This is a genomic window from Aestuariivirga sp. (assembly GCF_041738905.1).
Classification (GTDB): domain Bacteria; phylum Pseudomonadota; class Alphaproteobacteria; order Rhizobiales; family Aestuariivirgaceae; genus Aestuariivirga.
Map to the genome: position 1 here is coordinate 1 of NZ_JBGSOZ010000221.1, position 49,386 is coordinate 49,386.

The following is a 49,386-nucleotide window of genomic DNA, read 5'->3' on the forward strand; positions in this document are numbered from 1 at the left end:
CACTGGCAAGCGCCTCGATAGACGTGGTAGCTTTCTTCATGGTGTTGCTCTCCATTCAGGATTGAACACCCCGAGCCTACGGCTCGAGGAGAGCAACGCCAACCTCACTCCAATTTTCTACATTGAGCGGGACATCCCCCAGATGTCGTCCAAAACAGGCTAGCGACCATGCTTGCCGTCCCCTTCAAAAATCAGCAACTAGCTGGGCGCCCACTCCTCGAATGATACTGCAATGGAAAAACATGCAACGCAAGCGTTTGGAGCAGCACGTCAACCAGCTGGGTCTCGCCGGAGCTGAGTTTCAGCCGGCGACAACCTAAATGCCTATAGCAATTCGGAAACATCCATAACATGTCCGGGTGCAAGCACCCTCGTTGTCGACAATCCCGCTTCCCGACTTTGCAGGCTCAAATTGAGAATGAGAAGAAGACAGGCTGAGGCCTGCGGGCGCCTGACACATCCTTCAAACAGCCTGTTCCAGCAGACGATCCATTACCTCCTCACGCTTGAGACCGGCAGTACCCACCGCAACAAGGTTGCCGGGAAACTTCTCCGCGTTCTGGAACCACTCAGGCGGTTGAGTGTTTTTATCTGGGTGTACATTTCAACACACAAGAGTTGAGGGTGCTGCGGATCAATCACGGGAGAATTGCCATGGCTGAATTCATCAGTGTTCATCGCCGCTCGTTTCTGGCTGGCGGGGCTGGCGTCCTTGCCGCTGCGGCTTGTGCGCGAACCGGTGTTGCCGTTCGTGCCCAGGAGGCAACCAAAGCTTCGAAACCGCTGCCAGCCTATGTGGACTGGAAGAATGCCGAAGGGTTGATCGTCCACAGCGAAAACACGATCGAGACCAAGCGCGAGTTCATCGGCACCAGCGGCGTGACGCCGAATGATCTGGTTTATGTCCGGAACAACATTTCGCCGCCCGATCAATCCATCCTGGCCAACCGGGATGCGTGGGAGGTCACGTTCGAAGGTGTCGCCAATCCACGCAATGTCACGCTCGGTGAACTGAAGACGATGGGTATCGAGACAGTTGCCATGGTGCTGCAGTGCTCAGGCAATGGCCGTGGCTTCTTCGAGCACAAGGCAAGCGGCACGCCGTGGCGAACCGGTGCCGCCGCAAATGTCCTGTGGAGCGGTGTGCCGTTGCGCACGGTGGTGGACGCGCTGGGCGGTGCCAGCGCTGGCATGAAATTCTTGACGAGCACGGGCGGTGAGACGCTTCCCGAGGGCGTGGACCCAAAAACCGTCGTCGTGGAACGTTCGATCCCGATGGACCATGCGCTGGAGAATGCAATCCTCGCCTGGGAGATGAACGGCGAACCGATATCGCTCGCGCACGGCGGCCCGCTTCGCGTCATCACACCCGGCTACTATGGCGTCAACAATGTGAAATATGTGAAGCGGGTGGCGCTGACTGCGGCCGAGACCGACGCAAGCATTCAGTCAACGGGATATCGCATCCGTCCAGTCGGCGTGGAAGGTGCGCCGGATCAGCCTTCGATGTGGGAGATGAAGGTGAAATCGTGGGTCACGCATCCGCTCGCAGATGCGAAGTCCGGAAAGATACAAATACATGGTGTCGCCTTCGGCGGTTTCAGTGCGCTGAAAGGCGTGGAGGTCTCGACCGATGGCGGCAACACCTGGAAGGACGCGCAGCTGCTGGGCCCCGACATGGGCCGATATGCATGGCGGCCCTTTGTCTTGAGTGCCGACCTCGCGCCAGGGACGCATGCAATCACCAGCCGCGCGACGGACAGCGAGGGCCGTGTTCAGGAAGAGACGACGGAGCCCAACCACCGTGGCTATGACTATAGCGGCTGGCGGCGGCTCGCGGTGGAGGTGACGGTCGCCTGATGCGGTTTGCCCTGGGTGCTGCCGTGCTGATCGTGGTTTCGGGTCGGTTGCTGGCGTCCGACGCGGATGGGCAGGCCGCCCTTGAGCTTGGCAAGGACGTTTTCACCTCTCTTGCCGAGCCGCGTTGCAGCGTCTGCCATACGCTGGCTGACGCGGGCGCCGCCGGAAAGGTGGGCCCAAGCCTCGATGAGCAGCAACCCACGGAGGACGATGTGAAACTCTCGATCATGGAAGGCGGAGGTGTCATGCCGCCTTACGCCGGGATACTCACGCCGGAGCAGATTGATGCCGTAGCCAAATATGTTTCCAGTGTCGCGGGCAAGACGCAGTAGAAGGAAGAAGAGACCTGAAAGAGCTGAGGTCTCGGGATTGGCCAGCGGCGGCAGGTGTTCGTACCGAGACTGGCCGATGACCCGCATCCGAGAGAACAGGCGGCGCCTGATGTCACGATGAGCTTTGCGGAATGCGGAAGATTGTGATTGACGGGGTAGCGCGCAATAAGGTCATTCTCGCGCCTTCCACCGGTCTGGAGCGGGCGCTTGCGGCGATTCATTTCAATCCTTCTACTCATTCTCGCCCTCGCCGCGCTGGCGATTCTGATTGCGAGCGCGTGGGCCACGCTGGCACTGTGGTATCGCCTGCCGGTTCCGGACTGGGGCAAGGGCCTTGCGGCCACGCTGTTCGCGCTGGCCGGGCTTGCCACAATCGTTGGCCTGTTCCGTGGGCCCCGGCTGCGGTCCCTGACGGTCTTCGGCGTGCTGTTCGGCGCCGTGCTGATCTGGTGGGGCACGATCAAGCCCGTAGCCGATGCGGACTGGGCGCCCGATGTTGCCCGGCAGGTGACAGGGACTGTGAATGGCGACCTGCTCACCCTCACCAACGTTCGTGCCTTCGCGTGGCGGAACCGGACAGACTCCACCGAGGTATGGTCCACGCGCAGCTATGACATGTCGACGTTGAAGAGCCTCGATCTCTTCCTGTCCTACTGGGGCAACCCCAACATGGCGCATGTGATGATGAGCTTCGGCTTTGAAGGGGGCGACTATCTCGCGTGGTCGGTGGAGGTGCGGCGGACCCGGAACGGCGTGTTCTCGCCAATCGCGGATCTCTTCAAGAGCAATCCGCTGGTGATCATCGCGGCGGAGGAGCGCGATGTGATCGGCGTGCGCTCCAATTTCCGCGGCGAGGACGTGCAGCTCTACCGGCTGCGCGCGAAGCCTGCCCTCGCACGCGAACTGCTTGTGGAATATGTACTCGACGCGAATGAACTGGCGGTCACGCCTGCGTTCTACAATTCACTCACTTCGAACTGTGCGACGACCGTGTTCAAACTGGTCCGCGCGGTGGGCGACAAGCTGCCGATGGACTGGAGGCTCGTGGTCGATGGCTACCTGCCAGGTTACCTCTATGACCAAGGCTCGATCGACATCCGGCTGCCGCTGGACGAACTCATCGCGCGCTCGCATATCGACGCGCATGCCAAGAAGGCCGGCCTCACGGCTGAATACTCCCGCCTCATCCGCGTTGGCGTGCCGTCTCCGCACGAGCAATAAGCACGCCACTGCGGACAAGGTCCATGACCCCGGCACACTCGCTCAAGAGGACAGTCCTCCACAAGGAGAGTGTGCCGGGGCCTTAGTCTCGATACTGTCAGCAGTTGTAAACGCCAGCTGCGCAACGGCGCACGGTCCGGCGTGTCGCGCCCGCCACGCTCACGGGTGTCAGCGGACGGCCGACGCGCGCCTCGGCGGATGAGACAACACTGAGCGATCCGACGCCTGACACCCTGTCAGCGGCATAGAGGCTGCCAAGACCGGCTACGGCCACAATGACGGCAATCTTCAATTTGCGGGACAGGTTCATTGTGCACCTCCAGAGAAATGTTTGGGCAATTCGTCGAGATCGGCTTCGCCAAGTTTCGAGAACTCGATCTTGGTCGCGCCTGTTTCGTTCTTGAACTCAAAACTGGCCGTAGCATCGCTGCCGGTTTTCCAGTCTCCGACCTGAATGGTATATTGAGGAGAAAGGTCGACGGTCTTCGTCGAAATCACATAGCGGCACGGATAGGGCTTGTCGCCCTGGGCGATCCAGATCTGCCAGTCGACTTCGGGGGTGCGAAACGCGAGATGATCGCATTCCAGGCCGCCGACAATGCCGCTACCGAGATCCTTCACGTCGGTGACATCGGCCATCAGGACATCATAAGTATTGGCAAGCAGGAGGTCGGCTGCGGGCAGGGGCCGATGCAACTTGTCGCGCAGCTCATCTACGAGATTTTCGACGCTGCCCGGCACTTCGGTCTGGGCATAGACGTTGGCATCCTTGCCCAGAACCGTCAGCGTCTTTCCGTCGAACATCATCGCGACATCGGCAAATCCGCCATGGCGGGTCGCAACGATCTTGTCGGGACGGCTCAACGCGACCGCGCCGGAACTCGTGAGCTGCAGCTTCTGCTGATCCTTGGTGACCACCTCGAACGATGAATCATATGTAAATGACATCGATTGCTGGCTGCCCATGTAGTCGGACATCGCCTTGAGCAGAGACTTCGCCTCCGCCTCTCCGGCCTCGGCACCAGATAGTGCTGCCATTCCCGCCATCAGCACCGATGCGGAAATGGATGCCGCCGTCACCCGCAGATTGTATTCTCCACTATTGAACATAGGGACATCCTCCATTGAGCCTGCGTGAGCGCTGGCTCTGCTGCAATACCGTATCCAATTACATGCAAGTCTCCTTCTTGTTTTTGATCTGTATCAGATCGGGCATGAATTCTTGTCGCGTGCGGCAGCAGGTTTCGTAGCAAATGTGGAATCGGGTCCCCAAGTTGACAGGGCTTTTTTCTGCCCATATGGTCCGCGAGCCAAGTCCTTACGATTTTCTTGGTCAAAAGCAAAAACAGAATATCCTGCGCAAGCGAAACCCCGATCAAATCCGGGTTTCGCCAATACATAAACTTGCGTTAAAACTCCTGGGAGGACGTCCGATGAAGACCTCATCATTTCTGAGCCGTTTTGTAAGTGTGGGGGCGCTCGTCGCCGCCGGGTTTGCCTTTGCTGCACCTGCGCAGGCCGAAGGGCCTGAAGTCGTGGCCGGTCCATCCGCCGAACCTGAGTGCTTCGTGCCTTGGACTGGCGACACGAAGTTCTTCAAGTTTCCAGCAAAGCAAGGCCCCTACCGCATCGCACTCGCCAATGGCTACATCGCCAATACATGGCGCATCCAGATGATCCAGACGGCGAAGGCCTATGCAGCGCAGCCGGACGTGGCCGCCAAGCTGAAGGAATTCAAGGTCGTGTCGACCGGCGAGGACGTGCCCGCGCAGATTTCCGCCATCAACAACTTCATCGACTCCGGTTATGACGCCATCGTCGTGAATGCGCAGAACCCCACGGCCTTCGGCCCGGTGATCAAGCGCGCCAAGGAAGCTGGCGTGATCCTCGTGGCCTTCGACAACATTCTCGACACGCAGGACGCAATCAACGTCAACGTCGACCAGAAGGGCCTCGGCGTGCTGTGGGCCAACTGGCTGATCAAGAACGTTCCGAATGGCGGCAAGATCCTGGAAGTGAAGGGTGTGGCTGGCACCTCGGTCGATACCGACCGTCATAACGGCATTCACGAGACGCTCGGTGCCTCGGGCAAGAAGTGGGAAATCACCGAGGTCGTCGGCAAGTGGGATGACGGCGTGGCCCAGAAGGCGACGGCCGACGCGATTGCCACAAACGGGCCCTTCGACGGGATCACCGCGCAAGGCGGTGACACAGGCGTTGTGCAGGCGATGATCGACGCCAAGCATCCCTTCGTGCCGTTTGGCGGCGAAACCGAGAACGGCTTCCGCAAGTTCTGCGCCAAGCACGCGGCCGAAGGCCTTAAGTGCTCGTCGGCAGGCACCGGCCCCGCACAGGTCGCGGTTGCCATCAAGACGGCCATCGCCGCTCTTGAAGGCAATGTCGTTCCGCAGTCGGTGAAGCTGCCGCTGGCCATCGTGGAAGACCCGAACTTCAAGGAAGGCCAGGATTTCTTCCCTGACCAGTCCGACAATTTCTTCGTCGGCAATTCCTTCCCCACCTGCGGCATCAATTTCACCGCGCAGGAAATCATGGGGCAATCGAAGGAAAACCAGTAGCCTCGTCACAATGACAGCCGGAGCGCCACGCATGAAAAGACGTGGCGCCCGGTTTCTCATCTTTACCGTTCTCGGGGGGAACCAATGACGGGTGTTGCGCCGCTCTTTCGGATGGAGGGCGTTTCCAAGCGCTATGGCGGTGTGCGTGCGCTGGAGAAGGCCGATCTCGACGTGAACGCCGGGCGCATCCACGCCATTCTCGGCGAGAATGGTGCTGGCAAGTCGACGCTCATCAAGATCATGGCGGGCGTCGTTGCGCCCGACGAAGGCCGCATGCTGCTGGATGGCCGCGAAGTGACCTTCGCATCGCCCGCGACGGCAAACGATGCCGGAATCGTCTGCATCTTCCAGGAACTCTCCCTCATCCCCGACTTGTCGGTTGCGGACAACATCGTCATCAGCCATCCGCCCACGCGCTTCGGCATGATCGACCGCGGAAAGCAGCGGCGGATCGCCGAGGAAGCACTGGCGCGCGCTGGCGCGGAAGACATTCACCCGCAGATGCTGGTGAAAGACCTTCCGCTGTCCCGCAGGCAAATGGTGGAGATCGCCAAGGCGCTGGCGCGCAAGCCCCGCATCCTCATTCTCGACGAGGCAACATCGGCGCTCACCGCGGCGGATGTCTCGAAAATCTTTGTGGTTCTGAAGCGCCTGCGTGAGGAAGGCCTCGCCCTGCTCTATATCTCGCACCGCATGCACGAGATTGCCGAGCTTGCGGATGAATGCTCGGTGTTCCGCAATGGCCAGAAAGTCTCGACCTACGCAGCGGGTACCAAGTCCGATACCGACGTGATCGAAATGATGATCGGGCGCGAATACAAGAACGTGTTTCCGCCGAAACCCGCGAAGGCTGCCTCAGCGCCTGTGGCACTCGAAGCGCGGTCCTTGAGCTGGACTGACAGGCTGAAGAACATCTCGTTTTCCGTGCGCGCGGGCGAGATCGTCGGATTGGGTGGTCTGGACGGCCAAGGCCAGCGCGATCTTCTGCTGGCGTTGTTCGGCGTGTTGCGCGGCTGCACGGGTGAGGTGCTCGTCCATGGGCAGAAGGTTTCAATTTCGAGCCCCGCCATGGCCAAGGGCGGCAAGATCGGCATGGCGCTGATACCCGAGGACCGGAAGACCGAAGGGCTCATGCTTCCGATGACGGTGCGCGACAATCTTTCCTTTGCTTCGCTTGACCGCATCTCAAGCGGTGGCATCGTCAATCGCGATACCGAAGGCGCGCTGATCGATTCCATGATCAAGCTGCTCGCCATCAAGACGGCTGGGATCGACATTCCGGTGGGGGCACTGTCGGGCGGAAACCAGCAGAAGGTGGTGATTGCCAAGTGGCTGATGAACCAGCCGCGCATCATCCTGTTGAACGATCCGACGCGCGGCATCGATGTCGGCACCAAGCAGGAACTCTACGTGTTGCTCCGCAAGCTGGCCGACGAGGGCGCCGCGATCCTGTTCTATTCGACCGATTATGATGAACTGATCGGCTGCTGCGACCGCGTGCTGGTGCTCTACGACGGCGCGGTGAAGCGCGAACTGGCAGGCGACGCGATCACCGAGAAGGCACTGATCGCCAGCGCCCTCAACATCGACATGGAAGGGGCGGCGATGCAGCCGGCTGAACTGGCATGAAGGACTGGCGCTTCTGGGTTGCCGAGCAGCGCGGCACGCTGATGGCGGTCGGCATCTTCCTCGTGATGTTCATCATCTATTCGTCGAACCATCCCGCGGGCTTCACAGCGAACGTGGTGCAGACCGCGTCGAACAAGGGCGTGCTGCTGGCCTTTGTCGCCATGGCGCAGGCGCTGGTGGTGATCACGGCGGGCATCGACCTTTCGGTCGGCATGATCTTCACGCTCACCAACTGCCTTGCATCGTGGGTGGTTGTCGGCTCGCCCATTCAGGTGGCGGGCGGCATCGTGCTGGTGCTGCTGGTGGGCGCACTCTGCGGTGCCATCAACGGCGCCATCGTCATCTATGGCAGGCTGCAGCCCATCGTCGCCACCATCGCGACGGGTGCGGTCTATTTCGGCATCGCGCTGGCGCTGAGGCCCTCGCCGGGCGGCAGTGTCGACGAGACGGTGGCGGATGCGCTCACGGGGCGCATCTTCGGCTACATTCCCGCGAGCCTCGTCGCCTTGCTGGTCGTCGTGCTTGTCGTGTGGGTGCCGTTCAGCCGCTCGGTGACGGGGCGTGCCGCCTATGCGGTCGGGTCGTCGGAGCCTGCGGCCTACATGTCCGGCGTGCCCATCAAACGTGCGAAAATGACGGCCTACACCCTCTCGGGACTGCTCGCCGCCATCGGGGGGCTGTTCCTCACCTTCTTCACCTATACGGGTGACGCGGCCTATGCGAGCGGCAACGCCTATACGCTGTTCTCGATCGCGGCCGTGGTGCTGGGCGGCGTCTCGCTGTTCGGCGGACGCGGCAGCGCCATCGGGGCCATCTTCGGCGCGCTTGCATTCCGCACCATCGGCGACCTGCTCTTCGTATTCGATTTCGATCCCTTGTGGCAGCCGCTCTTCCAGGGCGTTGTGCTGCTCATCGCCGTCAGTCTGGGCGCCTTCGGACTGTTCCGTGTACGCAACAGGCTGGACTGGTTCGGATGAGTGACATGACGAGCATGGCCAAACCGGCATTCCTGAAGCGCCTCGACCCGGCGGTGACGACGGCCTTCGTGTGCATCTTCGTGCTGCTGCTGGTGGGCAGCATCTACTCACGGAATTTTCTGTCGCCCGAATACTTGCTGCAGCAACTGAAGGTGGCCTCGTTCCTCGGCGTCATCGCCAGCGGCATGATGCTGGTGATCCTGCTGGGGCAGATCGACCTGTCGCTGCCCTGGGTGGTGACGGTGGGCGCCATGACGTCCAGCGCAATCGCGGGCTATGGCGATGCCGGCGCGATACTTGCCATTCCCTTCGGCATCTTCTGCGGCATGGTCATCGGCCTCGTCAACGGCGTGGGTGTCGCCTATCTCCGCATTCCGTCGATGATCATCACGCTCGCCACCAATGCGGTCGCCCAAGGATTGATGGTGGTCTACACCGGCGGCTTCTCGCCCAAGGATTCAGCCTCGCCCGCAATGCGCTACCTTGCGACAGGCTTCACCATTCCGGGCATTCCCAATGCCGTCATCTGCTGGGCGGTAGTTGGGGCGGGCACGGTGTTCCTGCTGACGCGCACGACGTTCGGGCGGGCGGTCTATGGCATCGGCAACCGCGAGCGCGCGGCCTATCTCTCCGGCATCGACACCCGCCGCGTGGTGATGATCGTGTTCGCCATATCGGGCGCGCTTGCGGCCTTCGGCGGCGTGCTGCTGGCGGGCTATGCATCGAAGGCGGCACAGTCGATGGGTGATGCCTACCTGCTGCCAGCAATCGCAGCAGTGGTGCTGGGCGGCACGTCGATCCTCGGCGGCCGCGGCAGCTACCTCGGCACCGTGGCGGGCGTCATGCTCATCACGCTCCTGCAGTCGATCCTGTCGGTCATGCAGATGCCGGAGTTCGGCCGCCAGATCATCTATGGCATCGTCATCGTCGGCATGCTGCTGCTCTACGGCCGCGAGCGGGCCCACCGTTAACCCGGGCGTTCCTACCGGGTGTCGGCGACGACCAGATCGCGGGTGAGGTCTGAAACGCGGGCCGCGCCCAGCAGCGCCATCGACCGGGCAATCTCGCGCGCGAAGATATCCAGCACATGCGCGACACCCTGCTCTCCGGCAATGGCAAGGCCCCAGAGCTGCGGGCGCGCGATGAGGCAGCAGGCAGCCCCCATGGCGATGGCCTTCACTACATCGGCACCACGCCTGATGCCACCGTCCATCAGCACGGGGATTTGACCCTCCACGGCTTCTACTACCGCGGGCAAGGCCGCGATGCCAGAGGCCGCGCCATCGAGCTGGCGGCCGCCGTGGTTCGAGACGATCACAGCGTCTACGCCGCGCTTCACCGCTTCGCGCGCTTCGTCGGGATGGAGCACGCCCTTGAGGATGAGCGGTCCTTTCCACACCTTCCGCAGCCGGTCCACGTCTTGCCATGACATGCCGGCATCAAGCAGTTCCGACATGCGCTTGGCGAGGCTTCCGATGTCGATTGCTTCGCCATCGCGGACATAATTGCCGAAGGTGATGCGCGGCAGTTCGGAGCGCATGCGCAGGAGCCAGTTGATGCGCGTGGCCATGCCGGCCAGATCGCGGGCCGGAAACTTTGGCGGGATGGCAAAGCCGTTGCGGATGTCACGCTCGCGGTTTCCCAGCACCTGGTTGTCGGTGGTCAGCACCAGTGCATCGAAGCCGGCGGCGGCGGCGCGGTTCGCCAGTTCATCGGTGAAGCCGCGGTCGCGATAGACAAAGACCTGCATCCAGCGCGGAGCCGCATCGGACTTCGGCAAGTCCTCAAGGCGGCAGACGGAGCCGTGGCTGAGGCAGTAGGCCGTTCCAGCGGCCGCGGCGGCGCGGGCGGAGGCCGCTTCACCTTGAGGCCACATCAGCCCGGCGAGCCCCGTGGGACCGACCATCACCGGCAGCGCATGGCGGCGGCCGAACAGTTCGATTGAAAGATCTGGCTTGCCCGGGCCATTCAGAGGCTTTGGCAACAGGGTCAGGCGCTCGAAGTCACGCTCGTTGCGCTTCAATGTGGTTTCGTCTTCGGCACCGCCATCGGTGAAGTCGAACACGGGCTTTGGCAGAATGCGCTTTGCCGCCTGCCGGATCGTCGCGACGTTGTAACACTTCGTGCGCCAGCTCTCGTTCATCGTTCCCCCCGCCTTGCCCCATGCCAAGTCGCTGGCCGATGTGAGCGCGGTTCCGAGGCTATGACAAGTTCGCAGTCTGCAACAGTGACCATCGGCTGAGGTGTGGCTCATTCCTGTTGCTTGGGTCTAGAGTGTCCTCCAGCAGCCAGAGCAGGGAGCACGAAAGCCATGATCAAGGACCCACCCATACTGAGAATCAGCCGGAACTTTCCGCGCCCGCCCAACGATGTCGTCAAGGCATTGACGGGCGCCATGACGGGCCACCTCGTCGATGCGATGGGAGGCGGCGGTGCCCTCGACTGGCAGATCAAGGCGCTTGGCGGTGGCCCGCAATCCTTCTGCGGTGTCGCCGTCACGTGCGATTGCGGACCATCCGACAACCTTGCCCTGTTTGGCGCGCTCGATGTGGTGAAGCCGGGAGATGTCATCGTGGCGGCCACGCGCAGCCATAGGGCCGCATCGGTGACGGGCGATCTCCTCGTCGGCATGGCGCGCAACTGTGGCGCTGCGGCCATCGTGACCGACGGCGTCGTGCGAGACGTGGCGGGCATCCTTGCCGTGGGACTGCCTGTGTGTTGCGCGGGCGTCTCGCCCAACTCGCCGGTTCGCAATGGTCCGGGCACCGTCGGCCTACCCATTGTCGTGGGGGGTGTGGCCATTGCCTCGGGCGACATCATTGTCGGCGATGCAGATGGCGTGGTGGTCGTGCCGCAGGCCATCGCGGCGGATCTGGTGAAGCGCCTCGTCGATGTAAGAGCGGCAGAAGCCCTGCTGGAAGCGAAGGTGAAGTCGGGACTGCGGATTCCCGATTTCATCGCGGACGTTCTCTCGTCACCACGCGTGGAAAATATCGATTGACCAGTTGAAGGCAAAGAATGTCGAGGAGAGACAGATGATGGTGACGCCTACAGTGGAAAGCCTGCACGACCAGTGGGTCGCGGCCTTCAACAGCCACGATCTCGACAAGCACATGGCGCTTTACGCCGAGGATGCAATGATGTTCGGCGCGGTCGACGAGCTGCAGGATGGCCGCGACGCCATCCGCGCTTATTTCGGCAATCGTCCGCCGGGTATGCGCGTGAAATCCTATCCGATGCCGCTGGCTCGCGTGGTGTCACCGGACGTGACGATCACTGCCGGGCATGTCGACTTCGCCAATGGTGAAGACCTCATGCCCTACCGGATGACGTGGGTTCTGGAGAAGACGGACGGCAACTGGCGCATCGCACAGCATCACGGTTCGCCGCGCCGGTCTGCCTGACGGGCTTCAGTCCTTCAGGCGCGGCTTTTCGATTTCGGCCATGTCGCACAGGTTGTCGACCATTGCGGAGAAGTCCTTGGCCCCCATGCCGAAGTCCCTCATTGAAATGAATACGCTTGAGACCGGTGCAATGCCCTGACATGGACATGCCTGCACCTATATCGATTCAAGGCCGAGCGCCGCGCGGAGCCTTGCTTTCAAGTACACGCCATCCCGGCTGGGAAGTTGCCTCGGCTTCTCCTCGCCATCGATCTTGACCACGCAGATACAAGGACCATCGCCCAGCAGGTGAATGCGCTCGCACAGAACTGCAAGACCGGCCTCATCCCGCACGGTCATGGTTTCGGACATTCCGCAGGCCGCGGCGACGGCGGCGAGATCGGTCGACATGGCCGTGTGGCTTCGCTGGCCGCCGGTTTCTCCATAAAGGCCATTGTCGAGGATCACGACCGAGAGATTGCGCGGCGCCTGCGCGGCGATGGTGGCGAAACTCCCCATGCCCATCAATGCCTCGCCATCGCCCGTGAGGACGAGGACGGGTACATCGGGTTGCGCGAGAGCCAGGCCCAGGCCCATCGGGAGCGCGCCACCCATGGCGCCCCAGAGATAGAAGTTACGGTCATGATCGCCTGCCGCCGCCAGATCATAGGTGGGCGCGCCGAGGCTCGAGATGACGAGGAGGTCCTGGCGATTACGCACGAGTGCGGCGACCACATGCCGGCGATCGAGCATCTCTGAATCCTTGCTCATTTCACGAACTGCTTTGCGCCGATGAGCTTCTGCGAGAGAAGCACTACGCCTGGCGTGCCGCCTGCGAAGGCCATGCGTGCGGCGGCCTCCACTGTGGGTTTCACGTCAGCCGGTTCATCTGCACGCAGGACCGTAATGTCCATGAGCCTGAAGGCGGCCTCTGTTGCCGAGCCCATGGGCACTTGCCACGGATTGAACTCGCCCCATTCGCCGCGCATGGTCACCAGCGCCAGAAATGGAAAGCGGCAGGTCTTCACCAGCGACAGCATGTTGATGCAGTTGCCGACACCGCTCGACTGCATGAGGAGCACGGCACGCTGCCCGCCGAGCCAGGCACCGGCCAGAAGGGCAACGCCTTCCTCTTCCGTGGTCAAAGGCACTGACATCATGTGCGGATCAGCGTCGATGCTGCGGATCAGGCTTGCATGACCTCCATCCGGAACATGAGCGGCCATGCAAATGCCGGAGTCCTTCAAAACCTCGTAGATATCGTCAGGCCACGACGTCTGCTCTTCCGTCTCACTTCCAGCAGCTTGCACAGAGGCACCTTTGTTGAGGTCGTTGGTGCGATCCTAGGTCATCGCCGCGTGATGGTCGAGAAAAAGGGATTTGAGATTGACGCGCGGCAGGCTTGCTCACCAATATCGATCGAGACACAGGAGAGCATCATTCATGGACGTGGCGATCATTACCGGAGGAACACGCGGCATCGGCGCTGCCATTGCAACGGCACTGGCTCACCGCAAGGTACGCCTGGTGCTCAATGGCCGGACTGAGGACGCTGAGGTGACGGCACTTGTGGCCGAGCTGGGCAAGGTGACGGAGACCGTCTTTATGGCCGGTGATGCGAGCGAGCCGGAGATGGCCGCGGCGTTGGTGAAAGAGGCCACGGCACGCTTCGGCAGGATCGATTACGTGGTGCCGGCGGCAGGCGGACCGAACCCCGGAAAGATCACCGATCTTTCATTCGACCAATGGGCCGAGGCCTTCAGGGTTCATGTCGATGCGGTGTTCCACCTGTTCCGCGCGGCGCAGCCTGCGCTGGCGGTTCGGGGCGGCGGCTTCCTGATGATCGGGTCGGTGGCTGGAAAGCGTGGCTGTCCGTCAACCGTGGCCTATCAGACGGCCAAGGGAGCCCTGCCGCAAATGGCGCGGGCCTTGGCGCGCGACCACGCCGCTGAGGGAATCCGCGTGAACGTGATCGAGCCCGGCATCATCCGCACGCGGTTTCACGCCGCAATGACGGCGGAGGCGGAGCGCAACAATCTTGACAACCGGATTCCGCTGCGCCGCTTCGGCACGCCGGACAATGTCGCTTCGGCGGCCCTCGAGCTTCTGACCAACCCCTTCATCACGGGCGAGACGCTGACCATCGATGGCGGCATGTCGATGCGGATGGTGTAGCGAAGCTTGGACAAGAAAAAGCCCGCGGGCGTTTTCACGCGCGCGGGCTGCAATCGAATGGGACAAACTTACGAGGCGAGCGCGGGCTTGCGCGTGTCGAAGCCCTCGGACTGGCCAAGCGGGCGCGGTGTCGCGCCCGGCGAGGTTGCCGCGAAAGGATTTGGGCGGGCCGGCGCGCGGGGCTTGGGCTTCGGCATCGGGATCAGGCCTTCGCGCTGGGCCTTCTTGCGAGCCAGCTTCTTGGCGCGGCGGATCGATTCGGCCTTCTCGCGCACGCGCTTTTCCGACGGCTTCTCGTAGGCGGCATGCGCCTTGATCTCACGGAAGAGGCCTTCGCGCTGCATCTTCTTCTTGAGGAAGCGAAGGGCCTGGTCGACGTTGTTGTCTCTGACGAAAATTCTCAAAAGCTGTACTCCGGAAAATCAGTTGGTCTTGGCGTTGGCGGCCGCGATCGTGTTGTTGCGCCAGAGCTGGTAGCCCTTGGCGTCGATGCCGGATTCGATGGCTTCGCGGGACATGCGGTGCGGCGGAATCTGGTCGTATCGCAGGACGCCGAAGGCCTGCCATGGTGCAAGACTTGCGGGCAAGCCACCTCCCTTTGAATCGCGGGAGAAGCAGTAGAGGCCCTTGGTCTTGATCGATTGAAACATATAGAGGTTTCGATTGGCAGTCATGTTTTCACTCCTGACCGGGTGAGGATGAAGCCGCCATCCGCAAAAAGCGTTGCGCCGGTGCATGCACCGGCGCTCCTGAGGGATCCCGTTCACCCGCCACCAGTACATCCGTGGCTTGCAGGTTCTGAAGAGGACCCTTGTCGTTAGCTGGTGGCCTGAAGACGGTCGGCCGAAGACTTGCCGTTGCGGCGGTCGGTGACGATCTCGTAAGAGACCTTCTGACCTTCGTTCAGGCTGCCGAGACCGGCGCGCTCAACTGCGCTGATGTGGACGAATACGTCCGGGCCGCCCGACGTCGGCTGAATGAAACCAAAGCCCTTCTGGGCGTTGAACCACTTGACGGTACCAGTTTGCATGATCGTTCCTTGACTTATGCAATTGCTCTTTCGTGCCAATGCAACATGCACGGGCACAACTAAATCGATGTTCTGGAAGTGAGGGAAAGGGCTATTGCACTGTCTTAGACGTCTTAGAAGCGCGGAGCCAAGCCAACCGGCCGAAACTCGATGGGTGTTACATAGGCGCATCGGCCAAAAAATACAAGCGCAAACCCCGGGTGATGGTTTCAACCTCCCGAAGCGGCAGCGTCATCGCAAAATATCTCTTCGTCTCACGAATATGAAGACGCAATATGCGCCTCGAAATCAGACAAGCCGGGAGACGACACATGAATTTCGATCCACTTCGCAGGGTAGCCATGGGCCAGACCGGCTTGTCGGTCAGCCCGCTCTGCTTCGGGCTGGCGCCGCTGGGCGACATGCCGGACACCTACGGCTACAGCGTCAGCATCGCGCGGGCGCACGAGACGGTGCGGGCGATCTTCGACAGCCCGGTGAACTTCATCGATACATCCCGGAACTATGGCATGGGCCGCAGCGAACAGCGGATCGGCGAGGTCATTGCCGAGCGTGGCGGCATCCCCGAAGGCTTCGTGATCTCGAGCAAGCTCGACCGCGACATGGACACCTTGAAGTTTGACGGCGCCCGCGCAAGGCGTTCCCTTGAGGAAAGCCTCAAGGCCTTGAACGTCGACCGCATCCAGCTTCTCCACCTCCATGACCCGGAACACGCGGCCTCGCTGGAGGAAGTGAGCAGCCCCAATGGTGCCTTGAAGGAACTGTTTCGCATGAAGGAGGAAGGCCTCGTCCAGGCCGTGGGCCTCGCCGCCGGCCGCGTCGACATCATGATGCCCATGATGAAAGACTGGGACTTCGACGCCATCATCACCCACAACCGCTTTACGCTGGCCAATCGCAATGCGGAAGAAATGATGGATTATGCCGTCTCGCGCGGAATGGCCGTGCTGAATGCGGCGCCCTATGCCGGCGGCGTGCTGGCCAAGGGATCGGCCGCGCACAAGCGCTATGTCTATCAGGAGGCTTCTGCCGCGATGCTTGAGCCGATCGCCCGCATCGAGGCGGTATGCACCAAGTATGACATTCCGCCGGGTGCCGCGGCTTTGCAGTTCTCGATGCGCGATCCGCGCGTCGCTTCAACCGTCATCGGGATCAGCAAGGCGGAGCGCATCGCCGAGACCATCACCTGGGCGCAACATCCCATTCCTCAGGCCGCATGGGACGAGTTGATGGCGCTCCCCTTCGAAACGAGCGATCCCGAGGCGACGCGCGTCTACAAGCCGACCTGAGTTTTCGTGTAGTACGGCAAGTGCTCGACGCGGGGGCTGTAGAGCCCCTCGTCGGTGACCTTCTTCACGTGGGCGATGATCTCTTCAAGCGGTGCGAACCAGACGTTCTTGGTTTTCAGCGTGTGCTCCAGCCATTGTTCCACCTGCCGCCAGCGGGCCAGCCGCCCGGTGAGGAACGGATGCCAGATGCCGATCCAGAAGCCGCCCGCCTCATACTGCGCGTCGAACTCTTCCCAGAAGGCCTTGAGGCCTTCTGACGGCGCCTTCACCGGCATCATGTAGTCGATCTCGGCATAATGCGCGAAGGGCGGCCAGTCGTCGGTGCCCCAGTGCACGGGCGCTTCCCACAGTTCGCCTTGTGCCGTTCTCATCAGATAGGGGATGTCGTCGGCCATGAGAGAAGATTCATAGGAGAACTTGTGCTCGATCAGCAAGTCGATCACCTGCTGCGTGACGTTATAGACGGGTGCCCGGTAGCCGCGGGGCCTGGCGCCGATCCGCGCCTTGTGAATGTCGAGGGCCTTCTCGAAGGCGATCCGCTGCGCCTCGCCCTTCGTCTCGATCGGGTCTTCGTGGATGAGGCCGTGGTGGCCGATCTCGTGACCGCCCTTGAGAATGGCGTCCACCGCATCCGGGTACTGTTCGATGCACCAGGCCGGAATGAAGAAGGATTGCTTGAGGCCCAGCCGCGCATAGGTGTCGAGGATGCGCGGAATGCCGACGGTTGGCCCATAGCGGCCCATGGTGATGGGATAGAGCCGGTCATGCCCGTCCTTCGGGCGCGAAATGTGGATGAGGGAATCCGCGTCCATGTCGAAGGTGATTGCGCAGGCGCAGCGGGCGCCGTTGGGCCAGGGAATGGGATTGCGGATCATGGGCCTAGCCTTTCAAGACGTGGGCGTGGGACGAGTCGAACGAGAGATGAAGCTGCTGGCCCGGCTCGCGGGAAATGCCTTCCAGCATACGCTCCTGCACCTGCACCTTCACCTCCATGCCGCCTTCGGCCTCGAAGAACAGCGTCACCATTGAACCAACGAATTCTTCCGAGATCAATTGCGCCGTAAACGTGTTCCTCGCGTCCGTCTTCGTCATCGAGAGCGAAACCACATCCGCCGCGACGACGAAGCTCACAGGCGTTCCGGGGTTGGCTTTCTCATCCAGTTCAAATGTGCCCGCCGGAGTTTCGACAAGGCCCGCCGCATTGGCCTTGCCTGAGAAGATGTTGTTGCGGCCCACGAACTCGGCAACGAAACGGTTGGCGGGCGTGCGGTAGATGTCGCGCGAGGAGCCGATCTGCGCGATCTCGCCCTTCGACATGATGACCACGCGGTCCGCCATGGCGAAGGCTTCGGACTGCGAATGCGTGACATAGACGAAGGTGATGCCCAATTCGCGCTGCAGCTTCGTCAAGACGCCCTGCATGCGGATGACGAGATGCGCGTCGAGCGCTGAGAGCGGTTCATCGAGCAGCAATATCTTCGGCTCGGTCACAAGTGCGCGGGCGAGCGCCACGCGCTGGCGCTGGCCGCCCGAGAGCGAGTTGACGTCGCGCTCGGCAAATTCACCGATGCCGAGACGCTCCAGCCAGTCGAGTGCCTTCTTCTTGCGGGTGCTTACGTCCTGGCCCCGCATCTTCAGGCCGAACTCGACATTCTCGCGGGCATTGAGAAAGGGGAACAGTGCCAGCGACTGCCACACCATAGGCGTGTCGCGCTCGTGCGGCTTGACACCCAGCAGTGAGTTGCCGGCGAGCCTGATGTCGCCCTCGGTCGGCTGCTCAAGCCCCGCCAGCATGCGGAGCGTGGTGGTCTTGCCACAGCCCGACGGCCCCATGAAGGCGAGGAATTCGCCCTCGTGGATTTCGAAGTTCATGCGCTTCACCGCCTCGAAGGTGCCAAAGCGTTTGACGACATTGTCGAAGACGACGAGAGGCGAGGCCATCAGGCGGATTCCGGTTTCTTCATGCGGCCCATGATGAGGACCTGTGCGATGACGACAAGGGTGATGGAGACGAGGAAAACAGCGGTGCCGATGGCGTTCACCTGCGGATCGATGTTGCCGGTGAGGATTTCCAGGATGACGACAGGGACCGTCTTGTTGAGGCCGGAGACGAACCAGGCCACCGCGAATTCATCGAACGACACCGCCGCCGTGAGGCAGAGGCTGGCGATGATGGAGGGTAGCGTGAAAGGAATGACGACAGTCTTCATCGTCACCCATTCCGATGCGCCGAGGTTCCAGGCGGCAGGCTCGAGATTGGGGTCCATCTGGTTCAGCCGCAGGCGAATGACCGCCATCGCGAAGGGCGCGCAGAGCACCGTGTGCGCAATGATGATGGAAACCGTCATGCCCGACGCGTTGAACATCGAGAGCCAGCCCAGCGTGGCCAGCGCGAAGATGATGAGCGGAATTGTCGGCGGCAGCAGCGCCAGCACGAGGAAGGCCTTCTTGCCGAAGAAATCATAGCGATAGTCGGTGTAGGCCGCCGAGAAGCCGATGATGGTCGCCAGCACCGCCGCTACCGAGGAGACGATGAGGCTGCGCCGCGCGGCATCCCAGACTTCCGGATTGGAGAAGGCCTTCACATACCAGTCGGTGGTGAAGTGCCCCAGCGGGATCGTTGGAAAGCGGTCGGAGTTGAAGGAGAACACGAGGCTCGCGGCGATGGGCGCGAAGACGAAGACGAAGACCAGTGCGGTATACAAGGCCAGCAGCCAGCGGAGGAGCGTGTCATTCCTCATGTGCGCTTCCTGTAGGCATAGCCGATGGCGGAGACGGCAACGGCGAGCAGCGTCACGATCATCATGATGGCGACGACCGCCGCGCGCGGCCATTGCTGGCCCGACTTCGATGTATCGACGATCATGATCGACAGCGTCGGCGGCGTCGATCCGCCGAGATAGTAAGGCGCCACGAAATCACCGAAGGACAGGATGAAGCAGAAGACCGCCGCCACGACGAGGCCGGTCTTGGCGAGGGGAACCACCACCGTGAACACGGTGCGCAGCCGCCCGCAGCCCAGATTGTGCGCGGCCTCGATCAACCGCCTGTCGATGTTGGCGAGCGCGAAGGTCTGCAGGATGACGGCGAGCGGCAGGCACAGCGTCAGGTAGCCGACCATGGTGCCGAACTTGGTGTTGAGCATCTGCCACGGCCCGAGGCCGAGGAACGACAACCCCGCATTGATGACGCCCTGCTGCGCCAGGATCACCTGCCAGGCGAAGATGCGCACCAGATAGCTGGTGAAGAAGGGAATGATGAGGAAGAACACCGCCCAGCGACGGACATTGTCCTTGACCTTGAAGGCAAGGAAATAGCTCGCCGGAAAGGCCACGGCACTGGCGACGACGGTTGCCAGGAGGGCGATCCAGAGTGTGAGGAAATAGGCATCCCAGAAGAAGCCACGCGACAGCACTCTCTCCCAGTTCTGGAACTGGAAGGCGGGCTGCATCCGGTAGTTCTTCACGAGGAAGAACGACATCGCCACCATGAAGGCGAGAGGACCGACAAAGAAAAGCCCCTGCCAGATGATCATCGGCAGCCGCCATGCGATGGCATAGAGATCGGGTTTCGCGCGCGCTGTCATTGATTGATCGCGTCACTCTCGGCTGGCAGCGCCCTCATCCGGCCCCTTCGGCCAACTTCTCCCACCCTGCGGACGGGAGAAGGGCCACCGCCAAGAGCCTTCTCCCGTGGCCAAGCCATGGGAGAAGGTGCCGGCAGGCGGATGAGGGCTCTTGCCCGTTGGAATTACGCGTTCTTGTATTCCTGCCAGAACTCGTTCCAGTCCTCGAGGCTCTGCTGCTTGGGGATGTCGCGATAATGCACGCGGCCTTCCTTGAGGAGCGTGATCGGATCATTGGGAGCGCCGTCGACCTGGCCGGTGCGCTGGGCTTCCTTCGGGTCCTTCTCGTTCAGCAGCTTGCGGCCACCCTTGGTGACGGCAAAGCCCGGATAGGCGAGCATGCGGGCCGAGTGAACCTGGCCTTCGGGCGACATCATGTACTGGATGAACTTCTTGCAGATGTCGGCCTTTGGCGTGCCCTTGCCTATCGAATAGGACTCCGTCCACTGGATGCCGCCTTCCTTCGGCACCACCGACTTGACCGGGGCGCCATCGCGCTCGAGAACGCCGGTGATCCAGTCGCCGATGCCGGCCATGGCCATCATCTCGCCGTTCTTGAGACCATTGAAGGTGCCGCCGTAGTCGAAGAAGCCGCCCACCTGAGGGCGAAGCGACATGGTAGTTTCCTTGATCTTGCTCCAGCCGGCCTCATCCTGGTCCCACAGCTTGGCGGCGTTACCGTTGGTAAGGCTCATCTGACCAAGGCTCGGCAGGTGCCAGTCGAAGTGGCCAACCTTGCCCTTGATCTCGGGCTTCCAGAAGGCCTTGTAGCTCATCGCCTCTTCTTCCGACATGGCGGTGGTGTTGTAGGACACGCCGAGATGCCCGCAGCGCAGCATCACCGAATAGAGCTTGCCGTCCTTCCAGTGGCCGGGGAACTGCTTGAAGTCGTCATAGATCATGTCGTCGAAGGGGTAATCCGCCGCGTTCAGCTCCTCGATCAATCCACCGTCGTTGAGCTGCTGCACGAATTCGCCATCCGACAGGATGAGGTCGTAGGTTCCGGGCGGGGACTGGGCGATGAGGCCCAGCATGTTATCGCCGCCAGCATAGTATTTCGGCTTGAACTTCACATTGTTGGCGGCTTCGAACTCGCCCACCATGTCGGGCTCGCCATGGCCGTACCAGGCCAGCATGTTGATTTCCACAGTTTGCGCCCAGGCCCGGCTCACATAGGGTGTGCACAGTGCCGTGGTGGCTGCGGCGGCGCCGTATTTCAGCACGTCACGGCGTGACGGCGTCTTGATCTTGGTCATCGCGTCTCTCCCTTTGGCCGGAGGGTTTGCCGGCGGGTTGTTCCCATTCACCCTTTAGACCCGCATGGCATCATGTCTTGGCGCCGAAGTCCAGCGAGGCTGTTGAAAAACTAGACCGTGAACGGCCATGCGGGAAATTTATGCTTCTAATGAAAGCATGATGCCCGCTTATCGAGCGGCGGCAGCCTTGGATGCGGGCACGGCGGCCTGGTCCATGTGGGAAATCAGGGAATCGACCAGCATGAGGCCCGCTCCTGTCAGGCGCTGGTGCTTGTAGAACAAGCCAATGCGGATGGGCTCCAACGCCGGAAACCCATCGCGCGCGGTGAGGACGCGCATGTTGGGCAGAAGCGTCTTGCGGGTGAGCGCGGTGACGCCCAGGCCAGAACCGACGGCGCTCTGCAACCCGCTGATCTCAGGGTTGGTATAGGCGACCCGCCAGTCACGGCCCGCCGCCCGAAGTGCCGACGTCATGCGCCGCCGGTACTCGCAACCCTCAGGATGGGTGACGAGCGGAACCGGCTGCTGCTTGTGAACGGCCAGATCGCGCGCTGCGGCCCAGATCGGCTTTTCCTCCCACGAGCGCACCAGATAGGGGTTTGCCTCGCGCGCCAGAAGGGCCACCGCGATATCGAGTTCATCGGCGTGAAGCCAGTCGAGCACATTGCGCGACAGGTCGCAGTGGATCGACATGGTCACGTCCGGCTGATCTCTCGCGAAATCCAGCATCGCCTCTTGCAGGAAGGCCACGGAAAAATCGGTCGGGAGCCCGATACGCAGCAGGCCCTTGGCGGAGCGGCCCTTGAGCTTGGCGACGGCCTCGTCGTTGAGCCTGAGTAGCTGGCGCGCATAGACGGCAAGCGCCTCGCCCTCCTCGGTGAGCTTCAGGCCGCGGCCCTCGTGCGTGATGAGCGTCGCGTCGAGCAGTTCTTCCAGGCGCTTCATCTGCAGGCTGATGGCGGGCTGGGTGCGGCCGAGCGCATTGGCCGCGCGCGTGTAGCCGCCGAGATCGATGACGCTGATGAAGGCACGCAGCAGGTCGGTCGGCAGGTTGATGACGCGCAATTGGCGATCCTTATGACTTCATCATCATTATAAATTTCTGAAATCCCGGCAAGGCTGTATTTTTCCTCCCATGAACAGATACGCGTTCCGGAAATTCTTCAAGACGGTGGGGCCAGTGGTTCTCCCTGTCATCCATGTGCTGGACAATGCCCAGGCCGAGCGCAATGTGCGGATCGTCATTGGCGAAGGGGCGGCCGGCTGCTTCCTCATCAACCATGATTTCGGCGTGGAGCGCTTCCTGCCGATTGTTGCACATGTGCGCGAACGCTTCCCGGCCTTGTGGATGGGTGTCAATTTCCTGGCCGTCACTGGCAGGGATGCGTTTCCCGTGCTCGGCAAACTCCAGCGCGAAGGCATAGCTGTCGACGGTTACTGGGCCGATGATGCGCGGATCGACGAGCGCCGCCCCAGCGACGATCAGCCCGAGGCCCAGGACATTGCGACGGCGCGGGAGGTTTCGGGCTGGAATGGCCTCTATACCGGGGGCACCTGCTTCAAGAAGCAGCGCGAGGTGGCGCCGGAGCACCATGAATATTCCGCGAGGCTTGCCACCGGCTTCATGGATGCGGTGTGCACATCGGGCGTCGCCACGGGCCACGCGATCGACCTCACCAAGATCGCCGCTTTCCGTCGGGGGATTGGCGATCACGCGCTGACACTCGCCTCCGGCATCACGCCGGAAAACGCCCATCACTACATGGATGACATCGACGGCTTCATGGTGGCGACCGGCATCAACCTCGACGGCGATTTCTACAACATCTCCGCGCCCAGGCTGGCGCGCCTCATCAGACTCACCCGCGAAAATGGAGCCCGCTCATGAGCCGCAACAAAGGTCCCCGCGATGACCGCTGGTATCTCAACATCATGGCGCCGAACACCAAGGGCCCCAGGTTCGCCTGGCTCGACCCCACGTCGATCTATATCAACGGCGAGGCCTTCCACGACCTCCTCGACGATCTCGTCGCCGACCTCAAGGGCTGCGACTGCGACGTGGTTGGTGGCCTCGACGCCATGGGCTTCGTGCTGGGCGCAGCGCTTGCCACGCGCCTCGGCGTGGGGTTCCTGCCCATCCGCAAGGCGGGCAAGCTCTGCGTCGACACCGACAAGGTGAGTTTTTCCAACTACTCGGGCCGCACGCAGGACATGGAAATGCGGCTTCCCGCCTTTGGCCCCGGCACGCGGGTGCTGCTGGCTGACCAGTGGGTTGAAACCGGCGGCACAATGGACGGTGCCATCCGCCTCGTCGAGCGGCAAGGCGGGACGGTCACCGGCATCGCTGCCGTCGCAATCGAGGAAAATCCGGTTACGGATGGCTATCGCCAGAAGTACCGCTGCGTGTCAGGCGTTGTGCAGGGAAGCCGCTGGCAGACGGAATGCAACGCGCAGAAGCTTTCGAGTTTCGCGACCTACAAGCCGGAAATGGCATTTCCCGCGATCGGGCGGAAGAACTAGGGGTCCGCGCAAGGCTCGTTGAGACGTAAAGCGCCCCGGTGGCGGCAATTTCGCCCGGAGATGATCCCTGATACCAGTTCCTGACCGGTTTCGCGCGGCATCGGGCTGAGCGGCACGCAGACGTGGGCAATCCTCGGGAAAGGCCACTGGTGTGAGATTGGCAGGGAGAAAATTGACACGGGCTGTGGAGGTCCACTTAACCATGCCCGGCAAAGCCACATCGCCACCCGGTTTTCTAAAGGGCTGTTAGCAGTCCCATGGCAACCTTGACGCTCAAAGGTTTCCCGCAAGGGAGGGGGTTGAGGAACGGGAACACATGCGTGCAAACCAAAGTCTTCAGTTTACCGTTCCAATCAGGTCCGGCGTTCCGGCGCATGGGCCAGTCCGTAGTGCCGTATGCCCCGTCATCGCTCTCGACCGCCGCGACCCTCACATCGCGCCAAGGCCTCAGGATCCCGGTATTGTGATCGATCACATCGAACTGCGTCAGGGAGAAGAGCCCGGCTTCCATGAAGCCGGAGACGAAAGGCACGATTGGCTCACGCCATTCCAGTCCGCGAGGTGGGTGCAGTCCTGGCAGGACCGTGTCGGCTCGATGACAAGGTTCAAGCCGGTGACCGCGATCTGCCATGGCGCGGGGCAGCCCGTTTTGAAACTTCCCCTCGCGGTCGTCAGGCGTTTCGGCGCCAATATCCTGACTTGGAGTGCCTATCCGCAGAGCGACTATACCGCTCCCATCGTCAGCAGGGCCCATATGGCGAACCTGCAACGGCTCGACGGCGCGCGCATCATGCGCGAGATCGCCGCCCGAATCGGCGGAATCGATCTCATCTACATGCCCAAGCAGCCGGGCCTCATCGGGACCGTGCCCAACCCTTTCGTGCTGCCCGGTGCCGTGCCCTATCATGTCGGCGCGCATGCCATCAATTTCAGGCCCGGCGAGAGCTGGGAAGAGTCTCTCAAGCGGCGGCGCAGCGGCAAGACCCTCAAGCGGCTCAGGGAAAAGCGCGCGGCGCTTGAAAAGCTGGGGCCAGTCCGTTTTCGCATCGCCGCCACCGAAGCCGAGGCCCGGCGGATGATCGACAGCTGCCTCACCGCCAAGACAGACCAGCTTCAGAAGCTGGGACACTGGGACCCGTTCTCGCCCCCCGGCGTGCGGGATTTCCTGGTCTCCTTCTTCAGTTCCAACATCGGTCATTCAACCTGGGCGATCTCGCTTGAGGTCGACGGCAAGCCGGCCGCCACGGCCTTCGGCTTCCGCGACCATGAGCAGTGGCTGCTCTACCAGATGTCCATGCCGAGCGGGCCCGAGGCGAGGCAGTCGCCCGGTACGCACATGCTGATGGACTTGATGCGGCACTGCATCGCGCAGGGCGTACAGCGGCTCGACCTCGCTTTGGGAGATGAATCCTACAAGGCCGAATGGTGCGATGAGCACATCAGCCTCAATATCTCGACCCTCGCCTTCACGGCACGCGGCCATGTGCTCGACAAGCTGGTGAGAATGCGAACATCCCTCCGCAGCCGCATGGCGTCGGATGCAAAGCTTTACGAAAGAGCAAAGTGGGTGAAGGGTCTGGCGCGGAAGCTTCACCTGCCCGTCTGACCGGCACCTGATCGCTCTGGCCAAGCGGGCCGTTGTCGCGCACACTTGGTTCCATGTGCAATCTCTACAGCCTCAGCAAGGGCCAGGCCGCGATCATAGAGATGACGCGCGCCATGGTGGACACGACAGGCAACATGCCTCCGCTGCCCGGCATCTATCCCGACTATTCTGCGCCCATCGTGCGCAACACGCCTGAGGGGCGGGAACTGTCCTATGCCCGCTGGGGCATGCCCTCGCCCGCCTTCGCGCTCAAGGGCCGCAATTCGGACCCCGGCATCACCAATGTGCGGAACCTGAAGTCCCCGCACTGGCGGCGCTGGCTGGACGCCGCCTCACGCTGCGTGGTGCCCTTCACCAGCTTTGCGGAACCGGAAACGCTTCCCGGAGACAAGAAGCAGAACGCGTGGTTCGCGCTTTCGGAAGAGCGGCCTCTCGCGGTGTTTGCCGGTATCTGGACGCGCTGGACCTCGGTCCGCAAGGTGAAGGAGGGCGAGACGGAGAACGATATCTTCGCCTTCCTCACAACCGACGCCAACAGGGAGGTCGGGGCCATTCACCCCAAGGCCATGCCGGTGATCCTCACCACGGCGGAAGAGATCGAGCAGTGGCTGACGGCTCCGACACCCGAGGCCCTGAGCCTGCAGCGCCCCCTGCCCGATGGCTCACTCATGATCGTGGCGCGTGGCACCAGATCGGACGAATAGCGCTCGAAGGGATTGAACGGTGGACGCGGATCATTCACAACAGCCGCCACAGGAGTCTTTTGCATGAAAGTGAATGGAAAGCACTACCGCACCATCTGGCTGAACGCGAATGGCTGGGCCGTCGACATCATCGACCAGACCAGGTTTCCGCATGAGTTCGAGACGGTGACCTTGTGGACGCCGGACGACGCGGCGGTGGCGATCAAGGACATGCTGGTGCGCGGCGCGCCGCTGATCGGCGTCACCGCCGCCTATGGCATGGCGCTGGCGATGCGGCAGGACGAATCCGACGAACAACTGACGCAGGCCTATGACCTTCTCCTCAGGACGCGGCCCACGGCGATCAATCTCAAGTGGGCGCTCGACGAGATGATGAAGACGCTCGGCCCCACGCCGCGCAGCCAGCGCGCCGATGTGGCATATGCGCGCGCCGCCGAGATTGCGGATGAAGACGTCGCCATCAATCAGTCGATCGGCCGCAACGGCTTCGAGATCATCAAGGCCATCGCCGCGAAGAGGAAGCCCGGCGATACGATCAACATCCTGACGCATTGCAATGCCGGCTGGCTTGCCACGGTGGACTGGGGCACGGCGACGGCCCCCATCTACACCGCGCATGATGCCGGCGTGCCGATCCATGTGTGGGTGGATGAAACACGGCCGCGCAACCAGGGCGCCTCGCTCACCGCCTGGGAACTGCTGCACCATGGCGTGCCGCACACGGTAATCCCCGACAATACCGGAGGCCACCTGATGCAGCACGGCCAGGTCGACATGGCGATCGTCGGCACCGACCGCACCACGGCACAGGGCGATGTGTGCAACAAGATCGGCACCTACCTCAAGGCGCTCGCCGCGCATGACAATGGCGTGCCGTTCTATGTGGCGCTGCCGTCTCCCACCATCGACTTCAATGTGGTCGATGGCGTGAAGGAAATTCCCATCGAGCAGCGCTCTGGCCATGAAGTCTCGCACATGACGGGACGCACCAGCGATGGCCGCATCGAGACGGTGGAGATCGTGCCCAAGGGCTCGAAGGTCGCGAACTATGCCTTCGACGTGACGCCCGCGAAATATGTGACAGGCCTCATCACCGAGCGCGGCGTGATCGCGGCGAACCGCGAGGCCATCGCCAGGGCCTTTCCGGAACGGGCTGGGTAATTTCCCTTCTCCCCTTGCGGGAGAAGTTGGCGCAACGTGCCGGATGAGGGGAATCCGCTGAAGGACCCCTCACCAATCATGCTGCGCATGACACCCTCTCCCGCAAGGGGAGAGGGAAATCCTCAATAGCTCTTCATCTCCACGCGCAGGCGGCGCGCGGCGTTGGCGACGTCGGCGACGGAACGGTAGCTGCCCGCGTTCACCATCATGTCGCGGGCGAGCGTCAGGGCGCGGGCCTCGCAGGTGGCGCGCCGATCCTTGTCGGCGATCAGTTCGAGATCGATGTTGTGGGCAAGGCCCAGGATGCGGCGGATCATCTTTGCGCCTGCGAAACCGACGGTGTCGGCCCACAGCCTGTCCATGTAGGCCTGGCGCTCGGCCTCAAGGCGCGCTTCTCCATCCACCCCCTGGAAGAGCGAGGTGGGATAGGCGTCGCCTGTGGCATTGTTGCGCCAGAGGTCGAGGAATTTCTCGCGGAACGATGTCCAGATGGTTTCCAGCATCGCCAGCACGCGCTCGCGATAGGCATCGCGCGCGCCGGGGGCTTCCTCGTGGCCATCATGCGAGAAGTAGTTGATGACGAAATTGGCGACGATGGCGCCGGCATCGAATCCCATCGGCCCCATGAATGCAAATTCCGGATCGATGACACGCGTGTCATCGGGGGTGAGCATGATGGAGCCGGTATGCAGGTCGCCGTGCAGCATGGCCTCCGCACAGGACAGGAACTTCAGCTTGAGGCGCGAGACCGCCACTTTCAGGTCGCCATCCTCGCGCCAGCGCGCGGCATAGGCGTCGAGTTGCGGGGAGGTCCAGCGATTCAACTCCGCCACGCGATAGGGATCGGTGAAGATCAGGTCCTCGGTGATCTTGCACAAGGCCGTGTTGCCCGCAAACGCCGCGATCATCGCCTTCTTCCTGTCCGCGGTGAGCGCAAGGTCGGAGGTGAAATACAGCGTGCGCGCCATGAAGGTCGAGATGTCATCGGCGAATTTCGGATAGACCGCCGCCGCGATCATGCCGCGCCGCATGATGATGTGCGGTTCGAGCAGTTCCATCACGATCAGCGCAAGGGTCTCGTCATAGTGCAGGATTTCGGGAACGAGGCGGCCTGTCAGCCGCGCCTGCTCCGTCAGCGCCATGTGCTCGTAATGCGCACGCGACAATGGCAGCGGCCAGCTTTCGCCGACGAGGCGCACGTAGGGCAGCGCCTGCTTCACCGCGACGCCGCCCATGGGGCCCTTGACGATGAAGACGAGATTGAGATTGCCGTCGCCGACTTCCTCGATGCGCCATGCCGATGGATCGCCGCCAAGAATCGCGCAGACGCGTGGAATGCAGGAAAGATAGGCAGCAAGCGTGGCCGCCGATTGCGGTGCGTAGCCGAGGCGGGTTTCCAATGTTGCAGACATGATATGCACTTTGCTGATGGTGTTACCGACATGAGCTAGCGAAACGCCGCGTAATTGCAAGATGGCGCAGGCGCGCTGCCTCTATCTCGCAAGTGCACATCCATGATGCCGTGCAGCATCGGCTATTTGTCCGACAAAAGCGCTGGACAAACTTCACCCGCTGATGGATGTTTTGAAAATCGGCGTCACCAAGAACACGTCCGGCTGCTTTGCAGCAACGGAAAACATCCGGCGCTCGACAGAACATGAGTTTGGAGGAGGACCAACACAATGCTCAACGATCTCATCAAGGAAGCGGCAACCCGCCGCGACGTCTTCAAGAAACTCGGCGCCACGGCGCTGGGTGCGGCGCTGCTGGCCGACGCCGGCTTCGATCCCGCAATGGCGCAGGCACTCGCTCCGTCGGGCAAGCCGATGAAGGCGGCCTTCTCGAACGCCGGCCTTCAGGCCACCTGGTGCGCCCAGGGCAAGCAGGCTGCTGAAGCCTGGGGCAAGCTCATGAACGTCGAGATCACCTGGTTCGACGGTGAGCTCTCGGCCACCAAGCAGCGCGCCGCCATCGACAACATGGCAGCACAGAAGTGGGATTTCGTCGCGATCCAGACGTTTGGCATCGGCACGCTCACGGACCCCATCAAGAAGATGATCGACGGCGGCACGCCCGTCATCGCCATGGACACGCTGGTCGCTCCTCCGGGAACGGTTCCGCTGCAGACCTTCATCGCGCCGGACAACATCATGATGGGCTCGGTCGTCACCTCGGCACTCGTTACCGCCATGGGCGGTGCCGGCAATGTGGTGATGACACAGGGCGCGCTTGGCCATTCTGGCGCTCAAGGCCGCGCCAAGGGCTTCCATCAAGTCGTTGACGGCAACGGCAACATCAAACTGCTCGACGAGCAGCCCGCCGACTGGGACGTGACCAAGGTCGCCCGCATCTGGGACTCGCTGCTGACGCAGTACCCGGACATCAAGGGTGCCTTCTTCCACAATGACGACATGGCGCTTGCCGCGCACAACGTCATGAAGGCAAAGAACCGCACCGACATCCTGATCGCCGGTGTGGACGCCATGCCGCCCGCCGTGAACGCGGTGCTGGAAGGCGTGATGGTCGCCACCGTGCGCAACCCCTCCTGCCGCATCCACGGCTGGTCGGTCGCGGCTGGTGTCGCGGCAGTCCAGGGCGGCGAAAAGGCCGGCAAGGACATTCCGGACTTCATCCTCGCGGACGGCCCGGTCATCACCAAGGAGACCGCTGCCGGTCACCTCTGGCTCCAGAAGAACTTCCTGATCTGATCCCGGATTAAATGTCGGAACAACGCAACGAAACGAGCGGGGGCGAAACGCCCCTGCTCGAACTTTCAAACGTGTCGAAGCACTTCGGCGGCGTCATGGCGCTCAAGGACGTGAGCTTCACGCTGCGGGCAGGCGAAATTCACGGCCTCGTCGGCGAGAATGGCGCGGGCAAGTCGACGATGATGAAGATCATCGCCGGCGTTCATCACGAATTCGACGGCACCATGAAGATCAAGGGCCGCGAGGTCAGGCTTCGCTCTGCGGGCGATGCACTGGCCAATTCCATCGGCATGGTGCACCAGGAACTTTCCGTCGTCCCCGACCTGACCGTCGCCGAGAACGTGTTTCTCGGCACGCAGCCCGTCAACAGTTTCGGCAAGGTCGACTGGGGACGGATGAACCGCGAGGCCAGGACGCTGATCGCCAGCCTCGGTCTCGACATCGACCCCACCACCACCATGGGCTCGCTCCCCGTCGGGTTGCAGCAGCTTGTCGAATTGTCGCGCGTGCTGTTCTCGGGCGCGCAGATCATCATTCTCGACGAACCGACCTCGGCCTTGTCGCCGCCGGAAGTGAAGCAGCTCTTTGACGTGCTGCGGCGGTTGCGGGGCGAGGGCCGTTCCATCGTCTTCATCTCCCACTTCCTCGACGACGTGCTGGCGATCTCGGATCGCGTGACGGTGTTCCGCAACGGCCAGAAGGTCATCACCGAGGACACGAAGAACCTCACCAAGGATTCCATCATCTCGCACATGATCGGGCGTGGCTCCAAAGGCATGCACATGGGCGAGGATGCGGAGCTCAAGGGCGACGACAAGAAGCCCGTGGTGCTCTCTGTCGAAGGTGTCAGCGACGGCCGGAACTTGCGGGACTTCTCGATCAACCTGCGGGCAGGCGAGATCACCGGCGTCTACGGCTTCATGGGTTCGGGCCAGATCGAACTGGCGCGGGCGCTGTTCGGAAAGGTGGCGCTCAGGCGCGGCGGCATCAAGCTCGATGGCAAGCCGGTGAAGTTCCGCTCCACCGCTGCGGCGCGCAAGGCGGGCGTCGCCTTCGTTCCGGAAAACCGCAAGATGATGCTGTTCCGCTCGGAGCCGGTCTACAAGAACGTGTCGATTGCCATTTTGGGCCGCATTCACCGCTTGCTGGTGAAGCCGAAGGAAGAAAAGAAGATCACCGAGGCTCATATCAAGGACCTGCAGATCAGGCCGCCGCGCACGGCGATCGCGCTGGGCTCGCTGTCGGGCGGCAACCAGCAGAAGGTGGCGCTGGCCAAATGGCTGACGCACCTGCCGCGTGTGTTGATCCTGGCCGAGCCGACGCGCGGCATGGATGTTGGTGCCAAGGAAGACGTGATCCGCATCGTCAAAAGCCTGCGCGACAGGGGCGTTGCAATCCTCGTGCTCTCAACCGAGCCCGAGACCATCCTGACGCTTGCAGACCGCGTGACGGTGATCAAGAAGGGTACGGTGGCGCGCGAGTTCTCGTCGGGCCATATCGAAAAGGCCGACCTGCTGGCGGCAGCGTGAGACCTTGATGGGAGATTTAAGATAATGTCGACAGCAGAAGTAGCAGCACCGCGGGGCTTCAACCTGAAGCGCTTCCTGGCGGATCAGCTACGCAACATCGCGCCGGTCTTCACGCTGGTGGCGCTCGTCATCTTCTTCAGCTTTGCCAGCTCGTCGTTCCTGTCGCTGGACAACATGCTGAACATCATCCGGCAATTGTCGATCACCGGCATCATCGCGGTGGGCCTCACCTATGTGATCCTGACAGCCGAGATCGATCTTTCGGTGGCGGCGGTCGCCAATGCGATCGGCATCACGGTTGCGTATTTCACCATCCAGCCGGATTACGTGAACATCGCCAACGTGCCGGTGCAGGGCTGGATCGCCATCATCCTCGCACTCGCGGCGGCCTTCGCCTTCGGCCTCGTCACGGCGGGCGGCATGACCATCATCGGCATCCCCTCCTTCATCATGACGCTTGCCATGATGCAGATCGCCAATGGCGTGTCGGCCATGCTGGTGCGCGGCCAGATCGCCTATCAGTATCCCGATCTCATCACCACGCTCGGCTCCGGCACCGCCTTCTCCATTCCGCTCGGGCTCGATGCCGCCGGCAAGGCGATGTCCATTCCCATCGGCTGGACCATCATCGTCTGTTTGGTGTTCCTACTCGTCGGCCATCTGGTGCTGAACTACACGCGCTATGGCCGCTACATCTACATGGTGGGCGGCAATCGCGAGGCGGCCGAGTATTCGGGCGTCAACGTGAAGTTCATCATCGGCTCGGTGATGGTGATCTGCGCCATGTGCTCAGGCATTGCCGGCATGCTCGGCGTCGCCTATTTCGGCTCGGCCCAGCAGAACCAGTTCGACTCGTTCCTGCTCGATGCCATCGCGGCGGTCGTTGTCGGCGGCACCTCGCTGTTCGGCGGGCGCGGAGGGATCGGCAACACCATCATCGGGCTTCTGGTGCTGGGCGTCGTCAACAACGGCCTCGATCACATACAGATCGACTCGTTCCTCAAGATCCTTATCCGCGGCCTCATCCTGCTCGCAGCGCTCATCATCAATGTCTATGCGCAGGTCCTGAAGGAAAAACAGTCCGATCTCGACTGACGCAAAATGCCAGTTCAATAAAAAAGCGCGGGCCCCGAAGCCCGCGCTTTTCATTTTAACGTGCCGGTTACGGCTACAGCATGAGCTGGTAGGTCGCCGGAACGTAGCGGTAACCGCCATCGGCCGACTTTTCGACGAAGCCTACGGAGGGGAAGGGCATGTGGTAGCTGGTGAAGGGGATCTTGTCCGCCGCCAGCATGTCGAGATATTTCATGCGCGTTGCGGCCGCAGTGGCCTTGTCGGCATCGAAGCGCACTTCCCAATCAGGCCGCTGCAGCGACAACACATAGTGGTTGCAGAAGTCGGCCCCGAGCAGGATGCGCTTGCCGTTGCTCTCGATGTGGAAGGCCATGTGGCCCGGCGTATGGCCCGGTGCATCGAGCGCGCGGATGCCCGCCACGACTTCGCTCTCGTTCTTGAGGAAGGTCATCTTGTCCTTGAAGGGCGTCACGTTGGCAGCCACGAGTTTCGCAGCGTTTTCGGTCGGCCCGGACATGCGCTCAGGCGCCGACCAGAAACCATACTCCGTCTCGCCTATGACATAGCGGGCGTTGGGGAAGTTGGCCTTGCCGTCGGTTGCTACCCCGCCGATGTGGTCCGGGTGGCAATGGGTGATGACGACGACGTCGATCTGACCGGCATCGAAGCCAGCGGCTTTCAGGCGTTCCTGAAGCTGCCCGCCATTGGCGGCGCCAAGCCCGGTGTCGAACAAGACCAGTTCTTTCCCTGTGTTGACAACGATGGGAGTGAACATGTTCACGAACTTGTCGGCGGGCAGGAAATTCGTCTGCAAGAGGGCAGCGACATCTTCCGGCTTCTGGTTGGTGCCGAAGATCGTCTCGGGCTTGTCGCCCGGCCGGACAAAATCGAGCAGTGCCGTCACCTCGAAGCCTCCCACCATGTAACGGTGGACATTGGCGGGCGAAACGCCCTGCATCGGCGCTGCGGCGCGCGCCACGGGAGACAGCATTGCAGCCGCGCCAACGGCAGCAGCGCCCATCATGATGGTCCGGCGGTTTGTCAGCATGGTCGTCTCCTCTTGTTTAATTGCTATAGGTACGCCCGAATGTTCCAAATGAAACACGTCTTCACGCATCTGTGATCGGTATTGATCCGCGAGGGGCTCCGGGCGTAGCAAGAGCCATGACTTCCCCCGTGCTCTACTGGCTTAGGCAGGACCTCCGTCTGGCCGACAACGTCGCCTTTGCCGCCGCTGCGGCGCGTGGCCCCGTGATCTTCCTTCATGTGCTCGACGATGGCACGCCCGGCGAATGGCGGATGGGCGGCGCATCGCGCTGGTGGCTGCATCGCAGCCTTGAAGCATTGGGGACAATGGCTCCGCTGATGCTGCGCCGGGGTGCCGCCGACAGGGTGATCGCCGAGGTGCTGCGGGAGACCGGCGCAAGTTCCGTTCATTTCGCTCGGGACTACGCGCCATGGGCGGAAGGGCTGGAACGGCGCGTGAAGGCCGCGTGCGAGGCCAATGGCGCCACATGCCACCGCTATTCCGGCTATCTGCTGCATGAACCCGAAACGATCCGCAACGGTGCGGGCGAGCCCTATCGGGTCTACACGCCCTTCTCGAAGGCCTGCTTCGCAGCTGGCGAGCCCCGGGTGCCGCGCGGCGTTCCGGACTTCACGCCGTGGACCGTCACGTTGGCTGGCGACAGGCTTGCGGACTGGGACCTGCTCCCCACAAGGCCCAACTGGGCGAAGGGGTTCGAGACACACTGGACGCCCGGCGAGGAAGGTGCACGCGTGCGGCTCCAGTCCTTCATCGAGGACGGCCTCGCGCACTATGCCGATGACCGCGACCGGCCCGACCTCGACGTCACGTCGCGGCTTTCGCCTCACCTTCACTTCGGCGAGATCAGCCCGGCGCAATGCTGGCACGCGGTGCGGGCGGCCCAGGCGCGGGCGGGCGGAAAACTAGATCGCGCGGCGGAGAAGTTCCTGAAAGAAGTGCTCTGGCGCGAATTCTCCTATCACCTGCTGCATCACTGGCCGACGTTGCCGTTGGAGCCGTTCCGGCCCGAGTTCTCCGCCTTCCCGTGGAGCGACAATCCGGAAGGCCTTTCAGCCTGGCAGAAGGGACAGACGGGCTATCCGATCGTCGATGCGGGGATGCGCGAGTTGTGGGCCACCGGCATCATGCACAACCGCGTGCGCATGATCGCCGCCTCCTTCCTCATCAAGGACCTGCTCGTTCCCTGGCAGCAGGGCGAGCGGTGGTTCTGGGACACGCTGGTTGACGCCGACATCGCCAGCAATGCCGCAAGCTGGCAGTGGGTGGCGGGCTGCGGTGCCGATGCTGCGCCCTATTTCCGCATCTTCAATCCGGTGCTGCAGGGCGAGAAGTTCGACGCGAAGGGCGCTTACGTGCGGAAATGGGTGCCGGAACTGTCGCGCATGCCCGATGACTTCATTCACAAGCCGTGGGAGGCGCCGCGCCTTGTGCTTCAGGCCGCCGGGGTTGAACTCGGGAACAACTACCCCCATCCTGTGGTCGATCACGCCAAGGCGCGCGACAGGGCGCTGGCTGCATTTCAGGAAATCAAGGGAACAGCATGACGAAAATCCTCGGCATCAGCGGCGCGTTGCGGAAGGCGTCCACGAACACTGGCCTGTTGCGGGCGCTGAAGGACATGGCGCCGGCGCATGTCGAGATGGAGATCGCAACGCTCCACGGCATTCCGCTCTATGATGGTGACGAGGAAGAGGCGCACGGTAAGCCGCAGAGCGTCAAGGACCTCGACGCGCGCATTCGCGCCGCCGATGGCGTCATCTTCGCCTGCCCGGAATACAACTTCTCGGTCACCGGCGTATTGAAGAATGCCACCGACTGGCTGTCGCGCGGCTCCGCCTTCCTCAAGTGGAAGCGGGTGGGCATCGTCGGCGCTGGTGCCGGATTCTTTCACGGCACGGGCCGGTCGCAATATCACTTCCGCCAGAACCTGCAGGCGCTGCAGGCCATCGTGATGCCGAGGCCCGAGATTTTCGTCAATCACAACGAAGAGAAATTCGATGCGAGCGGCAACCTGACGGATGCCGAGACGAAGATTCACCTTGAGAAGTGGCTTGAGGCCTATCTCGAATGGGTGGAGAAGAAACCCTGATTCACTACTTCCACGTGCGGAGCATGGGAGAGGGATGACTATGCGGAGACGCTTGTCGCCGCCATGCGGATGGCGCGGATTTCGTCGCCATAATTCGTCGTCTTGAAGATGGCGGAACCGGCCACCAGCACATTGGCGCCGGCGCGGACCACATCGGCTGCATTGTGCCGGGTGATGCCGCCATCGACCTCGATGTCGATGTTCCGCCCACGGACCATTTCGCGGACTTCCGAGATCTTGTCGAGCATGGCGGGGATGAAGGCCTGCCCCCCGAAGCCGGGATTGACCGTCATCACCAGAATGAGATCCAGCCGGTCGAGCACATGCGTGAGAACGGACGCAGGCGTTGACGGGTTGAGCGAGACGCCCGCCTTCTTGCCCAGCGCACGGATGACCTGCAGCGAGCGGTCGAGATGGGATCCGGCCTCGGCATGGACGGTGATCACATCGGCACCCGCCTTGGCGAAGGCTTCGAGATAGGGATCCGCCGGTGCGATCATCAGGTGCACGTCGAACACCTTTTTCGTCACCGGCCGGATCGCCTGGATGATGGGCATGCCGAACGAGATGTTTGGCACGAAGTGCCCATCCATCACATCGATATGCACCCAGTCGGCACCCCCCTCATCGATGGCGCGCACTTCGTCTCCCAGCCGCGCGAAGTCGGCTGCGAGAATGGAGGGCGAGATGAGGAGAGGCCTTGTCATGTCAATCAGCCGATCAGCTTGCCCATGGCGACGGCCGTGTCGCTCATGCGGTTCGAGAAGCCCCATTCGTTGTCGTACCACGAGAGGATGCGCACGAAGCTGCCTTCCATGACCTTGGTCTGGTCCATGTGGAAAGTCGACGAATTGGGGTTGTGATTGAAGTCGATCGAGACGTTCGGCTCGTTGGTGTAGCCGAGGATGCCCTTGAGCTTGCCGTCGGCCGCCGCCTTGATTGCCGCGTTGACCTCTTCGACCGTCGTCTTGCGCTTGGCCACGAACTTGAAGTCGACGACGGAGACGTTGGGCGTCGGCACGCGGATCGAGGTGCCGTCGAGCCTTCCCTTAAGTTCCGGAATTACGAGACCGATGGCCTTGGCGGCACCGGTCGAAGTCGGGATCATCGACATTGCCGCGGCGCGTGCGCGGTAGAGATCCTTGTGCATGGTGTCGAGCGTCGGTTGGTCGCCGGTATAGGCGTGGATCGTGGTCATGAAGCCATGATCGATGCCGATCTCGTTGTTGAGCACGAAGGCCACGGGCGCCAGGCAGTTGGTGGTGCAGGACGCATTCGAGATGACGATGTGGTCCTTCGTCAGTTGGTGATGATTGACGCCGTAGACGACGGTGAAGTCGGCGCCATCCGAGGGTGCCGACACGATGACGCGCTTGGCGCCGGCGGTCAGATGGGCCGCGGCCTTGTCCTTCGCGGTGAAGATGCCCGTGCACTCGAGCGCGATGTCGACGCCGAGGTCCTTCCACGGCAGCTGGCTCGGGTCCTTGATCGCCGTCACCTTGAACGTGTCGGTGCCGATCGAGATCGAATCGCCCTTGGTCGTCACTTCATGCGGGAAGCGGCCATGCACCGAGTCGTAGCGGAGCAGATGCGCGTTGGTCTCGACCGGGCCCAGATCGTTGACAGCGACGATGTCGATGTCCTTGCGGCCGGACTCATAGATGGCGCGAACGATGTTGCGGCCGATGCGGCCGAAGCCGTTGATGGCGACACGGACTTTCGTCATGGGGATCTCCAGAAGAAGTGACAGGTGAATTCCGGCGGCACTTATAGAACTTTTGCCGCAGCGCGGAAGAGGGAAATTGAGGTACGCAAATCAGATGCGCCGGACAGGGAAATGACGGGGAAAGAATGCCATCAGCACAGTATCGACGATGCGGTGCGCCTCTTCCGGCGTGATGCGGCCAGGATGGCCCGCGCCATCCGCCGCGACACCGAACCACATGCCGTCGCAGAGCGCCTCCAGCGCCCGCATCACCACGGTTGGATCAAGCCCATAGCGGCCTTCCGCCACCAGCGTTTCGCACAGCAGGAGCGTGGCCCGCTGGCGCTCGGCATCCGGCCCGGAGCAGATCTGGTCATAGGTCGGGCGGCCTTGCGTTTCGCCCCAGAAGGCGATCCAGGCGGCCAGCTTCTCGGGCGTATAGACGGCGCGGTCGAAATCCGCCGTCAGCAGTGCCCGGAGGCGATCCGCGGGATCGGGACCGGAGGCCTCGAGAGCGTTCTCCCAGTGCTGGCGGTATTCCTCGGCGAGGAACCGGAGGACAGCCGAGAGCAGCTCGTCCTTGCTGTTGAAATGGAAGATGACGATGCCGGTCGACAGGCCCGCCGAGCGGGCGACATCGGCAATCGTGAGCGCGGCGTAGCCCTTCTGCCCGAGGATGCGGATCGTCGAATCAATCAGCTGCTGGCGGCGCACGTCACGCGAGGCCTTGCGGTGGGGCGCCGCGTGTTCGAGAGGTTCAGTCATCCAGCGGCCGCTTTTCGCCTTTGTCGACCCAGCTGTTCCGTCCCACGCCCAGCGCCTGCGCCTTGTCGAGCGCCTTCCACATGAGGGGGATGCGGGCCTCCGCGATGCCGGGCAGGCTCAGCGGATCGAAGCCGGCCCAGGGAAGGAAGGGGTTGCGCCGGCCATAGGCCCAGATCTCGACACGGCGCGAGGGCCTGGCGCTGAACCCCCGGGCATGGAAGCCCACCGTGTCGCCCACCACCAGCGTGTTGGCGGGCACAGCGAAGGCGACCGACTTCGGGAGCTTCATCCGTTCCAGATCGGCGGCACTGGCCCGGAACGAGCCGCGGGCCGAATAGCGGTCGGAATGTTCCGCAGCACCAATGCTCATCTCGCGCTCCCAGGCGATGCGCTCGGGCGTCAGGCGATGCGAGCCCGGAACATAGCAGAAAGGCCCCTCGTCCTCGGCCACGTCGGTGAGGAAGAACCACGCCTTGACGCTCGGGTGGAAGGTATCGGCATGGAAATTGGTCTGCGGGTCGGGTGCTGCGTCCGCCACATGGCTCAGGATGGTCTGGACATAGTAGAGCGGCTCCTGGTCATAGGATCCGACATAGCGCATCAGACCGGACCAGTCCTTGCGCCTGAGCAGCGCATCGACCTCGGGCAGCGCCCGGCGGGCCGGGCCGTCGATGGCAATCCGCCTGGTGATCGTGTCACCCTGCACCATCTCCCGGGCCGTGGCCCGATGGTTCAGGGTCTGCTCCTTCAGCCGCGCAAAGGTTTCTGGATCGAGAAAATTCCGTTTCGCCACGAAACCATCGCGGTCGAAGGCGGCGCGGTCGTCCGGGCTCACCAGTCCGGCCAGCCTCCGGCGCCTGCGCCAGGCCAGGTCGTGGGCCAGGCTGATCCGGCCGACATGGAGGCCCATGCGGTTCAGCGCGGGTGATCCGATGACCTTGTTGTCACGAAACGACTTGGCCCCGGTGGCAAGCGCCAGGGTCCAGAATGGGTATTTGACGATGTCGGCCGCTTTCATGGCTGCACCATAGTTAATCAGAACGCGGGTGGAAAGCAGGATGCTGCAACGCCGCATTGACCGGCGTGCGCCATGCACTAAGAGAGTTCCCAAGGGGAATCATGCGCGATCACGAGCTTCGAAACGTTCTGAACGACGAGTTGCACGGCCGGCCCGGCATTCCGGTGACGGCGCCCTCGCGTGTGACCCATCTCGCCTTCACCATCGGCGAGGGCGACGGCGATCCTCTTGCCCATGTGAAGATGCTGTGTGACGCCCTGGGCGTGAAGCCGCCCGCGGATGGCGCGCAGCATCACACTGCGGAAATCGCCGGCGGCCAGATCAAGTATGAGCGGCATGGCGAGTTCTACCGCATCAGCGTGGTGTCCGAAGGGGGTTCCGAGAAGGGCGAGGCGCTTGTCATCCTGCCCGTTGGCTGGGTCGAGGGACTGCCGGGCCACAGGCTGGTCGGTATCCACACCCGCATCATGTCGATGGATGAACCCACTCCGGACGTGGCCGAACTCGTTGCCATGTTCGGGCATGAGGACCTAGCCGGATCGAAGACAAGTTCCGGGCAGGCGACGGTCTGGACCGACTTCCGGATCGGGACCGATGGCTATACCCGCATGCTGGTGCAGGACAACGGATTGTCGCCGCTCCGCCTTGGCCGGGTCATCCGGCGCATTCATGAAATCGAGACCTACCGCATGATGGCCCTGCTGGCGCTGCCCATGGCGCGCAAGGTGCAGGGCGAACTCGCGGGGCTGGAACGCGCTGTCTCTAGGGTGACGGCCGACATGCTCTCCGCCCAGGAAAGCCACGAGGACGCCGAGCTGCTCACGCGCCTCAGCCGCATCGCCCGCGATGTGGAAGAGATTTCAAGCCGCACCAGCTACCGCTTCTCCGCCGCCCGCGCCTATGCCGCCCTGGTCGACAAGCGCATCTCGGAGCTTGGCGAGGAGAAGGTGATGAGCTTCCAGCGCATCGGCGTGTTTCTCGACCGCCGGTTTGGCCCCGCCATGGCGACTTGCCTTGCGGTATCCGACCGCATCAAGAGCCTGGCGGAGCGGATCGAGCGCGCCTCGAACCTGTTGCGCACCCGCGTCGACATTGCGCTCGAAGGGCAGAACCAGCAGTTGCTGCGCTCGATGGAGAAGCGCGGCCACCAGCAGCTTCGTTTGCAGGAAACGGTCGAGGGCCTTTCGGTTGTGGCGATCAGCTACTACCTGATCGGCATCGTCTCGAAAATCATCGAGGGTGCCGGGGACTATGCCAATGTGAACACCAAGCTCATCGGCCTCATCACCATTCCCGTCGTCGTGCTCCTCGTCTTCTATGGCGTCAGGCGGCTCCGCAAGCGCATCCTGAAGGCAGCGGGCGACTGAACGTCCCGCTCCACCGTCGAGTTGGCAAGGACGGATGCGCGGACTTCACGCCCGCGCATGATGTTCGTGTGACAACTTCAAATTCCTAAAGCTTCGTCCACTTGCCGTTCTTGGCCGACGATTTCACGCAGGCTTCGATGAAGGCCATTCCGGCGACGCCGTCTGCGATTCCGGGAAAGACCACGTCCTTCTCCGGCTTCTTGCCCGTGCGCTTCGCCTTTATGGCGCGTGCGATCTCCGAATAGACATTGGCAAAGCCTTCGAGATAGCCTTCTGGGTGGCCCGGCGGCACGCGCGTGACGCGGCCCGCGGCGGCATTGGCCCCGGCACCGCCCCTGGTGATCAGCCGCTTCGGTTCACCGAACGGCGTGTACCAGAGATAGTTCGGGTCTTCCTGTTTCCACTCAAGACCGCCCTTGGTTCCGTAGACGCGGATCTTGAGGCCGTTTTCGTTGCCGGGCGCCACCTGGCTGGCCCATATCATGCCCTTGGCGCCACCCTTGAAGCGCAGCATCACATTGGCGTTGTCGTCCAGCACGCGGCCCTTCACGAAGGAGCTAAGGTCAGCGGCGAGTTCCTCGGCCTTCAGGCCCGAGACATCGCAGAGAAGCTGGTAGGTGTGAGTTCCGATGTCGCCCACGCAACCGCCAGCACCCGAACGCTTCGGGTCAGTCCGCCAGGCCGCCTGCTTCTGGCCGGTCTTTTCCAGCGCGGTCGTCAGCCAGTCCTGCGGGTATTCGCCTTGGACGACACGGATGTCGCCCAACTCGCCCGCGGCCACCATGGCCTTGGCCTGGCGGATCATGGGATAGCCCGAGTAGTTGTGAGTCAAGGCAAAGATCACGTCCTTGCGCTTTGCCAGCAGCTTTTCCAGCGCCTTCGCTTCCTTGAGGTTGAGGGCCAGCGGCTTGTCGCAGATGACATGGATGCCGGCCTCGATGAAGGCCATGGCGGCCGGCACATGCATGTGGTTCGGCGTCACGATCGACACCGCCTCGATCCCCTCGGCACGCTTGGCTTCCGCCTTCGCCATCTCCTTGAAGTCGGTATAGACGCGGGCCGGGTCGAGACCCAGCTCCGCGCCGGAGGCTTTTGCCTTCTTCGGGTCGGCGGAAAGGGCCCCGGCCACGAACTCGTATTGATCGTCCATGCGTGCGGCAAGCCGATGGACAGCGCCAATGAAGGCCCCCTGCCCGCCGCCCACCATGCCGAGCCTGATGCGGCCCGTACTCGCGTCGCTGCGTCCTGATACCATGTCGTCCTCCTAGAGCCCGAGCATCCGGCGGGCCTTGCTGCGGTCGGAATTGTCGCCCGCGGCGAAGTCATCGAAGGACTTGGCCGTCGTCTTGATGATGTGGCTTTCGATGAAGGGCGCGCCTTCGGCGGCACCTTCGTTCGAATCCTTCAGGCAGCACTCCCATTCGAGCACGGCCCAGCTGTCGTAGTTGTAGGCCGCGAGCTTGGAGAAGATGGCGCCAAAATCGACCTGGCCATCGCCCAGGGAACGGAAGCGGCCAGCGCGGTTCACCCAGTTCTGGAAACCGGAATAGACGCCTTGCCGGCCCGTCGGGTTGAACTCCGCGTCCTTCACATGGAAGGCGCAGATGCGCTCGTGGTAGATGTCGATGAAGTCGAGATAGTCGAGTTGCTGCAAAACGAAGTGCGAGGGATCGTAGTTGATCTGGCAGCGCTTGTGATTGCCGAGGCGCTCGAGGAACATCTCGAAGGTGATGCCGTCCATCAGGTCTTCGCCCGGATGGATCTCGTAACCCACATCGACGCCATTCTCGTCCATCACGTCGAGCAGCGGCTTCCAGCGGCGGGCAAGCTCGTCGAAAGCCTCCTCGATCATGCCCGGAGGGCGCGGCGGCCATGGATAGAGGAAGGGGAAGGCCAGAGCGCCGGAGAATGTAACATGCGAAGTGAGCCCCATATGCTTCGAGGCCTTGGCCGCAAACTTCACCTGCTCCTCGGCCCATGAACGGCGGGCCTTGGGGTTATTGTGGACTGCCGAGGGCGCGAAGGCATCGAAGGCTTCGTCATAGACCGGGTTCACCGCCACGAGCTGGCCCTGCAAATGGGTGGACAGCTCGGTCACCTCGACGCCATTGGCTTTCGCGATGCCCTTGATCTCGTCGCAGTAGGTCTTCGATTCCGCGGCCTTCTTGAGGTCGATCATGCGGCCGTCCCAGGTGGGGATCTGCACGCCCTTGTAGCCGAGCGAGGCGGCCCATTTCGTGATCGAGTCCCATGAATTGAAGGGGGCCGCATCGCCTGCGAACTGCGCGAGGAAAATTGCGGGGCCCTTGATGTCAGTTGCCATGTCTTCAGGTCCTCCCGGAATGTCAGATGTAAGAGTTGATCAGATTTTCGAGCCGCTCCTGCCGGCCCGACTTCGGTTGCGGTTCGAGCCCTTCGGCATGAACGCGCGCTGCTATCGAGTCGAGCGTCTCCTTGCCTTTTAGCATCGCCTGGTTCTTCGGCTCGTTCCATTTGCCATAGCGATCATCGACGATCTTGCCGAGCTTTCCGTCCTCCAGAATTTTCGCCGCGATCAGAAGCCCGCGTGCGCAGGCGTCGATCGAGCCGACATGTGCGTGAAGAAGATCGTCCGGATCGATCGACTGGCGCCTGATCTTGGCATCGAAGTTGAGGCCGCCCGTGGTGAAGCCGCCGGCCTTGAGGATTTCGAGGAAGGCGAGCGACATCTCCGGAATGTTCATGGCGAACTGGTCGGTGTCCCAGCCCGACTGATAGTCGCCGCGGTTGATATCGATCGACCCGAAGACGCCCAGCGCCGAAGCCAGAGCAATCTCGTGCTCGAAGGTGTGGCCGGCCAGGATCGCGTGGTTCTGCTCGACATTGAGCTTCACGTCGTTCTGGAGGCCCAGCGATGCGATCATGGCGTAGCAGGTGGCGACGTCGTAGTCATACTGATGCTTGGTCGGCTCCTGCGGCTTGGGCTCAAGGAGGATCGGCCCCTTGAAACCGATCTTGTGCTTGTATTCGACCACCATGGAGAGGAAGCGCTTGGCCTGTTCGAGCTCATGCCCGATGTTGGTGTTGAGCAGCGTCTCATAGCCCTCGCGGCCGCCCCACATCACGTAGTTGGCGCCGTCAAGGTCCTTGGTCACGTCAAGGCAGTGCTTCACCTGGGCCGCGCAATAGGCAAACACGTCCGGGTCGGGATTGGTTGCCGCACCCGCCATGAAGCGGCGATTGGAGAACATGTTGGCGGTGCCCCACAGCAGCTTCTTGTTCGTCGCCGCCATCTTCTTCTCGAAGATCTTCGCGATCTCGGTGACGTTGGCGTTGAACTCCTTCAGCGACTTGCCTTCGGGCGCGATGTCGAGATCATGGAAGCAGAAGAAGTCCACGTCGAGCATCACGAGCGTCTCGAACATGATGTCGGCCTTCATGCGCGCGGCCGCCATCTCGTCGGCCATGTGATGCCACTGGCGCTGGAACGTGTCACCGCCGAAGGGATCGCCACCCGGCCAGCACAGCGTGTGCCAGTAGGCAACGGCAAAGCGCAGGTGGTCGCGCATCGACTTGCCCATCACGTTCTGGTCGGGGTTGTACCAGCGATAGGCCAGTTCGCTCGAGGAGGACGGACCTTCGTAACGGATCGGGTCCTTGCGGGAATAGAAGCTTGTCATCAGCGATAGATCTCCTTGATCGCGGGGTAGATTTTCACGTAGCGGCGATAGTGTTCTTCATAGGCATCGCGGGCCTTCGGTTCCGGCTTGATGGTGCGGGCCGTTTTCGGCGCGGTGAGCACCTTGCGGAAATCCGCGCCTGTGGCGGCAATGAGGCCAAGCCGTGCCGCTCCGAACGCGCCACCGACATCACCCGCCGCGGGCAGGTCGACGGGAACGCCCAGCACTGTCGCGATAATCTTGAGCCAGAGTTCGGACTTCGATCCACCGCCCACGGCGGTGACACGCTTCACCTCGGTGCCCGCATCCTTCAGGGCCTCGAGCGAGTCGCGGAAGGCGAAGGCCACGGCATCGAGTGCTGCATGCGTCAGGCTCTTGTGATCGGCCTCGTGGCCGATCCCCATGATGAGGCCGCGCACCTGCGCATCGGCCACCGGCGTGCGTTCGCCTGAGAGATAGGGAAGCATCAATGCGGGAGACGGCGCCGCCAACTTGGTGCCGAGTTTGGAAATGAGCTTGGGTGCAGGCGAGCCGAGAACGCCCGCCAGCCATTCGAGGCTTCCCGCAGCAGACAGGATCACACCCATCTGGTGCCATGTACCCGGCACTGCATGGCAGAAGGCATGGACGGCGCGGCCCGCATTGGGCCGGAACGTGTTGTTGGACACGAACATGACGCCCGAGGTGCCGATCGACACGAGGGCCGAATTGTCCGTGACCGCGCCGATGCCACAGGCCGCCGCCGCATTGTCACCGCCGCCGCCCGCCACGACGGGGCGCTTCGGCATGCCCCAGGCCTTGGCGACCGCAGCCGTCAACTGCCCCGTGGCATCCGTGCCCTCGTAGAGCTTCGGCATCTGGTCGATGCTCATGTCGGTGGCGGCGAGAAGTTTTTCCGACCAGTCGCGCTTTGCGACGTCGAGCCAGTAAGTACCGGAAGAATCCGACATGTCGGAGGCATACTCGCCCGTCATGCGTAGCCGGATATAATCCTTGGGCAAGAGCACCTTCGCCACCTTGTCGAAGACCTTGGGCTCATGCTTCTTCACCCAGACGAGCTTGGGCGCCGTGAAGCCCGCAAGCGGAATATTGCCGGAAATGGCGCGGGCCTTGGGTTCGCGCGCTTCAATGTCGGCGCATTCGGCAAACGAGCGCGCATCGTTCCACAGGATGCAGGGGCGCAGCGCCTTGCCGTCCTTGCCAATCAAGGTGGCGCCATGCTGCTGGCCCGAAAGGCCGATGCCCTCGACCGCCGCAATCGCCTTGGGCTTCATCTTGCCCAGTGTCTTCACCACGATGTTGCAAGCCTTCCACCAGCCCTCCGGCGCCTGCTCGGACCAGCCGGGCTGCGGCCGCGACACCTTCAACGGGGCCGAAGCGGTGGCAATGATCTTTTGCCTGGCGTCGATGAGAACGCCTTTGACGGATGATGTGCCGAAGTCGAGTCCGAGATACATGGTTGCCTCAGTGACGCTGGTTGCCTCAGGGGATGTTGTCGCGAATATAGATATCGATGCGGATGCGCTCCATCTGCTCGACGATGGGCGCCTTGTCGGCCTTGGAGAGCAGCACGCGGATGGCGCTTCTGACCTCGTGGCCTGCATCCTGGTTGATGATGATGTCGATGGTGCCATCGATCAGCGCACGGCGGGTGTCGTCGGTGAGCTCGTGCGTGATCAGCACCACCTCGCGCTGGCGCTTCGCATCTTCCAGCGCTTCCGCGATGCCGCGGGCGCCCGCTCCCACATTGTAGAGCCCGATCAGGTCGGGATGGTCACCCAAGAGCTGCGCGGCCAGCTTCTTCACTTTCTTCCAGTCGTCGCGGCCCTCGCGCACGGGCAAGATCGAAAGTTCCGGATATTCATGCGCCAAGACCTGCTCGAAGCCGAACTGGCGCTCGATGTGATCGCGGAGCGACAGCGAGCCGGCGATCAGGCCCACCTTGCCCTTCCGCCCGCTGAGATAACGTCCCATCAGCGTTGCGGCCGTGCGGCCCGCCGCCGAATTGTCGATGCCGACGAAGTGCGCGCGCCTGGAACTCGGCACGTCGGAGACGAGCGTCACCACCGTGACGCCGCGGTCGGCCAGCGCATTGATCGACTCGCGGATGCGGGGATGGTCGAGCGCCACCACGGCAACGCCGTCATAGATGTTGCCGATCGCATCCAGCGCCGCGCCCAGCGTGTCCGCGTCGAAAACATCGGTGAAGCGGAGGTCGATCGCCACCTTCTCCTGCGCCATCCGCAGCGCCTCCTCGCGCACGGCATCGGCCAGTGCGATCATGAAGGCGTTGGTGCCCTCGGGCACGACGAAGCAGAAGCGGTACTCCCGGGCACGCGCCAATCTCGCGGCGAGGCGGTCCGGCTGGTAGTTGAGGCGGCGGATGGCTTTCTCCACACGCTCGACCGTTTGCGGCCTCACGGCAGCCCTGCCGTTCAACACACGATCGACGGTGGCGACGCTTACGCCCGCCTCACTCGCCACATCCTCGATTGTCGCCCGCGCCATGTGGCTATCAAAGCTCAATCAAGGATTTTGTCAATTCCTGATAGACGCCTATCAACGCGGGCTTGACGGCATCCCGGCCTTGTCGTCTCCTGCCTTGAAACAGGGAGGCGGCACATGCCCGGACCGATCAGCTTCAACCTCGATTCCGTCACCTTCGGACCGGCGGAAACCGTCATCGCCAAGGCCGGCAGCCTCACCGCCTCGGTGTTCTGCTATGGCAGCGGATTGAAGGCGCTGCGTATCCGCAACAAGGTGGGCGAGATCATCTGCCTGCCCTATCAAGGCCAGCAGATCGCGGACGCCATGTTTCACGGACGCCGCCTCACCATGCGCTCGATGTTCGGCGACCCGATGCCCGCCACGCATTACCTCGGCAACAGCGGCGGCTTTCTCGTCCATTGCGGCGCAACCGCCATGGGCAACCCATCCACGGAAGACACGCACCCGCTGCACGGCGAATTGCCCAACCTGCCCTATCAGACCGCATCGATTGTGGTGGGCAAGGACGAACGCGGCACGTGGATGGGGCTGACAGGCGTGGGGCGCTACACGATCGCCTTCACGCACAGTTACGAGTCGCGGCCTTTGCTGAAGCTGCATGAAGACGATGGCCGCATCGATGCCGAGCTTGAGATCATCAACCTCAAGCACACGCCGATGGAGCTGATGTATCTGGCGCATGTCAACTTCCGTCCGCATGACGGGGCGAGGCTCATCGACACCGCGCCGGATGACCCGCTGCACATCCGGATCCGCAGGAAGGTTCCGCAAGGCCTGTTCAAGCCGACCGAAGCCTTCACCGCCATGCTTGCCACGATGGTGGACAATCCCGGGCTGCACCGCGACCTTGTGCCTGGACGCGCCGTTGATCCGGAGATCGTGATGGGCCTCACGATGAAGCCTGACGCCGATGGCTGGGGCCACGCCATGCAACTGCTCCCCGATGGCACGGCGGACTATATCAGCCACCGCCTGGATGAGCTGCCGAGCGGCGTGCGCTGGATGACGCGCAATGCTGACCAGGATGCGCTGGGGCTGTTCCTGCCCGGAACGGCGGAGGCCGATGGCTATCTGGCCGAGAAAGCCAAGGGCAATGTGAAGGTTGTTCCGCCGCAGCAGAGTTTCCGCTGCCACCTGAGCTTCGGCGCACTGACCCAGGACGAGGCTGAGGAGATGCAGGCGAGGATTGCTGCCGTGATGGCGTGAAGCCTTCAGTCCACCGCTCTCACGGTTCCCTGTTTGTGATCGCCAGAATAGACCTTGAAGCGGCCGATCTTGCGCTCGGCGGCATAGCGCTTCAGCATCGAGCGGGTGGCCTCGTCGGGGAGCCTGTCCCAGGGGATGTCATCGAAATCGGCGAGCACGGTGCGGCCTCGCGCATGCAGCAGCGCTTCGCCGCGATAGTAGATGCATTGCTCGCGCGGGCCGGGGTTCTCGAAGACGGCAAAGAGAAAGCCCAGCGTGGCGTCGATCCCCTCGCGCGTCAGCAGCTCGTGCAGCTGGGACGCGCTGCCGCTGTGGCCGCTGCGGCCCACCTCCGGCAAGGCAAGCCCGTTGGGCCTTCCGGCATCGGGCATCAGGACGAGGCGGCCCTCGTTCTCGAGAATGGCGCCGACCACCGTGCGGCTGGAGGACGAGGCCGCGTTCACCGCTGCCTGCTCGAGACCCAGCGTGATGTAGCCGCCGCGCGCATAGCCCAGCGGGTTGGCGTCGGAATAGGAGAAGGCCTCGATGTGGCCCATGAGGATGATGTGGTCGCCTGAATCGATCACCTGATAGCGGGCGCAGTCGAACCATGCGGCCGAGCCCTCGATGAGCGGGTTGCCGAAAGGCCCTTCACGCCATGTGGCGGCCTCGAACTTGTCGGCTCGCTTCGAGGCGAAGAGAACCGAGGTCTCCTTCTGCTGCTCCGACAGGATGTTGACCGCAAAGCCCCTGGCCTGCCGGAAGATATCCATGCTCGCGGCCGACTTGCCGATGCAGATGAGGAGCAGCGGCGGTTCCAGCGAGACGGAGGTGAAGCTGTTGGCCGTGAAGCCGCGTGGGGTGCCGTCGATGCCCGCCGTGGTCACGATGGTGACGCCGGTCATGAAGCTGCCGAAAGCGGTGCGGAGTTCGCGGTTCTCGAAACTGCTGAGCCGCTCGGCCAGAAGCTGCGTCAGCAGCGCATTGGTTTCCTCCGGTGCGGTGACCGTCATCATGTGCCGGGCCTGCGGGATGACGGCGCTTCTGCCACGGACCGATGCAGCGGCCATGGCCTCGGTCATTGCCGGGGTGGAATTGGGATCGAGCTCGCCCGTGGCGAAAAGCGCCGGACAAAGGATGCCGCCCATCTTGCCCGAGAAGGCACGGTCGCTTCCGGCGAAGATGCGATAGGCGATGGCATAGCTCTCGGCACTGGTGAAGGCGAGCCACTGCGCCACGCGGTCACGCAGGGGCGATTGCTCGCCGGCGAACCAGCGTTCCAGCGTCGCCTCGAAATCCATGCCGGATGTGATCGCCGCCGCGCGGGCCTCGACGGCAGCGCGGGCCGCCTCGTCGCGTTCGAAGACCGAGTTCAGCACGGCCAGCC

The 49,386-nt window shown here is 62.6% G+C and carries 49 protein-coding genes; 23 read left to right on the top strand and 26 right to left on the bottom strand.

Going from position 1 to position 49,386, the window contains the following annotated elements:
* Positions 1-654: 654 nt before the first annotated feature.
* The 3 genes from ACEW8Q_RS22410 (at position 655) to ACEW8Q_RS22420 (ending at position 3,413) form a co-directional block, all read left to right on the top strand.
* On the top strand, positions 655-1,860 hold the full coding sequence (locus tag ACEW8Q_RS22410) for a sulfite oxidase (RefSeq protein ID WP_373506297.1): 1,206 nt from the start codon (positions 655-657) through the stop codon (positions 1,858-1,860).
* Positions 1,860-2,192, top strand: a complete 333-nt coding sequence (locus tag ACEW8Q_RS22415; protein ID WP_373506298.1) for a cytochrome c — start codon at positions 1,860-1,862, stop codon at positions 2,190-2,192. The genes ACEW8Q_RS22410 and ACEW8Q_RS22415 overlap by 1 nt, the downstream gene beginning before the upstream one ends.
* Before the next feature lie 207 nt (positions 2,193-2,399).
* Complete coding sequence (locus ACEW8Q_RS22420; RefSeq protein WP_373506299.1) at positions 2,400-3,413, top strand: DUF4105 domain-containing protein; 1,014 nt, start codon at positions 2,400-2,402, stop codon at positions 3,411-3,413.
* A 97-nt stretch (positions 3,414-3,510) separates the two neighbouring features.
* Here ACEW8Q_RS22420 and ACEW8Q_RS22425 read toward each other — a convergent pair whose 3' ends face one another.
* Complete coding sequence (locus ACEW8Q_RS22425; protein ID WP_373506300.1) at positions 3,511-3,723, bottom strand: hypothetical protein; 213 nt, start codon at positions 3,721-3,723, stop codon at positions 3,511-3,513.
* Entirely contained in the window at positions 3,720-4,523 is an 804-nt protein-coding gene (locus ACEW8Q_RS22430; protein WP_373506301.1) for a DUF2092 domain-containing protein, read from the bottom strand. The genes ACEW8Q_RS22425 and ACEW8Q_RS22430 overlap by 4 nt, the downstream gene beginning before the upstream one ends.
* 323 nt (positions 4,524-4,846) lie before the next feature.
* On the opposite strand from ACEW8Q_RS22430, the gene ACEW8Q_RS22435 reads away from it, so the two are divergent.
* From ACEW8Q_RS22435 to ACEW8Q_RS22450, 4 genes are all read left to right on the top strand, one after another.
* Complete coding sequence (locus ACEW8Q_RS22435) at positions 4,847-5,989, top strand: sugar ABC transporter substrate-binding protein (protein WP_373506302.1); 1,143 nt, start codon at positions 4,847-4,849, stop codon at positions 5,987-5,989.
* 84 nt (positions 5,990-6,073) lie between these two features.
* Positions 6,074-7,618, top strand: coding sequence for a sugar ABC transporter ATP-binding protein (locus tag ACEW8Q_RS22440; protein ID WP_373506303.1), 1,545 nt, complete (start codon positions 6,074-6,076; stop codon positions 7,616-7,618).
* A complete protein-coding gene (locus tag ACEW8Q_RS22445) occupies positions 7,615-8,595 on the top strand; it encodes an ABC transporter permease (RefSeq protein WP_373506304.1) in 981 nt (326 codons plus the stop codon). Before ACEW8Q_RS22440 ends, ACEW8Q_RS22445 begins: the two co-directional genes overlap by 4 nt.
* Positions 8,592-9,566 carry an ABC transporter permease gene (locus ACEW8Q_RS22450; protein ID WP_373506305.1) on the top strand — a complete coding sequence of 325 codons (975 nt, stop codon included), beginning with the start codon at positions 8,592-8,594 and terminating at the stop codon, positions 9,564-9,566. The genes ACEW8Q_RS22445 and ACEW8Q_RS22450 overlap by 4 nt, the downstream gene beginning before the upstream one ends.
* An 11-nt stretch (positions 9,567-9,577) precedes the next feature.
* Here ACEW8Q_RS22450 and ACEW8Q_RS22455 read toward each other — a convergent pair whose 3' ends face one another.
* Positions 9,578-10,738 carry an alpha-hydroxy acid oxidase gene (locus ACEW8Q_RS22455; protein WP_373506306.1) on the bottom strand — a complete coding sequence of 387 codons (1,161 nt, stop codon included), beginning with the start codon at positions 10,736-10,738 and terminating at the stop codon, positions 9,578-9,580.
* 168 nt (positions 10,739-10,906) lie between these two features.
* On the opposite strand from ACEW8Q_RS22455, the gene ACEW8Q_RS22460 reads away from it, so the two are divergent.
* Together ACEW8Q_RS22460 and ACEW8Q_RS22465 are read left to right on the top strand one after the other, a co-directional pair.
* Positions 10,907-11,596 carry an RraA family protein gene (locus ACEW8Q_RS22460; RefSeq protein WP_373506307.1) on the top strand — a complete coding sequence of 230 codons (690 nt, stop codon included), beginning with the start codon at positions 10,907-10,909 and terminating at the stop codon, positions 11,594-11,596.
* Positions 11,597-11,630: 34 nt separating this feature from the next.
* Complete coding sequence (locus ACEW8Q_RS22465) at positions 11,631-11,999, top strand: SgcJ/EcaC family oxidoreductase (protein ID WP_373506308.1); 369 nt, start codon at positions 11,631-11,633, stop codon at positions 11,997-11,999.
* 156 nt (positions 12,000-12,155) lie between these two features.
* On the opposite strand, the gene ACEW8Q_RS22470 is transcribed toward ACEW8Q_RS22465, so the two are convergent.
* Together ACEW8Q_RS22470 and ACEW8Q_RS22475 are read right to left on the bottom strand one after the other, a co-directional pair.
* On the bottom strand, positions 12,156-12,749 hold the full coding sequence (locus tag ACEW8Q_RS22470) for a thiamine pyrophosphate-dependent enzyme (protein WP_373506309.1): 594 nt from the start codon (positions 12,747-12,749) through the stop codon (positions 12,156-12,158).
* Complete coding sequence (locus tag ACEW8Q_RS22475; RefSeq protein ID WP_373506310.1) at positions 12,746-13,288, bottom strand: phosphonopyruvate decarboxylase; 543 nt, start codon at positions 13,286-13,288, stop codon at positions 12,746-12,748. Before ACEW8Q_RS22475 ends, ACEW8Q_RS22470 begins: the two co-directional genes overlap by 4 nt.
* 133 nt (positions 13,289-13,421) lie before the next feature.
* Here ACEW8Q_RS22475 and ACEW8Q_RS22480 point away from each other — a divergent pair, with 133 nt between their 5' ends.
* Positions 13,422-14,153, top strand: coding sequence for an SDR family NAD(P)-dependent oxidoreductase (locus ACEW8Q_RS22480; protein WP_373506311.1), 732 nt, complete (start codon positions 13,422-13,424; stop codon positions 14,151-14,153).
* Positions 14,154-14,221: 68 nt separating this feature from the next.
* Here the strand turns inward: ACEW8Q_RS22480 and rpsU are convergent, their stop codons facing one another.
* The 3 genes from rpsU to ACEW8Q_RS22495 all read right to left on the bottom strand — a co-directional run bounded on the left by rpsU (position 14,222) and on the right by ACEW8Q_RS22495 (position 15,183).
* Positions 14,222-14,557, bottom strand: a complete 336-nt coding sequence (gene rpsU / locus ACEW8Q_RS22485) for a 30S ribosomal protein S21 (RefSeq protein ID WP_373506312.1) — start codon at positions 14,555-14,557, stop codon at positions 14,222-14,224.
* 18 nt (positions 14,558-14,575) lie between these two features.
* Positions 14,576-14,827, bottom strand: coding sequence for a hypothetical protein (locus ACEW8Q_RS22490; protein WP_373506313.1), 252 nt, complete (start codon positions 14,825-14,827; stop codon positions 14,576-14,578).
* Positions 14,828-14,970: 143 nt separating this feature from the next.
* A complete protein-coding gene (locus ACEW8Q_RS22495) occupies positions 14,971-15,183 on the bottom strand; it encodes a cold-shock protein (RefSeq protein ID WP_373506314.1) in 213 nt (70 codons plus the stop codon).
* Positions 15,184-15,494: 311 nt separating this feature from the next.
* On the opposite strand from ACEW8Q_RS22495, the gene ACEW8Q_RS22500 reads away from it, so the two are divergent.
* On the top strand, positions 15,495-16,472 hold the full coding sequence (locus tag ACEW8Q_RS22500; RefSeq protein WP_373506315.1) for an aldo/keto reductase: 978 nt from the start codon (positions 15,495-15,497) through the stop codon (positions 16,470-16,472).
* On the opposite strand, the gene ACEW8Q_RS22505 is transcribed toward ACEW8Q_RS22500, so the two are convergent.
* The 6 genes from ACEW8Q_RS22505 to ACEW8Q_RS22530 all read right to left on the bottom strand — a co-directional run bounded on the left by ACEW8Q_RS22505 (position 16,457) and on the right by ACEW8Q_RS22530 (position 22,418).
* Positions 16,457-17,347: a polysaccharide deacetylase gene (locus tag ACEW8Q_RS22505; RefSeq protein ID WP_373506316.1), complete on the bottom strand. Its 891-nt coding sequence runs from the start codon at positions 17,345-17,347 to the stop codon at positions 16,457-16,459. The genes ACEW8Q_RS22500 and ACEW8Q_RS22505 overlap by 16 nt on opposite strands.
* Positions 17,348-17,351: 4 nt before the next feature.
* Positions 17,352-18,413: an ABC transporter ATP-binding protein gene (locus ACEW8Q_RS22510; RefSeq protein WP_373506317.1), complete on the bottom strand. Its 1,062-nt coding sequence runs from the start codon at positions 18,411-18,413 to the stop codon at positions 17,352-17,354.
* On the bottom strand, positions 18,413-19,213 hold the full coding sequence (locus ACEW8Q_RS22515; protein WP_373506318.1) for an ABC transporter permease: 801 nt from the start codon (positions 19,211-19,213) through the stop codon (positions 18,413-18,415). The genes ACEW8Q_RS22510 and ACEW8Q_RS22515 overlap by 1 nt, the downstream gene beginning before the upstream one ends.
* Entirely contained in the window at positions 19,210-20,058 is an 849-nt protein-coding gene (locus ACEW8Q_RS22520; protein WP_373506319.1) for an ABC transporter permease, read from the bottom strand. Before ACEW8Q_RS22520 ends, ACEW8Q_RS22515 begins: the two co-directional genes overlap by 4 nt.
* 164 nt (positions 20,059-20,222) lie before the next feature.
* Complete coding sequence (locus ACEW8Q_RS22525) at positions 20,223-21,353, bottom strand: spermidine/putrescine ABC transporter substrate-binding protein (RefSeq protein ID WP_373506320.1); 1,131 nt, start codon at positions 21,351-21,353, stop codon at positions 20,223-20,225.
* Positions 21,354-21,521: 168 nt separating this feature from the next.
* Positions 21,522-22,418: a LysR substrate-binding domain-containing protein gene (locus ACEW8Q_RS22530; protein ID WP_373506321.1), complete on the bottom strand. Its 897-nt coding sequence runs from the start codon at positions 22,416-22,418 to the stop codon at positions 21,522-21,524.
* Between the two features lie 70 nt (positions 22,419-22,488).
* On the opposite strand from ACEW8Q_RS22530, the gene ACEW8Q_RS22535 reads away from it, so the two are divergent.
* From ACEW8Q_RS22535 to mtnA, 5 genes are all read left to right on the top strand, one after another.
* Positions 22,489-23,241 carry a BtpA/SgcQ family protein gene (locus ACEW8Q_RS22535; protein WP_373506322.1) on the top strand — a complete coding sequence of 251 codons (753 nt, stop codon included), beginning with the start codon at positions 22,489-22,491 and terminating at the stop codon, positions 23,239-23,241.
* Entirely contained in the window at positions 23,238-23,873 is a 636-nt protein-coding gene (locus tag ACEW8Q_RS22540) for a phosphoribosyltransferase family protein (RefSeq protein ID WP_373506323.1), read from the top strand. The genes ACEW8Q_RS22535 and ACEW8Q_RS22540 overlap by 4 nt, the downstream gene beginning before the upstream one ends.
* Positions 23,874-24,336: 463 nt before the next feature.
* Positions 24,337-25,479, top strand: coding sequence for a GNAT family N-acetyltransferase (locus tag ACEW8Q_RS22545; RefSeq protein ID WP_373506324.1), 1,143 nt, complete (start codon positions 24,337-24,339; stop codon positions 25,477-25,479).
* A gap of 53 nt (positions 25,480-25,532) precedes the next feature.
* Complete coding sequence (locus ACEW8Q_RS22550) at positions 25,533-26,183, top strand: SOS response-associated peptidase (protein ID WP_373506344.1); 651 nt, start codon at positions 25,533-25,535, stop codon at positions 26,181-26,183.
* A gap of 63 nt (positions 26,184-26,246) precedes the next feature.
* Positions 26,247-27,344 (top strand): S-methyl-5-thioribose-1-phosphate isomerase, encoded by a 1,098-nt coding sequence (gene mtnA, locus ACEW8Q_RS22555; protein ID WP_373506325.1) that lies wholly within the window; start codon positions 26,247-26,249, stop codon positions 27,342-27,344.
* Between the two features lie 122 nt (positions 27,345-27,466).
* Here mtnA and mtnK read toward each other — a convergent pair whose 3' ends face one another.
* On the bottom strand, positions 27,467-28,756 hold the full coding sequence (mtnK, locus tag ACEW8Q_RS22560; protein ID WP_373506326.1) for an S-methyl-5-thioribose kinase: 1,290 nt from the start codon (positions 28,754-28,756) through the stop codon (positions 27,467-27,469).
* A 270-nt stretch (positions 28,757-29,026) separates the two neighbouring features.
* Here mtnK and ACEW8Q_RS22565 point away from each other — a divergent pair, with 270 nt between their 5' ends.
* From ACEW8Q_RS22565 to ACEW8Q_RS22575, 3 genes are read left to right on the top strand one after another with little or no spacing between them, the layout of a single operon-like run.
* Complete coding sequence (locus tag ACEW8Q_RS22565; protein WP_373506327.1) at positions 29,027-30,052, top strand: sugar ABC transporter substrate-binding protein; 1,026 nt, start codon at positions 29,027-29,029, stop codon at positions 30,050-30,052.
* 11 nt (positions 30,053-30,063) lie between these two features.
* Positions 30,064-31,581, top strand: a complete 1,518-nt coding sequence (locus tag ACEW8Q_RS22570; RefSeq protein ID WP_373506328.1) for a sugar ABC transporter ATP-binding protein — start codon at positions 30,064-30,066, stop codon at positions 31,579-31,581.
* A gap of 24 nt (positions 31,582-31,605) precedes the next feature.
* Positions 31,606-32,676, top strand: coding sequence for an ABC transporter permease (locus ACEW8Q_RS22575; RefSeq protein ID WP_373506329.1), 1,071 nt, complete (start codon positions 31,606-31,608; stop codon positions 32,674-32,676).
* Positions 32,677-32,749: 73 nt separating this feature from the next.
* On the opposite strand, the gene ACEW8Q_RS22580 is transcribed toward ACEW8Q_RS22575, so the two are convergent.
* Positions 32,750-33,703: an MBL fold metallo-hydrolase gene (locus ACEW8Q_RS22580; protein WP_373506330.1), complete on the bottom strand. Its 954-nt coding sequence runs from the start codon at positions 33,701-33,703 to the stop codon at positions 32,750-32,752.
* Between the two features lie 116 nt (positions 33,704-33,819).
* Between ACEW8Q_RS22580 and ACEW8Q_RS22585 the strand changes: the two genes are divergently transcribed.
* Positions 33,820-35,247: a deoxyribodipyrimidine photo-lyase gene (locus ACEW8Q_RS22585; RefSeq protein WP_373506331.1), complete on the top strand. Its 1,428-nt coding sequence runs from the start codon at positions 33,820-33,822 to the stop codon at positions 35,245-35,247.
* Positions 35,244-35,792 carry an NADPH-dependent FMN reductase gene (locus tag ACEW8Q_RS22590; protein ID WP_373506332.1) on the top strand — a complete coding sequence of 183 codons (549 nt, stop codon included), beginning with the start codon at positions 35,244-35,246 and terminating at the stop codon, positions 35,790-35,792. Before ACEW8Q_RS22585 ends, ACEW8Q_RS22590 begins: the two co-directional genes overlap by 4 nt.
* A 38-nt stretch (positions 35,793-35,830) precedes the next feature.
* Here ACEW8Q_RS22590 and rpe read toward each other — a convergent pair whose 3' ends face one another.
* From rpe to ACEW8Q_RS22610, 4 genes are all read right to left on the bottom strand, one after another.
* Positions 35,831-36,499, bottom strand: a complete 669-nt coding sequence (gene rpe / locus ACEW8Q_RS22595; protein ID WP_373506333.1) for a ribulose-phosphate 3-epimerase — start codon at positions 36,497-36,499, stop codon at positions 35,831-35,833.
* Between the two features lie 5 nt (positions 36,500-36,504).
* On the bottom strand, positions 36,505-37,518 hold the full coding sequence (gene gap / locus ACEW8Q_RS22600; protein WP_373506334.1) for a type I glyceraldehyde-3-phosphate dehydrogenase: 1,014 nt from the start codon (positions 37,516-37,518) through the stop codon (positions 36,505-36,507).
* A gap of 90 nt (positions 37,519-37,608) precedes the next feature.
* Positions 37,609-38,262: a TetR family transcriptional regulator C-terminal domain-containing protein gene (locus ACEW8Q_RS22605; protein WP_373506335.1), complete on the bottom strand. Its 654-nt coding sequence runs from the start codon at positions 38,260-38,262 to the stop codon at positions 37,609-37,611.
* Positions 38,255-39,280 carry a phytanoyl-CoA dioxygenase family protein gene (locus tag ACEW8Q_RS22610; protein WP_373506336.1) on the bottom strand — a complete coding sequence of 342 codons (1,026 nt, stop codon included), beginning with the start codon at positions 39,278-39,280 and terminating at the stop codon, positions 38,255-38,257. The genes ACEW8Q_RS22605 and ACEW8Q_RS22610 overlap by 8 nt, the downstream gene beginning before the upstream one ends.
* Before the next feature lie 101 nt (positions 39,281-39,381).
* Between ACEW8Q_RS22610 and ACEW8Q_RS22615 the strand changes: the two genes are divergently transcribed.
* Complete coding sequence (locus ACEW8Q_RS22615) at positions 39,382-40,647, top strand: DUF3422 family protein (protein WP_373506337.1); 1,266 nt, start codon at positions 39,382-39,384, stop codon at positions 40,645-40,647.
* Between the two features lie 85 nt (positions 40,648-40,732).
* Here ACEW8Q_RS22615 and ACEW8Q_RS22620 read toward each other — a convergent pair whose 3' ends face one another.
* The 5 genes from ACEW8Q_RS22620 to ACEW8Q_RS22640 are packed head-to-tail and all read right to left on the bottom strand — an operon-like array spanning position 40,733 to position 46,814.
* Entirely contained in the window at positions 40,733-41,902 is a 1,170-nt protein-coding gene (locus ACEW8Q_RS22620) for a Gfo/Idh/MocA family protein (protein ID WP_373506338.1), read from the bottom strand.
* A 9-nt stretch (positions 41,903-41,911) separates the two neighbouring features.
* Positions 41,912-42,970, bottom strand: coding sequence for a sugar phosphate isomerase/epimerase family protein (locus ACEW8Q_RS22625; protein WP_373506339.1), 1,059 nt, complete (start codon positions 42,968-42,970; stop codon positions 41,912-41,914).
* A gap of 22 nt (positions 42,971-42,992) precedes the next feature.
* Positions 42,993-44,309 carry a xylose isomerase gene (gene xylA, locus ACEW8Q_RS22630; RefSeq protein WP_373506345.1) on the bottom strand — a complete coding sequence of 439 codons (1,317 nt, stop codon included), beginning with the start codon at positions 44,307-44,309 and terminating at the stop codon, positions 42,993-42,995.
* Entirely contained in the window at positions 44,306-45,763 is a 1,458-nt protein-coding gene (xylB, locus tag ACEW8Q_RS22635; protein WP_373506340.1) for a xylulokinase, read from the bottom strand. The genes xylA and xylB overlap by 4 nt, the downstream gene beginning before the upstream one ends.
* Positions 45,764-45,788: 25 nt before the next feature.
* Positions 45,789-46,814 carry a LacI family DNA-binding transcriptional regulator gene (locus ACEW8Q_RS22640; protein WP_373506341.1) on the bottom strand — a complete coding sequence of 342 codons (1,026 nt, stop codon included), beginning with the start codon at positions 46,812-46,814 and terminating at the stop codon, positions 45,789-45,791.
* Between the two features lie 114 nt (positions 46,815-46,928).
* Between ACEW8Q_RS22640 and ACEW8Q_RS22645 the strand changes: the two genes are divergently transcribed.
* Positions 46,929-48,020, top strand: coding sequence for a DUF4432 family protein (locus tag ACEW8Q_RS22645; RefSeq protein WP_373506342.1), 1,092 nt, complete (start codon positions 46,929-46,931; stop codon positions 48,018-48,020).
* 5 nt (positions 48,021-48,025) lie between these two features.
* Here ACEW8Q_RS22645 and ACEW8Q_RS22650 read toward each other — a convergent pair.
* On the bottom strand, positions 48,026-49,386 hold a 1,361-nt coding region (locus ACEW8Q_RS22650; RefSeq protein ID WP_373506343.1), incomplete at its 5' end, for a flavin reductase.

Bases quoted from the DNA above. Each gene is read 5' to 3' on its own strand.
- ACEW8Q_RS22565 (WP_373506327.1), top strand. From the start codon at position 29,027: ATGCTCAACGATCTCATCAAGGAAGCGGCAACCCGCCGCGACGTCTTC.
- ACEW8Q_RS22590 (WP_373506332.1), top strand. From the start codon at position 35,244: ATGACGAAAATCCTCGGCATCAGCGGCGCGTTGCGGAAGGCGTCCACG.
- ACEW8Q_RS22460 (WP_373506307.1), top strand. From the start codon at position 10,907: ATGATCAAGGACCCACCCATACTGAGAATCAGCCGGAACTTTCCGCGC.
- mtnA (WP_373506325.1), top strand. From the start codon at position 26,247: ATGAAAGTGAATGGAAAGCACTACCGCACCATCTGGCTGAACGCGAAT.
- ACEW8Q_RS22645 (WP_373506342.1), top strand. From the start codon at position 46,929: ATGCCCGGACCGATCAGCTTCAACCTCGATTCCGTCACCTTCGGACCG.
- ACEW8Q_RS22510 (WP_373506317.1), bottom strand. From the start codon at position 18,413: ATGGCCTCGCCTCTCGTCGTCTTCGACAATGTCGTCAAACGCTTTGGC.
- xylB (WP_373506340.1), bottom strand. From the start codon at position 45,763: ATGTATCTCGGACTCGACTTCGGCACATCATCCGTCAAAGGCGTTCTC.
- ACEW8Q_RS22640 (WP_373506341.1), bottom strand. From the start codon at position 46,814: ATGGCGCGGGCGACAATCGAGGATGTGGCGAGTGAGGCGGGCGTAAGC.
- ACEW8Q_RS22470 (WP_373506309.1), bottom strand. From the start codon at position 12,749: ATGAGCAAGGATTCAGAGATGCTCGATCGCCGGCATGTGGTCGCCGCA.
- ACEW8Q_RS22535 (WP_373506322.1), top strand. From the start codon at position 22,489: ATGAACAGATACGCGTTCCGGAAATTCTTCAAGACGGTGGGGCCAGTG.
- ACEW8Q_RS22415 (WP_373506298.1), top strand. From the start codon at position 1,860: ATGCGGTTTGCCCTGGGTGCTGCCGTGCTGATCGTGGTTTCGGGTCGG.
- ACEW8Q_RS22525 (WP_373506320.1), bottom strand. From the start codon at position 21,353: ATGACCAAGATCAAGACGCCGTCACGCCGTGACGTGCTGAAATACGGC.
- ACEW8Q_RS22505 (WP_373506316.1), bottom strand. From the start codon at position 17,347: ATGATCCGCAATCCCATTCCCTGGCCCAACGGCGCCCGCTGCGCCTGC.
- rpe (WP_373506333.1), bottom strand. From the start codon at position 36,499: ATGACAAGGCCTCTCCTCATCTCGCCCTCCATTCTCGCAGCCGACTTC.
- ACEW8Q_RS22435 (WP_373506302.1), top strand. From the start codon at position 4,847: ATGAAGACCTCATCATTTCTGAGCCGTTTTGTAAGTGTGGGGGCGCTC.
- ACEW8Q_RS22585 (WP_373506331.1), top strand. From the start codon at position 33,820: ATGACTTCCCCCGTGCTCTACTGGCTTAGGCAGGACCTCCGTCTGGCC.
- ACEW8Q_RS22570 (WP_373506328.1), top strand. From the start codon at position 30,064: ATGTCGGAACAACGCAACGAAACGAGCGGGGGCGAAACGCCCCTGCTC.
- ACEW8Q_RS22615 (WP_373506337.1), top strand. From the start codon at position 39,382: ATGCGCGATCACGAGCTTCGAAACGTTCTGAACGACGAGTTGCACGGC.
- ACEW8Q_RS22515 (WP_373506318.1), bottom strand. From the start codon at position 19,213: ATGAGGAATGACACGCTCCTCCGCTGGCTGCTGGCCTTGTATACCGCA.
- ACEW8Q_RS22625 (WP_373506339.1), bottom strand. From the start codon at position 42,970: ATGGCAACTGACATCAAGGGCCCCGCAATTTTCCTCGCGCAGTTCGCA.
- ACEW8Q_RS22480 (WP_373506311.1), top strand. From the start codon at position 13,422: ATGGACGTGGCGATCATTACCGGAGGAACACGCGGCATCGGCGCTGCC.
- ACEW8Q_RS22575 (WP_373506329.1), top strand. From the start codon at position 31,606: ATGTCGACAGCAGAAGTAGCAGCACCGCGGGGCTTCAACCTGAAGCGC.
- mtnK (WP_373506326.1), bottom strand. From the start codon at position 28,756: ATGTCTGCAACATTGGAAACCCGCCTCGGCTACGCACCGCAATCGGCG.
- ACEW8Q_RS22410 (WP_373506297.1), top strand. From the start codon at position 655: ATGGCTGAATTCATCAGTGTTCATCGCCGCTCGTTTCTGGCTGGCGGG.
- ACEW8Q_RS22425 (WP_373506300.1), bottom strand. From the start codon at position 3,723: ATGAACCTGTCCCGCAAATTGAAGATTGCCGTCATTGTGGCCGTAGCC.
- ACEW8Q_RS22455 (WP_373506306.1), bottom strand. From the start codon at position 10,738: ATGAACGAGAGCTGGCGCACGAAGTGTTACAACGTCGCGACGATCCGG.
- ACEW8Q_RS22620 (WP_373506338.1), bottom strand. From the start codon at position 41,902: ATGGTATCAGGACGCAGCGACGCGAGTACGGGCCGCATCAGGCTCGGC.
- ACEW8Q_RS22580 (WP_373506330.1), bottom strand. From the start codon at position 33,703: ATGCTGACAAACCGCCGGACCATCATGATGGGCGCTGCTGCCGTTGGC.
- ACEW8Q_RS22520 (WP_373506319.1), bottom strand. From the start codon at position 20,058: ATGACAGCGCGCGCGAAACCCGATCTCTATGCCATCGCATGGCGGCTG.
- ACEW8Q_RS22500 (WP_373506315.1), top strand. From the start codon at position 15,495: ATGAATTTCGATCCACTTCGCAGGGTAGCCATGGGCCAGACCGGCTTG.
- ACEW8Q_RS22430 (WP_373506301.1), bottom strand. From the start codon at position 4,523: ATGTTCAATAGTGGAGAATACAATCTGCGGGTGACGGCGGCATCCATT.
- ACEW8Q_RS22450 (WP_373506305.1), top strand. From the start codon at position 8,592: ATGAGTGACATGACGAGCATGGCCAAACCGGCATTCCTGAAGCGCCTC.
- ACEW8Q_RS22610 (WP_373506336.1), bottom strand. From the start codon at position 39,280: ATGAAAGCGGCCGACATCGTCAAATACCCATTCTGGACCCTGGCGCTT.
- ACEW8Q_RS22440 (WP_373506303.1), top strand. From the start codon at position 6,074: ATGACGGGTGTTGCGCCGCTCTTTCGGATGGAGGGCGTTTCCAAGCGC.
- ACEW8Q_RS22465 (WP_373506308.1), top strand. From the start codon at position 11,631: ATGATGGTGACGCCTACAGTGGAAAGCCTGCACGACCAGTGGGTCGCG.
- gap (WP_373506334.1), bottom strand. From the start codon at position 37,518: ATGACGAAAGTCCGTGTCGCCATCAACGGCTTCGGCCGCATCGGCCGC.
- ACEW8Q_RS22550 (WP_373506344.1), top strand. From the start codon at position 25,533: ATGTGCAATCTCTACAGCCTCAGCAAGGGCCAGGCCGCGATCATAGAG.
- ACEW8Q_RS22445 (WP_373506304.1), top strand. From the start codon at position 7,615: ATGAAGGACTGGCGCTTCTGGGTTGCCGAGCAGCGCGGCACGCTGATG.
- ACEW8Q_RS22490 (WP_373506313.1), bottom strand. From the start codon at position 14,827: ATGACTGCCAATCGAAACCTCTATATGTTTCAATCGATCAAGACCAAG.
- ACEW8Q_RS22605 (WP_373506335.1), bottom strand. From the start codon at position 38,262: ATGACTGAACCTCTCGAACACGCGGCGCCCCACCGCAAGGCCTCGCGT.
- ACEW8Q_RS22540 (WP_373506323.1), top strand. From the start codon at position 23,238: ATGAGCCGCAACAAAGGTCCCCGCGATGACCGCTGGTATCTCAACATC.
- ACEW8Q_RS22495 (WP_373506314.1), bottom strand. From the start codon at position 15,183: ATGCAAACTGGTACCGTCAAGTGGTTCAACGCCCAGAAGGGCTTTGGT.